A 57,671-nucleotide genomic window follows, 5' to 3' on the forward strand; every position below is an offset into this window, starting at 1 on the left:
TAACTTTTCACTTAATAACGGGTGAATTTCTTTAACCTCTACATTTCCATCACTATTTTGTATCCATCCCGTTCCCGATGAAGTTTGAACATAGTAAGCGTTTCCTTTTCTCTTCTCAGCTTTTACGACTTGATTCGAAATACGAATCCCTGTCTCTTTTTGAAAATTACTAGAATCGTATAAAGGTACTTCTTTCACTATATGTACAAGAAACTCACCTTGCACTTCACTTCTTACTCCTTTATCTTCCCCTCGACCATCTTCATCTTTCATATGGTTTTCAATACTTTTTAAAGCTTGTTCATCAGATGAAACTGTAACAGTTTTTCCAAGTTCATTAGCATAGGAATAATTTGGAATCGTTACCATACTAAATACAATTGATGCAGCTAAAACATTATAAAATCCTTTTTTCATCATACTACTTAACACGCATATCATTAAATTCGTGTTAAAATTCCCCTCCTCAACCAAAATATAGATTATCTACTAAACTATTAAGCAACATAACCATTTACAATATAACAGACTCATTCCAATTCGTATAGATAGGAATGACTACTATTTGCCTACATTTACTATATTGGAATATAAAAAAGAAGCTATAATATATAGCTTCTCTCTACGGTTCTTTAATCGGTATGCACCTTATATTCCAAAACTTTACCATCTCTATCAAATTGTAAAACAAGATGTTCACTATCTATGGGAATAAAGCCACGTTCAGTTCCAAGATAGTACGAAGTGATAACCCCGTTTTCTTCATTTCTCGTTTCAGTAGGCGTTCCTAATAATTGTGTAATTTCTTCATTTGATTTTCCTGTTAATTTATATTTTTGCAATAGATCATCTACCATATGTACCCGTTTATCTTCAGCATGTAACCACCGATCTTGGTTAAACTTGGAAGTGTACGTATTCATACTTAATTGTGCAGTACATACTACTAACGGAATAAGTGCTACTATTAATACTCCCGACATTTGCTTCTTTTCTTCATTACGATTTTTAGCAACATATAAGATCGACTTTTGAATCATAACTAATAAAACAAATGGCATGACTATTATAAAAATGCTCGTTACACTTAATGACGTATGAGCCATACCAATAATAAACATAAGAGCAAGATACATGAGTATATACAAACAAATATAAACATACAAAATACCCCTTAATATAGCACTCAGAAAGCCCACCTCTTTTTAATTCATTATATAATTCATTCGATTAATGGTTTCTCGAAGTTTTTCTAACTCTTGACCTGTATATATTACTTTCCCCGTTAAGAATTCATTTCTGAAAAACGATACAAGTTGCTCTCTATCTTTTAATCTCGCCGTTTTTTCTTCAGAAAGATCTAACACTTCTTTCCCATTCTCATTATAAAAATATACAATCGGATTTATGTTTTCCTTTACAATATCAACTTGCATTTCTTTCAAACAATTGTATAGAATATGAGATAGTTTCTTCGCTCTATATACTGGGTTCCCTTCATTTTTCACTTGTATCGTTAATGAATCTTCACCTGTAATATATTCAAACGTCTCTTCTTTCTCTATCTCTTGTTGATACTTGCCAATTTCATCAATCATAAATGAATATGTACTAGCATTTTCTTTCGTTAAGCCATGAATTAATTTCCCTGTCCATTCTTTCGTTTCAAGTACATACATACCCGTTTTACTTAAAACAAGATGATGAATTCGAAAATCATTTCTTCCATGCTGATTTCTCATAAAAACATTCGGCATAATATGAAATTCATTATCTAGTATTATGCCTTGCTCTACGAAGCCACGCTTCATATACTGTAATGTTTCGTGTGTACTCACTTCGGCTCCATTTTTCGTATACTCTCGCAAATCTGCAATTAACTTTTGAAACATATGTATTTCGTTACTATGTTTTTCTTGCATTTCACTACGTTCTTTACTATGTTGCACAGCTAATTGATTTTTCATCATACGCATATTTTCAAGTTCTCTCGCTGCACTTATTTGTAAATCATTGTATTTTTTCTGTTCCATATTTTTTAATGTATTTTGCTGCTCTTTATGTTCTGTAACCGTAGCTGCAATTTCATTTTCGTACGTTTCAATTGCTTGTTTTTTTTCAAATTCCGCTTGCTGACTCTCTGATTCTAACTGTTTATTTTTATAAAACAGCACGAATACTGCAGCTAATAATAATAAAATTACACCTATTAGCACATATTCCATATTTTTTCTCCTTTATTTCATTTCCTGCTTTTTTCCATTCACATTTCTACTACATTATACTATGTAATTCCTATATTTTTTGTAAAAATTTCACACGCAGTCAAAAGACCTTGTAATTCTACAAGGCCTTTTGTAAACTTCCTTTATTTTGTAGTAAATACATATTATAATACAATCCTTGTTCACTCAGTAATTCTTGATGTGTCCCTCTCTCTACTATCTCTCCATCGTGCATAACAAAAATTTGATCTGCATCTTGTATGGTAGATAATCTGTGTGCAATCGCTATCGTAGTCCGTCCTTTTCGCATTTGCTGTAACGCTGTTTGGATTGCATCTTCAGTTTCTGTATCAATATTTGCTGTTGCTTCATCTAATACTAACACTTTCGGATTCGTTGCTATCGTTCTAGCGAAAGCAATTAATTGTCGTTGACCACTAGAAAATGCAGCTCCTCTTTCTACTACTTCCGTTTCATACTGCTCTGGTAATTTTTCAATAAACGTATTCGCTTGCACAAATTGTGCCGCTTCTTTTACTTCTTCATCCGTAATTTCTTCATTATACATACGAATATTTTGCTTTACATTTCCCGCAAATAAAAATGCATCTTGCAATACAAGTCCTATTTTCTTTCTAATTTCTTGTTCTTCAAATTTCTCTAACTCTACACCATCTATTACAATATTTCCGGACTTAATATTATAGAATCTCAGTAATAAATTCATAATAGTACTCTTTCCGCTGCCAGTGTGCCCAACGAAAGCAACCGTTTGCCCTTGTTTCACGTGAAAAGATACATTTTTTAAAACATCACGTTTTCCATCGTACGAAAAAGTAACATTTTTAAATTCAATATCTCCATTAATAACTTGAGGATTTCCATCCCCTTTTTGAACTGGCGCTAAATCTTTCTCATCCATTAAATGAAATACACGTGATGATGAAACCAGTGCCTGTTGGAAAAATGATAATTTCATCATCATCTCATTTACAGGCTGGAAGAAACGATGGATATAGTTAACAAACGCATATAAAACGCCTACTTCAACAGGACTCTTCAAAGCATCAATTCCAAATAAACCAAGTACTAACGCAATAGCTACAATATGAACTAAATCAGTTGCTGGACGTAAAAGCAATGCATCTAACTTTAATGTACGTCGCCCTGCACTATAATGTTTATTATTCACTTCTTCAAATTCTTTTCTCATGCGCTTTTCTTGTCTGAACACTTGAACAATATTCATCCCCTGAATGGACTCGTTTAACTTTGCATTTAACACACTTAATTGATTACGGACTTCTAAATAAAAAGCTGCACTTTTCCGGCGATATAATACCATAATCGCAAACATGATCGGAATTAATACGAGAGAAAATAGCGCTAATTTTACATTTAATAAAAACATCGCTACTAAAATCCCTACTAAAAATACGATATTTTTAACAAATGTTGATAATACACTGACATAAAAGTCTTTAATTGCTTCTGTATCATTCGTTATGCGCGATACGAGCGTACCAATCGGCGTACGATCAAAGAAACTTAATGACAACTTTTGAACATGCTCATATACTTCAACACGCATATCTTGAACAATTTTAAAAGCGATATTTTGAAAATATAACAAGTCTAAATAAGTAAATAATACTTTTAATAAGTGAGCAACAATATACACTACAAATAGAGTAACAAGTGCTGATTGATCAAAGTTACGTGGTACTAAGTGTTCATCAAGGAATTGTTTAATTAAAAAAGGACCCATCATTTCTGTTACAGTTGCACCAACTAGAAATAAAAATGCTAATGCTAACAGTCCTTTATATGGCCTCATATAAGACAGTAATCTTCTTAAATCGCTCTGTTTTTTCTCAGCCATCATACGCCTCCTTTCTCGACTAATGCTTCTAACTGCTGGCTCTCATACATTTCTTTATACCAACCATGTTCTTTCATTAGTTGTTCATGTGTACCTCGTTGTACAATTTTACCTTCATCCACAACAAGAATAAGATTGGCATGCTGAATTGCACTTAAACGATGGGCAGTAATAATTGTCGTTTTCCCTGCTCTCTCCCTCTTTAAAGCATTTAAAATCGTTTCTTCTGTTTTTGCATCTACCGCTGATAAACAATCATCTAAAATTAATATTTCAGCATCCGTTAATAAAGCACGCGCAATAGAAATTCTCTGTTTTTGACCTCCAGATAAAGAAACGCCTCTTTCCCCAACTACTGTTTCATACCCCTCTGAAAATTGAAGGATGTCATTGTGAATACAAGCAATCTCTGCAGCACGGGTAATTTCATTATATGTAGCATCCGCCTTTCCAAAGGCAATATTCTCCCCAATACTCGCCGAAAATAAAAAATGATCTTGCGGCACATATGAAATAGCAGAACGGACACCGTAAAGTGTTACATCGCGAATATCCCGCTCTCCAACTTTTAATTCACCATTAAAATGATCATACTCACGGATTAAACATTTTAATAAAGTCGTTTTCCCTGCACCTGTACGTCCTACAATCCCTAACGTTTCCCCTTTCTTCAAATCAAAATGAATATCTGTTAAATGTAACAGTTCATTTTTCTTATACGAAAACGAATCAACCGCAAATGAAACATCACCGCTCGCTATTGTATGCACAGCATTTTCTCTATTTACTACATCTGATTTTTGTGAGAGAATTTTTTCTACACGGTCATACGAAGCACGCCCACGCTCCATAATATTAAACAGCCATCCAAACGCTAACATCGGCCAAACGAGGGTACCTAAATACGTCGTAAATGTAACGAGATCACCTACTGTTAATTCACCTCTCACAACTAATACTGACCCGTAACATACTGCGATTAAAAATGAAAATCCTACGATAAGAGCGATTGTTGGATCAAATAACGAATCAATACGTGCAACTAACATATTTTTATGTACGACATCTTCTGATTTTTTTCGGAACGCTTGCAAATCTTCTTTTTCTTGTCCAAGCGATCGAATTACCTTCATCCCACTCATACTCTCTTGCACTTTATCATTGATTTCCGAAAACGATTGCTGTGCTTTATGAAACCTTTTATGTAATAAAGTGCCGTAATAATTTGTCGATATTGCTACAATCGGCATTGGAATTAAGCTTAACAATGTTAACTTCCAACTAATTGTAAAACCCATTGCTACGAGTACACATCCTCCAACAGCCAATGAATCAACAAGTGTTAAAACACCCGCCCCAGCAGTTTGCTGAATTGCTTGAATATCATTGGTCGCGTGCGCCATTAAATCACCTGTGCGATTTGACTGATAGAAAGATGGACTCATCTTTGTAAAATGTTCATACAAATTTTTCCGTAATTGGCGAGCTAACTTTAAGGAAGACCCAAAAATCATAATGCGCCACACGTAACGTAATATGTACATCGTAATACCTACGAGTACTAAGAGTACAACCCATTTTAGTAACTTATCAGTCGTTAATGTTCCATCGTTAATTTCATCTACAACAATCCCAATCACTTTTGGTGCTACAAGTTCTAAAAGTGCGACGCCAAATAATAAAATAATTCCGGTTATGTACGCTCGTTTTTCTTGTTTAAAAAACCACGCTAAATTCATAAACACTTTCATATTTTTCCTCCTCCCTTAAAATGAGCGATGTTTTCAGTTTAACAAAAATACAGAATTTTTAAAAGTTTTAAACTCTATTCATATAAAAAAGAAAAGACACTCTTAGCGAGTGTCTTTTAGCGCTTATTTCATTTGTTGCTTGTTCATCGCGCTCATCATTTGATTGATTTTCTTTTGGGATGGTTTTTGTCCCATTTGCATCATCATCATTTTTAACATTTGTTCGTTAATTGGTGGATTTTTTTGTAAGTAATTCATCATGTATTTGCGGGCAATGAAAAATCCTAACGCCACGCCTGCTACTAGTGCTACTACGCCCACTAGAATACCTAACCAAATTGGCATATATTTTCCTCCTTCATGTTGTCTACCTTACAGTGTACTAAAACCTTTTCAATAAGACAAGATACAATTCGACATTTTTTACACATATGTTCGTACTTGTTTTAGAGGATTCAGCCATCCGTACTTTGTATTTTCATAATCCATAGCTAAAAATGTTAATTCACACTTCCGAAGCACCTCAAAGAAAGTCGTTTCCATAGAAACATTTCCAGAGGTATTCATGCGAATATAGTGTGGTTTCACCATTATTTCGCCATATTCTGCCCCTGTATAAAGTGTATGTGTATGATGTGTTCGATCATATTTACCAAGAACGCGCAAAGCTTGTTCTAATTTATGATGAATTTTCATTACTTGTAATGGCATCGTTATATACATCATTTGTTTATATAACACTTTTTTCTCCGAAAGGGACCCAGATTCTGAAAATCGAGCAAATAAATCAAAAAACAAATATTCACGACCAAAGTAAGCTTTCGCAATATCCTCTTGAATTAAATACAATTCATACGTTTTCATCTTTCGCCTCCCAATCTGGACAACCTTTTCTCTTCATTATATAGAAGAAATTTTGCAATGATTGTCTGACTGCGGAGAGAGAAAAAACTTTTTCTGTCGAAAAAACTCATTTACATAGAAAAACCTCTCCATGCCGGAGAGATTTTTCTAAAATCATTAAAGCATTTCTTTTACTTTACGAACAACGTTCTCTACAGTAAATCCATACTCTTCCATAATCTTCTCACCAGGAGCAGAAGCACCGAATGTATCGATACCTAACACATCTCCTTCAAGACCTACGTAACGGTGCCATCCGAATGTAGCACCCATTTCGATTGCGAAACGTTTTGTTACTGCTTTTGGTAATACAGATTCTTTGTACTCAGCAGTTTGAGCTTCAAAGCGATCCATAGATGGCATGCTGACAACAGATGCGTCAACACCGTCTACTGCTAATGCTTTTTGAGCTTCAACAGCTAGACTTACTTCTGATCCAGTTGCAAGTAAGATTACATCAGCTGTTTCTTTCTTGCTTGCAGAAACTACATATGCACCTTTTGCTACTTTTTCATACGTATCGTCTTTTGCACCTTCTAATGTTGGAAGATCTTGACGAGTTAATACTAAAGCAGTTGGTTTGTTTGTAGATTCAAGAGCTAGTCTCCAAGCCGCAACAGACTCGTTACCATCAGCTGGACGGATAACAGATACATTTGGCATCGCACGTAGCGCTGCTAATTGCTCGATTGGTTCATGTGTTGGACCATCTTCACCAACAGCGATACTGTCATGTGTGAACACATATGTTACCGGCAATTGCATTAATGCTGCAAGACGAATTGCTGGACGTAAGTAGTCAGAGAATACGAAGAATGTACCACCGTAAGTTTTTAAACCACCATGTAGTGCAATACCGTTCATTGCTGCACCCATTGCGAACTCACGTACACCGTACCAGATGTTTTTACCGCTGTAATCATCTCTTGTAAAGTCTTTTTCGTTATTCATGTATGTTTTGTTAGAACCAGCAAGGTCAGCAGACCCACCGAAGAATGATGGCACAGACTCTGCAATTGCATTAATTACAGCACCTGAAGAATTACGAGTTGCTGCTTTTGATCCTAATTCATAAGTTGGTAAGTTTTGCTCCCAACCTTCTGGAAGAAGACCATTCATTGCCGCTTGCAGTTCGTTTGCTAATTCTGGGTATGCTTGTGCATATTCACCTAGCATCGTGTTCCACTCAGCTTGCGCAGTTTCACCAACATCTTGTACAGTTTTACGGAAGTTGTCATATACTTCTTCTGCTACATGGAAGTCTTGCTCAGCAGTCCAAGCGTATGCTTCTTTCGTTAACTTTGTTTCTTCTACACCAAGTGGAGAACCATGTGAAGCTGATTTTCCTGATTTGTTTGGAGAACCGAAACCAATTGTCGTTCTTACTTCAATTAGCGTTGGGCGTTTTTCGTCGGCTTTCGCTTCTTCGATTGCTTTCGCGATAGCTTCAATATCATTTCCATCCTCAACACGGATTACTTGCCATCCGTATGCTTTGTAACGATCTTCTACACTTTCAGAGAATGAACGATTTAAATCGCCATCTAATGAAATATCGTTTGAATCGTAAAGCACAACAAGACGACCTAATTGTAAATGAGCAGCTAATGAAGATGCTTCAGCAGAAACGCCTTCCATTAAATCTCCATCACCACAAATAGCGTATGTATAATGATCTACTACATTATACGCATCACGGTTATATTTAGCAGCTAAATGTCTTTCTGCCATTGCCATACCTACAGCAGTTGCAATACCTTGTCCAAGTGGACCAGTCGTTGCATCTACACCAGCTGTATGACCGTACTCAGGATGTCCTGGAGTTTTGCTTCCCCATTGACGGAAGTTCTTTAAGTCATCCATTGTTACATCATAACCAGATAGGTGAAGTAGGCTGTATAATAACATTGAACCATGACCTGCAGATAATACGAAACGATCACGGTTAAACCACGTTGGGTTATTTGGATTGTGTTTCATAAATTGAGTCCATAATGTATAAGCCATTGGTGCTGCACCCATTGGCATTCCTGGGTGACCAGAGTTTGCTTTTTCAATCGCATCGATGGATAATGTGCGAATCGTGTTGATAGAAAGTTGTTCGATTGAATGTGACATGCTATTCTTCCCTTCGCTTATATTAGTAAACGTTTTATACATTTATATGATAGCTTCCCACGCAAGATTATACAACATGTATCGACAAATATGTTGATGTTTTTTTGATTTTTTATAAAAAAATCAATGTTTTCGGGAATGTATGGGCATTCAATATGACATACTTTTTCATTATTTTTATTTTGAAAAGAAAGGGAATTATCTGTATATTTATGCAGATATACAAAATTCTTCTATACTAACTTTTTAACCCACTTGTGAACTACCCCCACTTAACATGATTATTATCTACTTTCATTGTTAACCAAACTTTACCTCTTATAAGATTGATTATATCAGGGGCGAAATAAATAGGAAAACCAAATGTTTGGCTACGCCAAACCGAAATTCATCTCCCACCTACCGCTAGACTATCGTCTTTCACACGCCCCAGGAAGGAGATTTCTTTCGGATAATTCGTTAAAAATACAAAAAAGCATCTAAATTCGATGCTTTTCAAATCAGTTACACAATCCGTTTCCGAATCGAACTTGAAATAAAATCAATGATAATGACCATTAAAATGATGCCCAATAAAATAATTCCCACACGAGACCAATTACGTGAACTCAGCGCAAAAATTAGGGGCGTACCAATACCACCAGCTCCAATAACACCTAAAATGGCAGCGGATCGTACATTAATTTCGAACCTGTATAATGTATACGATAGAAAATCTGGTAGTACTTGTGGCAATACTGCATACCAAAGTATTTGAAACCGGTTTGCACCTGTAGCTATTAACGCCTCTGTCGGCCCCTTATCTATATTTTCAATTCCTTCTGAATATAATTTCCCTAACATCCCAATAGAGTGTAACCCTAAAGCTAGAACGCCGGCAAAAGAACCTGGTCCAACAGCTTTTATAAATAAAAGGGCCATAACTAATTCAGGAAATGTACGGACAAAACTAAGTACAAATTTCCCAGTTCCCGAAGTTAATTTTCCACTACTCATATTCGTTGCCGCCCAAAAAGCGAATGGAACAGATAAAAAGGCAGAAATAAATGTACCTAATATTGCTATTGCCAACGTATCAATTAAACCATGTAATAGATCTTCACCATCTGGCAAAGATACATACGCCCAATCTGGATTCAATACACCTGTCATAATTGCTTTTGTAATTTCTCCTGCCGTATCCTTAATTCCTTCTAGCGGTACTCCTGAAAAAGCCCATACGTAAACAAATGTAAGTGCTATAAAAATAAACAAGCGATACACACTCGGTTTCTTCGGTTTTGGTACGATTATCGTCGTTTTACTCATTATAATTTCTCCCGCAACAATGTACTTACATAATCAATTAACAATACAACAACAAGGGTATAGATAATAATAGATGCAGTTTGCTGATATTGTAAAAATCCAAGTGTACGATCATAGTATAATCCAATACCACCTGCTCCTACTAAACCTAAAACAGCTGCTGCACGTACGTTCACCTCAAATGTATACAGAACATAAGAGACAAAATGCGCTTTCACTTGCGGAATTACTCCATAAACAATCCATTTCACTTTATTTGCTCCTACTGCTGTCATCGCCTCTAACGGACCTGGATCAATTGATTCAATTGACTCATACAACAATTTCGCCACGAGCCCAATCGAGAAAAAAGTAAGAGCCAGAATACCTGGAAGTGGCCCGATTCCAAAAATCGCTACGAAAATTGCCGCTAATAATAAATCTGGTATCGTTCGGATAAAATTTAATATCATTCGAGCTGGACTGTATAAAAATGTACTAGTAAATACATTACTTGCCGCAAATAGTGCCAGCGGAATAGCTAAAATCGCACCTAAAGTCGTCCCAATAATCGCCATACGTATTGTATCTAACATCGCTGTTGTAATAACTTGAAAATAACTCCAATCTGGCGGCACCATCTCTTTTAACAAATCCATCATATTAGGAAAACCAACTACTAGTTTTGACAATGATGCATCGACCTGTACACTACTTCCCCACAACAGTAAAATGACTAGAACAGCCGTTAACATATGTTTCAACTTACTCGGTGGCTTCGGTATCGATTTCGAATATATCGTCACGTCATTCATTTAACTGCCACCTCTAACAATTCACTTTTCTGTACTACGTCACCATAAATTTCAGCAAACTTTTCATCCGTTGCCTCTTCTACTAAGCCATCAAAAACAATTTCTCCTGCATGTAATCCAATAATGCGCGTCGCATATTGCCTAGCTAAATCAATAGAATGTAAGTTTACAATTGTTGTAATTCCAAAATCTTCATTAATTTTCTTCAAATCATCTAATACTTGCTTTGTTGTTAGCGGATCTAACGATGCAACAGGTTCATCTGCCAATATGATTTTTGCTTCTTGCGCCAACGCTCTAGCAATCGATACACGTTGCTGTTGTCCTCCTGATAATTCATCAGCACGCGCATATGCTTTTTCTAAAATATTTACTCTTTTTAACGATTGAAAAGCAAGCTCCAAATCTTCTTTCGGAAATAGGCCTAACGTTGTACGCAACGTCGAATGATACCCAACACGGCCAGCTAATACGTTCTTTAATACTGTTGATCGCTTTACAAGGTTAAAACTTTGAAAAATCATACCAATATCCCGGCGCATGCGGCGTAATCCTTTTCCTTTCGCAGCCGTAATAGACTCACCTTCAATCATGATTTCTCCTTCTGTAATCTCATGAAGACGATTTACCGATCTTAGAAGTGTAGACTTTCCAGCTCCGGAAAGCCCTACCATTACAACAAACTCACCTTTTTGAATTTTCAAGTTTATATTATTCAATCCTTTTGTACCATTTGGATACACTTTGGAAACATTTCGAAACTCTATCACACATCTTACCTACCTTCTATGTATTCAAAACGGCAAACTAACTGAAAACATACCTTTCCAGCTAGTTGCCATTTCCATATGTATTATTGCGTTTTTACTTTCTTTCCATATTCACGAACGATATCAAATTTACTATCATCAGATTTAACATATCCTTCATGTGAATATACTTCTTTAATGATTTTGTGACCTTCCTCATTCTTTCCAATTTCAATGAAAGCATCCTGTAATTTCTTGCTCCACTCTTCATCTAAATCAGAACGTACCGAAATCGTATCGTTTGGAATTTTCTCCGTAAATTTCACTATTTTCGTTTGATCGAATATATTCGGATAATCTTTTTTTACAATATTACGAGCATCTTGGAATACAACAGCTGCATCTACATCACCATTTAAAAGAGCAATAAGCGACTGATCGTGACCTTTTAATGTAACAGGTTTCACATCTTTTAACGGATCAACGCCCTCTTTTAATAGTACAGCCGCAGGCCACACATATCCCGCTGATGACGTTACATCTTGATAGCCAATTTTTTTACCTTTTAAATCTTTTACACTATTAATATTTGAATCTTTCTTAACAACAAACTCAGATTTATAAAAGTCTACTAAGTCCTTTGTAGGAGCTCCCGTTTCATCATCTACGCCAAAACGTTGCGCTTGTAAAATTACGTTTGCTGCCTTTTTCTCATGTGCTAACACATACGCTGTTGGGGGTAAAAATCCCACATCTACTTGCTTAGATGCCATCGCTTCTACAATTGTATTATAATTCGTTGAAATACTAACTTTTACTGGAATATTTAACTTATCACTTAATAGCTTCTCAAGTGGTTTTGCCTTCGCCTCTAACGTATCTGCATTTTGAGAAGGAACAAATTGAACATTTAAAGTCTTCGGTACATACCCTTTTTTCGTATCTTCATTTTTACTTGCGCTTGATTCCTTCGTTCCACAGCCACTTAACAAACCCGCTGCTAATACAACTGTTGTGCTCATTGCAAAAACTTTTTTCAACATGTTAATGCCTCCATTTTTCATTGTTATAAAATAACCTTTCATAAACATGAAGAAATATATCACACATTTTTACAAATAATTGATTATTTACAGAATCTTTACACATTCTATACACTCACATTAAAATTCTCTCCATATATTTGATATGCTTAATCAGTAGATAATAATAGAAAAGGTGAATGATATTGAATCAAAATCAAATTGTAACTTTAAACATCCTATTAACAAGTGATATACATGGTACTGTTTATCCAATTCACTACCAAGATAACTCTCCAGCAGAAATTGGTTTAGCTAAGATTTCTACTCTTATAAAAAAAGAACGGTCCCAAAATAAAAACGTTCTTTTAATTGATAACGGTGACTTCATACAAGGAACACCATTTACTTACCATTACGCTACATATGAAAAAGATAAGAAAAACCCAATGTCATTAATAGCAAACTATTTACGTTATGACGCTGCAGTGATTGGGAATCATGAATTTAATTATGGAATGGATGTATTAAACAATGCTATTTCTACTGCAAACTCCCCATATTTATCAGCAAATATTTTAGACAAAAGCAGTAAAAAACCTTATTTCGGGAAACCATATATAATAAAACATATTGAAGCAAATATAAAAATTGCTATTTTAGGGGTGACAACGCATTATATTCCAAATTGGGAACAACCCCATCACATTAAAGACTTGCAATTTGAAGATGCGTTAGAAACAACAAAAAATTGGGTTTCTTACATTCACGAACATGAGAAACCAGATTTACTAGTCGTAGCGTATCATGGGGGATTTGAACGCGATTTACAAACTGGAGAACCGACTGAAGTTTTAACAGGCGAAAACCAAGGGTATGCTATGTGTCATGAAATTGAGGGCATAGATATTTTATTAACAGGCCATCAGCACCGAGAAATGGCTCAAACAGTGGGTAATGATGTAACAATTTTACAGACTGGATGTAACGGACATTCAGTTGGAAAAGTAACTGTAACATTTGAAAAAATGAAACAAGAGTGGGTAAAAAAAGAGAGTTATTCAGAACTATTGACTGTGCAAGAAATCGAGGCAGATCCAGATGTTCTTTACTTGGTAACCGATTATGAAGCGAAAACACAAAAATGGCTTGATCAACCTATTGGAACCATCCACGGTGACATGCAAATTTCAGATGCTATGCAAACTCGTTTGCAAGACCATCCTTTTATTGAATTCATAAATAAAATACAGATGGATATGGCTAATGTTTCTATTTCTTGTACAAGCTTATTCCATAATACATCTCCAGGTTTCCCGACATATGTAACAATGCGTGACATCGTTTCTAATTATATTTATCCAAATACATTAAAAGTAATTAGAATAACTGGAGCTGATATAAAAGATGCTCTCGAACTCTCTGCTTCTTATTTCACATTAAAAGAAGATGGAACCATCATCGTAAACCCTAGCTACATAGAACCAAAACCGCAACACTATAATTACGATATGTGGGAAGGAATTTCGTACGTATTAAACATTTCCAAACCAATTGGCGACAGAGTAGAATCTTTACAGCATAAAGGCACTCCTCTTAATATGAGTGAAGAATATGACGTCGTTATGAATAATTATCGCGCGAGCGGCGGAGGGAACTTCTTTATGTTTCAAAATAAGCCCGTAATAAAAGATATACCAACAGATATGTCTGAACTTATCGCTAACTATATATTGAAGCACAAAAAGATAGAGGCAACAGTTAATAACAACTGGAAAGTTATTAAATAAATAAATAAAAAAAGATGGGCTTCGCCCATCTTTTAGTTTAATTTTGCATTATCTTGCTTTTTTAAAGCTTTTAATTTCGCCGGTGTAACATCAGTACCTTGTTCGTTAACGACTTTAATTCCTTTTAGTTCGTTTAACATATTTTGACGAAATCCTTTTAAATATTGTTCACGTAGCGATTGACGCTCACGTTGTTCTTCTTCAGTTAAACCTTCAGCTTTTGCTTTTTTCGCTAAGAAGTTAATGCGTTCAACGAGTTCGTGACTAAGCATCTCGAATCCCCCTTCTACTCAAAACTGATTATTATCATACAATAGTTACTCTTCTTTATCAAGCAATTGCTTTGTATACTCTACATATCTACGATGTACCGTCGCTTTTGAAACATTATGACCAAAGCCACGTAGTGTTGCTGCAATTTCTTCGAAAGTAAGTTCACTCTTACGCAAACGTACAATTTCCTCAATTGGCACTTCTTTCTTCTCTCGTCCTACACTTAAATGACGATTCTTTAAATTATTTTCTGGACGATAGCCTTTTTCTACTGCTCGTTGCATACCACGTTTAATTTTTAAATTATGAATCTTTCTTTGATACTCTTCAACAATACCAATAATATCTAATACCATTGAATCAGAATCCGACAATTGCAATTCACCATTATGTGTATGCGTATATACTTTTATTCCTTCTTTATGTAAACAGTGCATTAACGCAATCTTCGCATTCCCCCTACCAAGGCGCGTTTCATCTTGTATAAGTAGCACATCAATTTGTTCGTCTCGAATTGTATCTAGCACTTCTAATATGCCATCACGTTCAATTGTATAGCCACTAGCCTGCTCTTCAATCACCTTAGTAACATTCATTTGATAGCGCTCCGCTAAATGCAATAATTCATCTTTTTGACGTAATAATGATGTTTCTTGCGCTTCTTTTGTTGTACTCACACGCGCATAAATAATTGCATTCATTATGAACCCCTCTTTCTCACTATAATTTCCCTTTAGTGTAACATAAATTCGCCTTTTGTTCGAACTTATGTTTGTAGAATGTTTTTTCACATGTTATACTTATTAATAAGAAAAATGAAAGAAAACGAGGTGTTAGAAAACATGGAAAAGTTAACGAAACGCCAGCAAGACATTCTCGACTTTATTAAGCTAAAAGTACAAGAAAAAGGATATCCACCTTCCGTACGTGAAATTGGCCAAGCAGTCGGCCTCGCTTCTAGTTCTACAGTGCACGGACATTTATCAAGATTAGAAGAAAAAGGATACATTCGACGCGATCCAACAAAACCACGCGCAATTGAAATTTTAGGTGAAGACCGAATGGATACAGAAACACAATCTGTTATTCAAGTTCCAATTGTCGGGAAAGTTACTGCTGGATTACCAATTACAGCAGTCGAAAGCGTTGAGGAACACTTCCCTCTTCCAGCTAGCATTGTCGCAGGAGCAGATCAAGTGTTTATGTTACGTATTTCTGGAGATAGTATGATTGAAGCTGGTATTTTCGATGGAGATTTAGTTGTTGTTCGTCAACAACAGTCTGCATATAATGGTGAAATTGTAGTCGCTTTAACAGAAGATAATGAAGCAACTGTTAAACGTTTCTATAAAGAAAAAGACCATTTCCGTCTACAACCGGAAAACTCTTCATTAGAACCTATCATTTTAAAGAAAGTGTCAGTTATCGGTAAAGTAATTGGCGTATATCGTGATTTACATTAAGAATATAAAAGAAGATAATTACCTTATTTATATAAGGTAATTATCTTCTTTTTTGTATTTTGATAGATTTTCACACATTCTATTTCTTACGAACGCGTTTCAATCGTCACATCGCCCGCAGCTGTTTTACCGCTAATCTTTTTACTCCCATTACCAATCGTTACGTCTTTATTTTCTTCATTAAAAATTGTTACATCCCCGGCAGCACTTTGCCCAGTAATTACCGCATCTTTTGGTTTTTCCGATAAAGTAATATTTACATCTCCCGCAGTTGAACTTGCTTCTAGATTGTACTTAGAATCATGATCTAGAATATTTATTTCCCCACTGGTCGTTTTTGCAGTCACTTTCCCTATTACTTTTTTAAAGTTTACTTCACCAGCTTTTGTAGATCCCTCCACATTCTTAGCCGTTACATGTTTCAAATCCACTTCTCCAGTAAGTGTTCTAGCACTTACACGGTCACTTTTCACATCACTTATTTCAATTTGTCCAGCAGATGAATTTACTTTTACATCTTGGTAAGAGCGTTCAGGCACAAGGAGAGTCAATGTAGACGTTTGAAACCTAAAATCGTAAAAAGAAAAATCAAATGAAGCACCTTTTTCTCTTTCCCCAATGATTTTTAATGTGTCACCATCTTCAGTAATACGAATCTCTTGTTTACGCGCATCTCCTAATTGCTTTACATAAAAAGAAGCGTCAGGAGATTTTTGGACAACAATATCCCCGACATCTAACTTAACTTCTATATTTTTTAGTGTTTCGTTTTTAATTATATCTTCTTTGTTTCCTTTTTCTGCAGTTTGCACTGCTTTTTCATATGTTTGTGAAATTCCTATTACTCCAATAATGATACAAGCGATCGCTACTAACAATATTTTTTTCATCATCTACTCCCCTTTTATCATTTTGAAGTTCCATATGACATAACGTACACATAACCTTTTAAACCACTTCGTACTATAATAAGCGATAATACATAACAACAAACCTATCCCAACAAATGTTATACTTACGAATACATCTAACCATATAAATGTACCCATAAATACTTTTCCAATTACGAAAAATGGTGTCACTACACTAGCAATCCCACCGACCCAAAAAGAGAATATAAAAGCGATAATTGCAACTAACGGGCCTAATACAATAATGAAATTAAACAAACTAAGTCCAATCGCTGCCATGACAGCTCTTGTCACATTTGAAGTTGACGGATCTTTTTTCATTTCATCAAATCGATACATCGCAAGTAATTCTTTTGCAATTACTTTCGGAGAGCCAAGACCCTTTATTATTTCCGATTCAGTTTTCCCCTCTTCTATCCCAAACTGAAAATGCTCTTCATAATCAAATAAAATATCTTTCCTCTCTTCGTCCGGTAACTTTCTAAGATGACTTGATAATTCCTTAAGAAACTGTTCTTTACTCATCCCATTCCACCCCTTCAATAATTTCTTGTACACCTTTCGCAAAATCACGCCACTCTGTTACTAACAAATTCAGTTGCGTTTCCCCTTGCTCAGTTAGTTGATAATATTTGCGAGGTGGTCCTTCCGTAGATTCTTTTAAATACGTTTGAAAATATCCTTCCTTCGTTAAACGGCGTAATAAAGGATATACTGACCCTTCCGATATTAAAAATTTATTTGAGATTTGCTGAACAAGTTCATAGCCGTAGCAATCCTTACGTTTCACAAGTGCCAGTACACATAGTTCTAACACACCTTTTTTAAACTGAACGTTCAAGGACAATCCCCCTTTCTCATTTCAGTACTGTTCAATACACAGTACCTGAAATATCCATAATATACCACTTGATATTGTTTATTGCAAGGTACTCATTTATATTTACTACCTAAATTTAAAAAACGCACAAATAAAAGCCCTAATAATGTCCTATTATAACTGACCATTATTCGGGCTTTTATTCGATTCGAACCGCTTGCATACAAAACTTCATTCACTCTTTCTCCTCTAAGAACCAACTTCCATTTGTGCCCCTAATAAACTTCGGAATACACCTTTTTTCTCTTTAGCCAATTGATTAAATTCACCTTTTTGGACAATTTCACCTTTTCCTAAGACAATGACTTGATCTGCATTGCGTATAGTTGATAAACGATGCGCAATCACAACAATAGTCATTGTTCCTTTCAATCTTTCTATTGCTGATTGGATTTTCACTTCATTTTCAGCATCTAATGCACTTGTAGCTTCATCTAATACTAAAATCGATGGCTTTCTTAAAATAGCTCGAGCTAATACAAGTCGCTGACGTTCACCACCTGAAAGCCTCACACCACGATCTCCAATCAATGTATCAAGCCCCTTTGGAAGTGTTTGTACAAATTCAGCGGCGGCCGCAAAACTTAATGCATCCCAAATTTCTTCCTCACTTGCATTCGGTTCAATCATCAATAAATTATCCCTTATGCTCGCATTAAATAAGAAAGGATCTTGTGGTACATAACTAATAGCCCGTCTTAATGACAATATATTATCAGTTATAAGTGGCGTACCATCTATTAATACTTGACCTTTTTCTGGCTGGATTAATCCCATTAATACATCAATTAATGTACTTTTTCCTGCCCCAGAATGTCCCACAATGGCCGTCATACTATTTATTGGAATTTGTACATTAATATTTTGAAGTGCGTATAAAGATTCTTGCTTATTATAACGAAAGTGAACATCCTTACACTCAATACCTTGTTCAATACCAATCGGCTTTATATGCTTTTGCTGATGTATATCCTGCATTTCAAACACTTCCTTACATTCCTCTTGCAGCTCCCATAATGACTTAAAAGCAGGAATACTTGCAGCCAGTTGTTCTAAATTTGACTGAATCGTCATAAATCTTGGCCACAGTCTAGAAAAAATGAGAATGATTAATAGTAGTTGAGTGGATTGCGCTTGAAACATACTTACTGATAATAATAAAAAAAATGCAATTAATATAGCCATTGAAACTTTATAAAACAATTGAGAGTTCGATCTTATTCTCATATACTCCATTTGCTCATTACTCATCTTTTCTGCTATAGATTGTAACCAATCTAAACGTGATGATTCCAAAGTATTACTCTTTATCTCTTTAATTCCATTAAAATGATCTGTTATACCAGAAAGATAATCTTTTGCCAATTCTGAGGTCTTACCGCCTAGTATTCGTGCTTTTTTTATAAAAACACGAGAAGCTACCAAGAATAATAAACCAAAGACCAAAACAAATATAGTTATTTGAGGAGATAATAAAAATGCAATCCCCACCTGTATAAATGTAAACAGAATAGCAGCTAACAATTGTAAAATTAAATTAACCCCATAACTTACACGAGCTAATTCTGTAGTTAATATATTTATTAGGTTTGTTTTCCTTTTCTCTAAAAAAAAAACCCACTTTGCTTTTAAAATCATACTATATGTTTCTATTCTTAATTCTCGTACAAAAGCTTGTTGCGTTCTCGCATCCCTTAGCGCTATATTTCTTTGTAGTAAATTTTGACCTAACACTATTAGTATATATATACCTAAAATAAAAGCTAAACTTGTTGTTTTAGGAAAATCCTGCCAAAATCTAGAGACAGGTACAATAAAAGTAGTCTCCTCGCCTAAATTAATTATTCCAGTCATACTTATCATAGGAATTAATAAAATAATACCTATCCCTTCAAGTAAACTGATTAAAACCATACCAAATAAATTCACATACAGTATTTTTCCCGCTGAAGAATATAATTTCTTCATAAAATATATAATATGATTCATCGATGTTCCCCCTATAACAAAGCAAGCTTCTTTGTTTTCCTCCAAAGACATAAAAACGGGCGTAAAGGAAAATATAAAAAATGAAGAAATTTAGGTAACGGTAATGTTTTTGCATCAATTGGATAAGGATATAATTGGCTCATAATATATAAAATCTTTTGCTGATTAGACATTAATGAAAATAAGTGTCGACTATGATAGATAAATACTTCTTCTGGGACAGGTTCGGTATGCAAATTTATCATTTGCTTGAAATAAAACAGCGCCTCTTGAGCTAACTGCTTTGAATGTTTTTTCGCTACTAATTCCATCATCCTTTCATCTAGTCGTATACCTAGCAATTGAGCTGCTAAAATTAATGCTTGTCCTCCTAAATGAAGCATTTGATATTTTCTCATTAACTTATGAATCTCACTCCAATTAAGATCTTGATCGACAATTTTTTTTATATCCACTAACCAGCGTAATCTGGACCAACCATGTCTAGCACCATGAGATACAAGAAACAAAAATAAATCTTCCTCCCCTAACATATATACAGAATTACTCGTAAGGGTACTTTTTCTCTTTCGCTTCCAAAGTTCTTCAAACCCAGGTTCCTTACCCGGTCCGGGATTTAACCTCCAATGAATCTCAAGCTTAATCTGCTTTGTTGGATGAAAAAATGTTATATGATGATGCCTCCATTTCCAATCATTTAATATCGTTTGAATATAATCATCTTTTACGTACCCCTGCTCTAAAAGTAGGATTTCTACTTTTTCTAAATTTTGCATCGGAATTAGAACGTCCAAATCACAGGATGTTCGTAAAGAAATATCCCCATATAAGTCCTGAGATAGTACTGGTCCTTTTAGAAAAATCATACGAATCTCATTTTCATTACATAGTTTATTTATTCGTTCCATTTCAGCACTTAAATAAAGCATGTGAAATGTATTTTTTTTATATTTCCTATTCAAAGTTTGTACAATATGTGAAGGAATTAGTTCCTCATCCACCTGTTTAAATTTTTGATATATCACCGGATAAACGCGATGATGCACAGCTTGCTCAAGAAATACTTCCCAATCAATATCCGAAAACCATTCATTACTGTAAGTTTGCACTGTTTCATCATCTTGTAACTTCAAAATTGCAAAAAGAAGTTTCAATTCCTTAGACATGAACTCTACATTCAGACCAAAATCTTTCTCCATTTTATTCTCCTTTAATAGTGTCCTCACTTAGCCTCTTTGCAAATGATCCAACGACAGTAAATTTCTCCATTCCTTCTGATCCAGTAACATAAAAAGAACCACTCCGTAACCATGCATGCGCAATTAATTCCCCATGATTATCCTTAGCAGTTCCTAAATAAAGAGTACTCTCAATGTGACGTTTTTCGAGCATTTTCATCCCAGCTATAGCTTTAACAAGGCACTGACTTTCCCAAAAAGTATAACGGCTCATAATAGAAATAGCTTCAGACACCTTTTTTAGTGTATCCCCGTGTGGCTGAATTTGAGCAACTGATGTTTCGTTCATGTAATCCCCTAAAGAAGGTGCAACTTTGGAAAAGGTAATACTTTTTAGTACACGCGCCCACCCTAAAAAAATAAAAGCCTCTAAAAGTAAAAGCTTTGTTTCCATGTTCAGCGATAAAAATACCCTTAACCTTTTCACAATATTCATTAATCCCTTCCTAACAGTTTTCTTAACATTACGAATCTATCTATTAGATTGACCTTTTATTTGAATTAAATCTTCTTGAAATAAACACTCTAAAAAGGAAAGAACTTGTTCTTCGCAATCGCTCCGTTCAATGTTGTACTTTGACAACAATGTACTGACAAGTTCGGTAACTATAATTGGAGTTTTTATTAGGTCCCAAATTTCCCCCCCTGTTTCTCCCAAATTATAATATTTCCCTTTCCGAATATTTAACATTACTTTTTCCCCATCCATATCACTCACAATATTCTCTTCACTTTGGACAATCTGACACTTTAGAGAAATTCTCTCTGTATACATCATCTATTACTCCTCCATGTATAGTTTTTAATATAATTGATACGAGCTCATGTGCTGTAAACCTATTATTTGGACGTTTCAAATGAAACATATCTACCTTGTTTATCACACTTGTAGAAGTAGTGAAATGCCACTCTGTCAATTTTAATTGCGTAACTAAAAACTTACGAAACGTGTGAAAAAACAATGTACGCAGCCGTTCAAGTCCTTCCATTCGAATTAATTCAACATTCTCATCCTCTGTTTTCGTTAACTCAATAACACCAGCAAGAGGTAATGGTTCAGAGAAAAAATGAGATTGTACAGGCACAGCATACTTTGTTTCTCGCTCAAACAATGGATTATAACTTGCCGTTCCCATTCCAAAAGCATTCAAACTTTCCGCCCACAATTTTTGTTGCGGATAAGATGGAATCACAATTGGAGTCTTATCTGCTGAAACTGTCACAGCAATTACATCATCACTCAAAAGTGTATATCCTTTACTTAAAAAAGCTGCTGCTAGGGTTGATTTCCCAGCTCCTGAATTACCTAAAATAGCATACACTTTTCCATCAATATTTATTGCACTCCCGTGCAAAGGCAATATTCCTCTCTGCATTAATAAGGCTCCCATACAAATTCCAAGTATATAAAGTCGTATCTTATCTTCACAAGTGTTCCCCATAGGCGAAACAATGATTTGCTTTCCTTCTTGTATAGAAAATATAGCTGTATCAGGAATACGAATCATAACTACGTTTTTATCAACTACAAAATTTTGTTCTGTGTTAGTAAATTCACTCCATTTCTGAAATAAATCAGCAGTTCGTATTATTACTTCCATCGTTTCTTCTTGTTCATTAATTCTAGGTAATTCTGGCAATTGAATTTCACTCAACACTCTTAGCCCAAAAACTTTATACATATTTGTTTTTGTAGTTTTAATCAACTCTCTCACTCCAAATAATTATCAACGTTGTTTTACAAATACCCCTTATACTTCTAGTGTATAAGGGGGATAGGAAACATGAGATCTAATTGCTACTCGATAAATTAACTATAGTGCACTACTTCATCAATATCTGGTTGAACAGCATCCGGTGTTTTAAGTCCCGGTCCAGCCATTGTCATATTAATATCAAGTACTTCCAGTGTAGGAATGGTCCAATCTTTTTTCATGATGTCACCTCCCTTCAAATAATTTTCTTCATAAATCGATATACTATTAAACTACGCATTAAAATTCGAAAATCCAAATCAAATGCATATTCTGGATGGGGTTCTTCTTTAATCTTAGAAATCGCAGTTCTAATAACCTCTATATCCAAGAATTCTGAAATTATAGGATCCTTACTAAGCTGCTCAAGCTCTTCAATAAATCCTCTCCATTGATGCGTCATACGATAAACACCATCAGAACCTTGAACACCTCGAGTAAGTTGATTTAATCTTACCTTATCAGGCAAATAATTTTTGGTTGCTCTTCGAATTAGTGCCCGATCCACACCATTTTGAACGTATTGTTCCTCTGGAACAGCTAAACAAAATTGAACAACCCGTAAATCATTCGTTGGATCTCGATCCCATAAAGAATAGCGCAAAGATAATTTAGATCCGTATGTACCAGTTATGCTCCAATAATATAACTGTTCAAATTGCCTTTTTTTTATTTCATATACATCTGTTATAGAGGTTCCTGTTATATCAACATCATGTTCTAGAAGTTTCTCAAATACATTCATTCTATTTGCAAATTCTGGATTTATTATTTTAGGAAACATAATTTGATTTTTTGATAAAGACATTCGATTCAAAAATGGAAATGTCTTTTTTCTCACCACTGAAAATACTCGCGATTTCTTTACACCAATATTTTTACTATACGAATATAACTCGTGCAAAAAGCGCCGCAATTTCATCTTTTTCAAAAGCATAGCTTGATAATCCAAAGCTGGGCCCCATGACACCGTCCAGTTTCCTCTCTGTCCGTTTAAAAGTACCCCAATCCCTTGTAACCGGGCCTTCTCATAAATTCCCCTAAGCCAAAAAGTGTTCTCGAAGAATTTATATGGCATCTCTAGAATTTCAAGCCACTCATCTATTTCTGATAGAGGACTTCTTCCTGAAAAATCCAAATAATGCTCCTTAATATTCCCTACATGCTGTACAGTTGATTGAATAAAAGGTCGTTCATCAGCCATTCTACTTCTATGCGTCCAATCTACAAAGCCTTTTACTGGCACATAACTATATGTATGTAGTCGTTTATTTGTTGCACTTAAATCTCGTGCAGCAAAGCTAACTACAGAACCCGAATCAAGTCCTCCACTCAAATGGGCCCCTACTTGATGATGAGTACGTAAACGTGATCTTATAGCATTTTGATACACTTCTAAAAACGCTTCTTCATACTCTTCATTTGATTTGAGCTGAAGCCTTTCTCCAGTAATTGGTGTATTGTATCTCGCTAACTGCACTTTCCCATTTTTCACAATTACAGAATGGGAAGGTGGGATTTGCTCAATAGTTTTATATACTGTTGAAGAAGGATCTACCGATTCGAAATTCACAGGTATAGCTAAAAATTCAGCAAACCACTGCTCATTCAATTGTTTTTCAACGTATGGTAGAGTAAATAATGGCTTTATAATAGTACAAAAAGCAAATTTTTCCTCACCACGATAAAAATAAAGCGTCCGGTTTCCCGAAAAATCTCTGGCCCCAAAAAGCATTTGTTTTTTTTCATCCCAAATCATAAAGGCAAAATCGCCTACCAAATATTTTGGAGCCTCTTCTCCCCATTTCTGATAAGAGAGTAAAATTAACTCACTATCTGCCATATTTTTTCGATCTGAATAATCCACTTGTAATTTTTCAAATAACTCATCACGATTATCAATAATCGCATCCGCTGTAATTGTCAATTGCTTTTCATAATTATAAAAGGGTAGTTGTTCACCAACTGACTCTGGTGTAATCCACTGTGCGTGACACCCAAAAAAAATATTTTCTTTGTGCCATATTTGAATATCGTCAGCAGGGTACTTTCGTAAGTCACTCATTAATCGTGTGCCATGTTCAATTGATATAGGTTCATTATTAAAGTGAATAATGCCAGTTATAGCGCTCATTTTCCCCTCCTAATATATAGAAAATTACTACAAATACTATTTACATATTAAATTCGTTAACCCTCCCTCTTTTTCATTCTTTTTTAAGAACGAAATTATTTATTTTATTATTTTCTCAATTACATGCCTTACTTTACTTTTAGACTAATACATAGATATTCAACATCCATAATCCTCTCTTTTTTATGGATTTTAAAACTGATCGCCTAAAAAAATTCATTATAAAGAACAATTTATGGTACGTATACACATCTAATTCCACTTTCACTCACTTTTCTTTTAATTCTTCCATTCTACAGCTTTTAAAATACCTTGAATTACCCTTTGTTGATCTTCTTCTAACATATTAGATCCTGAAGGCAAACAAATTCCGCTTTGAAATAGGTACTGCGACATATCTTCATTTTTGCTATGCGGATAATACTTCTTACCTTTAAAGAGTGGCTGTAAATGCAGTGGCTTCCACATAGGACGTGCTTCAATATTCTCTTCTGCTAAAGTTCTCAATAATTTTCCACTAGAGATCGCGGATTCCTTTTCATCAATTGTCAATGTAGTAAGCCAACGATTCGAGCGGGTATTTTCTAATTCAGGCATAAAATAAAATCCTGGTATGAGAGATAATTCTTTGTAATACCGTTTATATACAGATCTTCTAGCTCTCACCCTGTCTTCTAACACTTCTAATTGTCCTCTTCCAATACCAGCCAATATATTACTCATTCGATAATTATACCCTACCTTACTATGCTCATAATGTAGCGCTGGATCCTTTGCTTGTGTCGCTAAAAATCTCGCCTTTTCTAACGCTTCCACATCATCAGAAACTAGCATTCCGCCGCCTGAAGTTGTAATAATTTTATTTCCATTAAATGAATAAATCCCAAACCTCCCGAATGTACCACTTGCTTTTCCTTTATATGTAGAACCTAAAGATTCTGCTGCATCCTCGATTATAGGAACATCATATTGATTACAAAGCGAAAGAATTTCATCTACCTTAGCACTCTGACCATATAAATGAACAAGAATGACAGCCTTCGGTAATTTCCCTGCTTTATTAGCATCATGCAACGCAAATGCTAGAGCTTGTGGTGACATATTCCATGTTTCCGGTTCTGAGTCAATAAATACCGGTTCAGCTCCCAAATAAACAATCGGATTCGCACTCGCTACAAAAGTGAAACTTGAACAAAATACTGTATCTCCCTTTTGAACGTCTAATAATCGCAAGGCTAAATGAATGGCAGCCGTACCCGAACTAACCGCAGCCCCACCCTTAACTCCTACAAAAGAAGCAAGCTCTCTTTCAAATTCATCTACATTTGGACCAAGAGGTGCAATCCAATTTGAGTCAAAGGCATCTTTAATATATTTTTGTTCATTTCCACTCATGTGTGGAGAGGAAAGATAGATTTTCTCCTTATTTTTTATCATCATTCTTCATCTCCTCTCAATTTACTACATTAATAACTTTGGCTGGAATACCAGCAGCAGTACAATTAGATGGAAAATCATTTATGACAACAGAACCAGCTCCAACAATTGACCACTTACCAATTTGAACACCTGGAATTATAGTAGCTGATGCTCCTATATGTGCCCCCTCTGCTATAGTGACAGAACCTGTAAGCGTAGCATGTGGTGAAATATGAACAAAATCATCAATTATATTATCATGTTCTATTATTGAGCCCGTATTTATTATAGTATGGTTACCGATGAAAGTATCCGCATTAACAACCACATTTGGCATAATTACCGTTCCGTTTCCTATATAAGCATTTGAACTTATAATGGCTGTTTTATGAATTAAAGTAGCATATATGCTACTTTGTTGATTTAATATTTCTGCAATTTCCCTTCTAATTTTATTATTTCCTATAGCAATAACGAGCTTTACATCATTAAAATTATTGATAATTTCCCTTGCATCTGCAATTGCTCCAAAATAAAGATTATCTACAATATTTATACCTGTATACAAATCATCTAAATAACCGACTATTTCATATCCTTTATTTGATAAAATTATATCCCTCACAACCTTGCTATGCCCACCACATCCTATTATTAAAATTTTCATTTTCCCTCCCCCTTTATTTCTATTTTCCCTCCAGTAAATCGCTCCATTGTCACATGCCCTACATGGTTTATTCCCTCTGTTTTAAATACTTTTAATATTGTAAGTACAATTATTTTCAAGTCTAATAAAAAAGAGCGATTCTCCACATACCATACATCCAATTCAAATTTTTCTTCCCAGGTAATCAAATTCCTACCATTTATTTGTGCCCATCCCGTAATTCCCGGTTTTACATTATGCCTTTTAGCCTGTTTACTAGAATATAGGGGTAAGTATTCCATCAATAATGGTCGTGGACCTACTAAACTTAAATCACCTTTTATAACATTTATAAGTTGGGGTAACTCATCTATACTATATTTCCTAAGCTTTTTCCCAAAAGCAGTTAATCTTACTTCATCTGGAAGCCAATATCCATCTCCATTTATTTCATTAGTCATTGTGCGAAACTTATATAAATAAAAAGGAATTCCATTTATTCCCGGTCGTTCTTGTTTAAATAAAATGGGAGAGCCTAATTTTATTCTTACTAATATAGCTACTATACATATAACAATAGAAAATAATAATAATAACAATAAGGATACGCACACATCAAAAAGTCGCTTCATTCACAATCATACTCCTCACATTTTGTTTAAAGTACCTGGACAAACTATTTTCTACTGGTAATTAATTTAGTTTTTTTCCAATAAAAAAGCTAGAATATAAAAACTATTCTAGTCAGAAATTAAGCCAAAGCATTTAAACACAGCTAAGACATCCACGTATTCCCATACTATATTTCCATCTTTACTAGTACCATTTGTATGCGAAGGAGCAGTTTTACCACTAGTACCTCTCACTACAGATTTATAAACATTACCATTAGCATTTATATAACTATTTATCTGATATTCTTTTTCAGCTATCCAAAAATCCCCATTTGCTGTACCAGCAGTTATACAGACCCAACCAATATATCCACCTACTGTTGGGGTATCATTGTACAACAATTCACCACGGCTATAAGTTCCGAAGGTAGGTTCTGATGATACTAAAGAAGATTGTGGAAGATTACCTAATATATTCTTTTCTAATTGGTTGTTCACATTATTTGTAAATGTTATATTAGAATTAATTTTCTTATTATCCTGTATTAGTATAATAGTTTTTGGCATAGGAAATGTTGAATTTTGCTTTCGATATGCACCTTCTATTGTAATATTACCTGTTGTATTTATACCGCTATCATTTTTTGTGATAATCGTATTGTCGCAGAGCTTCAAATAATTTTCTACAAAAACCCTAATAGTATGCAATGCACCGAGAGAAACACCCTTCCCATTCACTTCAAATTTATTATCCGTAATCTCTATTCTAGGTATATAAATAAATGCTACTCCGGCTCCCCTAGCTTCATGAACGGCTAAGCCATAAGGAGCATCCCAAATAATTTGATTTCTACTAAAAACATGTGTAACATACCCTTTGTCTTTCGCCAAGCTCTCGATACCATAAATATCACCACCATCAAATCTAAAAGATTGATTTTTAAAAATAGTTTTCTCAACTCTCATAGATTCAGCAGCCATCATTCGACTATAGTTTGCAGTTCTACCACTATGAATAAACTCGCAATCCTCTACAATTAAATTTTTTGCTCCTATATAATGTCCACCATTACATTCATTTGTCAAAAACTTTACAGAAGAAAATATAGCAGTTTCCGTTTGAGCATAACCAGTTGTCGCTATACTTTTTGCCCTTCTTATATCAAATAAGGAATTTCGTATCTCCAAATACTTACTCCTAAAATCAATAATTCCATCCTTATCAGGATCATCAAAAGTAAATTTACAATTGATTATTTTTACTGTCTCACCGCTTAGAGCAATTGTACTTTTTGAAAAAACACAATTTTCTAAAGTTGTATTCCCTCCAATAATACCGCAATTCTGACCGAATATTGTATCATTTCTAAATGTACAAAATGTTCCATCCGCTTCAATTCCACTAGTTATAGATCTCCCTGTAATTGCACCATAATACATATTATTTACGGAAAAATAGTCATCTCCGCTACCAGATAGATAGACATTTCCTTTCATTTTATTACTCTCTAACTTGATACCTCTAGTACTAATACACACAAACGCTCCAGCTCTATTGTCATATATATCAGAATTTCTAATCGTTATTTTTTGATTATTCATATATCCATCTTCAATATCTATCCCATAACCAGGATTACAACCTATTGATCGATTCATTGCATTACTATTATTGAAAATTTCACACCCATCAAAAGTTATAAATCTTCCACCATTTATTGAAGCACCAAGTCTTCTATTTTTATAAGATTTACACCCAAAGAAATATACATATTGTGGAATTTTAGCACACATTACATAGTGCAAATTACTATTCATTAAGTCGAAATTTTGCAAAAAGGAAAATCTTACTTTTGTAGTACCAATCGGTAATGAATCTAAATATACAAATTCATAAGATCTAGTATTTCTATACCCTAAATATGAACCATTACCCGCATAAAAATGTACTTTTATAGCAACTTTATTTAAATTACATCCACTTCCATACCCACCATAGCCATCCCCAGAATAGTAAAAATACCCAACAGATTTCACTATGTCTCCAGTAATATCAAAAAATTTAACTACTGTTGTATAATTAACTTTAGTAATGTCTAAATTCCCTTTGCTATCAATGTCACCTTTTGCGAAGTGATCCGGATGTGACATTCCGCCTATCGCTGAAAAATCCATAGATGTTACCAATCCATCCCCAGTACACTCACTAACTTCGCAATTTTTTACAGAAATGTTATAACATGAGTTTTTACATTCAATCCCATGCCCCCACTCATGTGTACCCCCACTTGAATAATCATGATTTTCTCTATCTCCTTTAACTGTTGCACCTATTATTTCTACATTTTTTATTCCATCACATAGCAATATATTATATTTTGTAAGATTATTAGCTTCTTTCTCAAATATACATTCATACAATCTATACGTTGTATTACTACAAAATTTCACAGAAGAAGCTTTCTCTATAAGATATTTCCCTTTTGGTAAAACCACTATTTGAAAACCTTCTTTATTCGCCCATAAGAATGCATCATTTAATCCCTGTGTCGTCTTTACAGCTGCTGTACCATCATTATTTATTCCCCAACGTTCTAGTTCAACAGTATAAATAGTCAATTATTTCACCTATCTTCACTGGCTTATATAAACGATTACCAAAATTAGCATTTGTATTTATGTTAATTTTGGTAAAACCATGAAATATACGCACAAACAATCTACTATTATCAGTTGAAAGAACAAGTTCATTTCGGCTTAATACATTTAATTCTTTTCGTATTTTACTGATAACTTGATTTTTTCTCATGATTTAAAACATACCTCCATTCTTAATAGAAGTATATTCACTTAACCTAATAACGGTATAGATATCTATCATATTCTTTCCAAGTTAATTTATAGTTAAAATTCTCCTTAATTACTCACAACATGTTAATTGCAATTTGCTACAAATACCTTTAATGTTCTCATCTCATATTTATAAAGCGTGTGCATTCTAGATTCATGTGTATAATTAACACTGAACTGAACTTTCTTCCCAATAATCACGATTACCTAAATTTTTTTATCAGTCCGTATTACTTGAAGTATCTTGTATGACTTTCTTTCTTTTAAATCTATATACTATATTTCGAATAACCTCCCTAAACGTATCCTTTTCATATTTATTCATTCCCGTAAGCCACATCAAACAAATATATATGATTGAAAATAAAATAATCTTCACAAATAATTCCTGCCATTTGTAAGCAAGTATCCATCTATTTAATGTCATTCCAAACACTAAGCTTGCCCCAAAAGCAAAGCTCATACGAGTAATATTTGCCCAAAACCTTGGTATATCTATATTAATTTTCTTCCAATAATAAATATTCATAATGATTATATTCCCGATAGTAAATGCTACAGCGGTACCTAAAGCACTACCAATTGCCCCCCACCATTTAACAAATATTATACTTATAACTACGTTAACAAAAGATGTTACGACATATATAATAGATTTAAACCCTTGCATATTTTTTGCCTGTAGTATAATTCCACCTATACTTTGTACTAAAGATACAATCATCGGAACTAAGATTATAATAGCTATGATAAAGGCCTCATTATATTCTTTTCCAACCCATAAATGAATAAATTCTTGACCAAAAACAATAAAACCACCTAAAACAAATGATAAAATAATATATTGAATCCTACTTATTTTAATAAACAAATCTGATATTTCTTTATCAGATGCCTTTTTTGTAACCATCCCTGTAATTCTGCTCAAAAAAACATTCGATATAGCTGTAGCAAGCCCAGAGAAATAACCTGTAAAAGATACTCCTATGGTATATATGGAAATTGCTGCTGCTCCACTATATATTCCTAAGATAACTTGATCTGTGGACCAATATATCTTATCTATTATTAAATTTAAAAATATTAAAGATGAAAACCCCAAGATTTCCTTCAATAACCCAATTTCTATTTTTTTAAATACTACTTTTATCCTTAACACTTTAAAACAGTAATACATATTAATTGCAATTATTATAAAATTTATTGCTGTCGTTACTATCGCTATAGACACTGATCCGTAGCCCATTATGAGAAGCGGTAACATTATAAGAGGCACCGCTGTAGCTCCGATAATACTCAGAATTTTCTGGAAAACAAATCTTTCATAGGCTAATACTACAACACTAAAAAAGCCAAATCCGATTCCTATAGATATATTTATTACCATTATCACCATTAAAGTTTTGAGTTTATTTATTTCATCCACATCTAATGAACTTGAAAATATACTATCTGCAGTTAATGTTAATATAATACCTATAATTAATGCTATTCCTCCCAATACCCCATACATAATACTAAACATTCCATACAAGCGTGAACAATTCTCTTCATCTTTAAGTGCTCTATACTTCGCCGTATATCTAATTACTGCATTTCCTAAGCCAAAATTTAATACTCCTACATACCCTGCAACTGACGTAGCTAAACTGTATAAACCATACTCCGATTGGCCAAGTAACTTTAACATAACAGGGGTATATAAAAGTGAAATAGAACTATTTATGACTAGAGCCACATATGATAATATTGCTCCTGCTTTAATTTGACTTTTCATTTGAAAATTTCCCTCTCATATTAAACTTCCACTTTATCACTATCCTTGCAAAGTTAAATATATTACCTTTAAAGAAATTCATAATTTCTTTTCAATTCTAATGTTTTATTAAAATTTTCATTTGCCAAATTCCTAGAAAAAACTTCACATAGACTGCGATTATCTATCAAATTTTTTACGCCTTCATAAATATCATTTTCATTAATATTTACAATCATTCCTGTTTCCATATTCTTAATTTGTTCTTTTGCCCCAGTAAAACTTGTGGTTACAATCGCTTTGTGTAAACACTTTGCTTCAGCAAGCGTTATACAAAACCCTTCATATCTGGATGGTTGCACATATATATCACAAGTTTCCATATAGCCATATGGATTTGATAACTCTCCCAACAAAATAAAATCTCTTTCTAAACCATATCTTGCTATTAATTTTTCGTATTCCTTTCTAGCACCACCTTCCCCCACACAATACCATTTAACTTTATACCCCTCATTGATTAATCTTGCCAATACTTTAATAGCAAAATCTTGCCCTTTTTCATTTGTCAATCTCCCCACTGTTAATACTCTTACCCCTAAAAAATTATCGTTAAATCTCTTCCCTTCTTTTGCTTCATTCTGTATTAATTTTGCAGAAACTATATTAGGACATACTCCTGTTTTCTTTTTTATAGAAGGAATGATACTAAGTAGCTTACATTTTGCTTCATTAGATACAACGAATATATGATCAAATTTTTTGTATAACTTATTTGAAAATATTTGATTAAATGAGATTTTTGTTACATCAAAATGAATCCATTGAAATTTCTTTTTTGCCTTTATTTTATTAATAACGAAATAACTTATGAAATCCATTGGACCAGCATAAGCTACTGCAACATCATATTTCTCCTCCACTATAGGGTAATCTCGAAGTACATATTTAAAAAAAAGGCTTCTATCTTTTATAAACTTCGTTAAAAGATGTAAAAGCATTATTCTTGAACCTCTAATTATTTTTCCTTCTTTTAGTAAATTCAAAAAAATTATGTGAGGCGGCTCATTTAATATACCTTTTATCTCCTCATACTCTTCAAAATATTTAATGTGAACCTCTCTAGGAATAGAATTTAAAAAACCACCGTATCTCTCTAGCATTAAAATAGTTATACTATACTTATCTTTTGGAATTTCAGATATCATATTTAGTAATGCCTTCTCTGTTCCCCCTACATTCATATTGATGATCATAAAAATAATATTTTTTTTCATATTCCCTCCGATTTCACTGACTCACCACCTAAAAAAACATCTAATTTTTCAAACTGCTTCTTCGCCTTACTTATTGTAGTTTCTAAATTAAACTTATAATTAACGGATGCATCTATAACCTTTTCATCATATTGTAGTTGTAAATCTTCCATATCTATTAGAGTCCCATTAAAATCGATATCTTTCAGGATGTTGCTGGTTTTCTGACTATATATTATAGGAATAATCCCAATACCTAATAATAAAGCCAATATATTAGCATGAAATCTCGCTGCAATTAATAATTTAAAAGAGGCCATCATTTCGATAGCCTCTTTTAAATTGCCTCTATATTTATAAATTACTATATTATCTAATATATTAGAGGAAAGACGTGATTGAATTGTGTGAATCACGTCCAAATCACCCTCTTGTTCACAAAACGACATTAAATAACATTTATTACCTTTATTTACCAATAATTCTATTGCATTTATAGTACTACGTATATAATCATTATAATAATGTGCTAACCCTTGTTTATGTTTAACATCTATTATTGAAAATCCAATTCTTTCTTCAGACAAATCTAATCTAAATTCATCTGTATTCATTTGAAAAACGATATCTGATGCACACCTAACCTGCGGCAGATCTTCAAATAGTTGATATGAATATACATCTCTAAAACAAACATCATCACATAACGCTAAAAACTTTCTATAGTCATCAAGAAATTCTTCTGTTTTAAAAGGACCAAAATTCGCTCCTAATATAAATACTGATTTTTTTCTTTTCTTAAATTCCATAACCATCTTCATTCTATCTCGATATAAAGAGCTATGGTACGCTTCTTCTCTAAAAATAGATCCTCCTATAAATAGTAATGCGTCATGTTCTTCTGCTATTTTTTCATAGTTAGTTATATTATCTGATAATTTCAGGCGTTGTCCAATTTTATTCAGCAGAGTATATTTTCTTCTGCTAACATTATTATATTGAGCAATAAATTGATCATAATTTGAACCTAAATAATTCACTGTAAAATAACAATCTGGATATTTTTTTACAAGGATATCTAAAAACAAATCATCCCCAAAATTAAACATCAAATAAATGTCAACAAACACTTTTTTCATTTTATTATCAACACCCATCAATTTTCTATTAAATCATAGAATTTCTCCAATTGATTTACCGAATTATAAGGTTCCATAGAGTTTAATTCTTTGGATATTTTTTCTCTAAAATCATTATCATCTATATATCTTCTCACGCCTTTGTATATACTCTCTATATCATGTTCTACTATTAAACCATCTGTATTATGATGAATAATTTCTTTTGCCGTAGCAAAGTTAGTACATACAATATTTTTTTTTAATATTTTCGCTTCACTTACTGTAAGTCCAAACCCTTCCTTTAAAGATGTTTGGACATATATATCGCAGTTTTCCATGTATGGGTAGGGGTTTAACTTTTTTCCTAGTAATACAAAACAATCTTTCAATTCATATCTATCTATTAATTCTTGAAGCATGCTTTTTTCTGGCCCTTCTCCAATTGCAAACCATTTAAATTTATAACCTGATGCTTTTAATAATTTTGCTACTTCTATAGCCTTAATATACGCTTTTGCAGTAACCAATCTTCCAACAGTTAAAATATTAATAATCGTTTTATCAAACTCCTCAACTTCATATTCCTTAGCTAATTTTTGAATCATACTAGGACACACAATATCTAATAATATATCAAGCTTTTCATAATATTCTTTTCTAGTCGTACAAACTGAATTTTTAGTATTCTCTGAAACTGCAATTATTTTATCTATCTTCTTATACGATTTAAAATCAACCTCTTTATCATATAATGTATTTGCATAATCAGTATTTATCCATGCTAATTTTTGTAATGCCGACACTTTATTAGCAACAAAATATGTAGGCATTCCCTGGCTATAAGCAATCGCTACATCGTAATTTTTCTTCATCGGCATAATAATTTTATTTAAGCTTTTAAAGACTACTTGTTCACTATGTAAAGCAGATTTTCTATAATTATTTAGCCTTAATTTGAGCGAGGTCTTTATTCTATAAGAAAGATATATAAACCTTTTACTTCTAGGAAACTTCTCATTATTTATATAACAAAAATACGAAGGGGATTCTAAAACATTCACATAATTGGGTATATAAGTTTCAAGCTCTCCGCCTTTTTTAAAAAGCATAACATCAATTGCATACTTTGAAGAATCAATTAAATTTAATAAAGAAATCAAACTTTTTTCTGCTCCACCGATGGTTAGCGAATCAATAACAAAGAGTATATTTTTTTTCATGTATCTATTTATCCCCTCCTCTTAATTTCCCTTTAATTTTTCTTAATCCATTTAAATATATCCCGTATATAATACTTAACATTATAAATCTACTTCTAATAATATATATATATACTTGGTAAACCTTAGTGTCTGACGAAAATGAATTAATATATTTTCTAACGTATTTCATAGACAAAATTTTCTTTATATTCAATACAGACGCTTTTATACCTATTGATTTTATATTTATACTTTGTTGTTCGATTAAATTCAATACATTATCTTGGATTCTTCTTGTAATTATCCCATGTATCTCATTTTCATCTAACTCCACTGATTTAAATATCTCCTCAATCCTTTTACAAACCAATATATAATTTTGCATATAATGTATTGAAATATTTGTACTTATACTATATTGATTTAACCTATTGTAATTGTATAAATAGGCTTCCACATACTTGAACTTTTTACATTGAGATGCATATTGCAAAACAAAGACTAAGTCCTCACACATAAATATCTGTTCATCCATCTTTAAGTTAAATTTAGTAATTATCTCCCTTTTGTATATTTTCCCCCATAACACCCCTCCTGTTCCCTTACAAACCATCTTCATGAAGGAATTTATAGAAATACTACTTTCAAAATTAAAATCTGAACAATTCAACATACCATATCTAGAAATATCTTTATAGCCACAACAAACTAAATCAGAATTGGAATTAATCATTTCATTTAATAAATACATAACATAATTTTCATGTACAGTATCATCCGAATCAAGAAAAATTACATACTCTCCTGTCGCATTTAAAATCCCTCTATTTCGAGCTTTAGACGGGCCACTATTATTTTGATAGTAATATGTTATCCTATGATCTATTTTTCGATATACATTAATTATCGTTTCGCTTTCATCACTTGATCCATCATTTATAATTAGTATTTCAATATTTTTATACGTTTGTCGAATTATACTCTCTAAACATTTAGAAATGAATTTTTCAGAATTATAAACTGGCACTATGACACTTACCTTCGCTTCCACATCCTCCTCTCCCTTCTGGATTAACTTAACCTCTCACATATTTGCACTAAACAATTAGATTCTTTTATTCCACTTATAGTTATTTATTTTGTTGATTAAAAATTTTATATAATTTTTCTATCTCACTACTATTTCCATAGTCTACCTGCATTGTATTACTAATTAACCTCGTTTTTAATTCCGTATCCTCAATTAACGTTTTTATTCCCTCGACTATTCCTTCTACTCCCATTGGAGTTATCCATCCATCAAAGCTATGACTAAGCTGCCCTTTTGCTGTAGGAAAATTTGTTATTACTACTGCTTTCCCTAGAATTTGTGCTTCTCTCACCGTCACTGCTTTCCCTTCATATCTTGATGGTTGACAATAAATATCACAATTTAAAATATACGGATATGGATTAATTTTTTTACCTAGCAATACAAACCTTTCAGCCATCTCATTTTCTTTTATTAATTGCTTTATATATGTTTCCTCTCCCCCATATCCTACAACATACCACTTCACATCATATCCTAATTCAACCAATTTTTTACAAGCCAATACCGCCTGATCAAAACCTTTCGCATTACTTAATCGCCCCACCGAACAAATCTTTACAACTTCAGCACCATCCATCTCATTCTCAAAACTTTTTTTTGATTGATTTATTACAAAGTTAGGAGATAAAATATTTTCAATAACAATTGCTTTTTGCTTAAGAGTAGGAAATACCTTCAAAAAAGATTCTTGACACTCCTTAGACACATTAATAATGTAATTGAGCTTATCCCACATTTTTTCATCTAATGACTTATCTGGGTTCACTATTGTAAAATAGTCTGTATGATTCCAGCCTATTTTTATGTCTGCATTTACTTTTTCAAGAATAAAATCATGTGGACCCAAAAAACTTATCGCTACGTCATACTTTTTTTTCAATTTAGGCAATACTGGAAGTGAATAGCGCCATGTATATTGCATCTGCTTGTATGTACCTTGCTCTATATTCTGCCCCTTATTCTTAATTTTCGCCTTTAATTTAGCAAGAATCCTCATAGCTCCTAAATACATATGACCTTCTTTAATGATATTTTTTATAGGCCGTTCAAACGTTGTATACTGTTTTATTACTGGTAATAAATTGACTTCTTTAGGAATAAAATTAATAAAATCCCCTTCTTGCCTATATAAAAATAAATCAATATCATATTTTTTATAGTTAAATGTTTCTAACAATCCTATTAAACTTCTTTCTACCCCACCTATATTTAATGAATACATACTTATTAATATTTTTTTTCGCACTTACATCCCCTACCCTAAATCAATATCTACTTAAAAATTAAATTTCTTATATGATGCGCAATACGAAATGGTAATCTTGTATATAATAAAGCAATAGTCTTTTCCACTTTCCCCCTTCTATCTTTCCATAAATCAGTACTCTTCCAAGGAGTCATATCTAAATAACTCTTATACAGTGATGTTAATGGATGTTTACACCCTTCTATCCAAGGTCTATTTACAAATGCAGGAGTATAATGAATAAACACAGGATTTTTTACTGCTTCATCTATTTCAATCTCATTATAATAATTCTCTAGCTCATAATAACTCATAATTTCTTTCCTACTCATAGTGAAAAAAGGCGTCATTGCATTAAACTTTGGATGAAGATATAAAATTTTATCTTTTAACACACCATTAATAGTTCCTTGATCATGATGGAATACGTTACCATCTTTCTTCTTTATGAATTCCATAAATTTCTGTTCAATATTTTCTTCTCTCCACTTCTTAAGGTTTATTAAGAGCATACCAGCGTTTATATATCCTTCACTTTTATCCATATCTATTCTTAATTTAGTCTGATTACTAACCGTATCACAAACACCTGCCACAAAATATTCTGTAACATCAGTATCCCATAAATCACTTAAACTACTATCGATAATTGAATCACAGTCTAAATAAATAATTTTATCCAACTCTTCTGGAATAATACCTGCTAAAAATAATCTAGCATACGAATTTATTGCAATTGAATCATTAATATTAAGTTCCAATCTCTCTAACAAAACATTAAAATTTATGTATTGAATAGTTTTGTTATACTTTTTACAAACTGAGTTTAAATTTTTTTTATTGTATGATGAAATATTATTTTCAATAAGAAAAATATTAAGGTTATTAAAATGCTGATTATTCTGCAACAGCGATAGCAACGATACTCCTACATGCTGCGCATAATTATCATCACTTGAATACACAACATTCAAATCCATAATTAGCCCTCCATTATTTAGAAAAGACTTTCCTTACTTTCAAAATATTATCTCCACCAATTATTTTAGACAAAATAACTTTTAAATTATCCTTAATTCTTACATTCAGCGGCAACCAACTTTTATAAAAATAATGCATTGCATACGTATCTTTAGTAATAAATTTTCTACAATTAATATAATCATATGGAGAAAAATATGTTTGAGGATAAAAAACTCCTGCTCCTTTTATTTCTTGATACTGTCCATTTAGCTTTAATTCTAAATTATGTAGAATTTCTGTTACAATTGCTACATTTGTCAAATCATTATAAGTTCCATCTTGTTTTATAAACTTTTTATCTGTATAAGAATCTAAAAACACTTTAATAAGTTGATTTCCTTTTCTTGCACCTATTGTACTAGTAGCTATATAATTTTCTTGTTCGAATCCCCAAAAAGAATGGTGATGTAATAAATCATCAAAGGATTTAAAAACTTCAACATCAGTATCTAAATAAATTCCACCATAGTAATACAACACATGAACTCTTACATAATCACTTACAAATGCATATTTCCCCTTTTCATAGGCTTCCCTAGTATATATATTACAATTAATATCGAATTTTTTTTCATTCCACTCTATTATCTCAAACTCTGGTAAATGCTTCTTCCAGCTATTTATACATTTTTCTACTATCCTAGGCTTTTCTTTTCCTCCAAACCAGCAATAATGTATTTTACGAGGAATCTTCCCACTTATATTTTCCAACTTACTCCCTCCACTCACTTAATCCTCTTCTAAAATTAGCTTAAAAATAATTACTCTTATAAATAACTCCCAAAGTAATAATATGTTCATAAACAAAATAAATAAAATAGCATAACAAGATGCTATAATAAATTAATTTTTGATCCTTTTTTGTAAATAATTTTACAACCCATGCAATTAAAATTAGTTGGTATAATCCAAAATAAATATAGAATCTTGCGAAAATCCAGTTTTGTGTCGAAATAAACATAAATACCGTACCAAGTAAAGCCATATTTACGATATAATCACACTTAGGAAAAATCCCTCTCAATCTATCTCTCCCAATATACGCAAGAATAAGCGGCACCGAATCTACGGCAACCCTCAGTATATTAGCTCCACCTTCATGAAATTCTTTATATTGACTATATTGAGTATCTTCTATAGCTTTAAATAAAACCTCTGTAAATTGATTGAACCCTATAACTATAAGTACGGCTAAAAAAAGAAGTAGAAATGTTATCCCTGACCACGCTCTCCTTCTTATTAAAAAATAAACAGGAATAAGCACTAGTGCACTTTGATGAAAAGTTGAAGCAAAGAGTACAATTAATACATACATTTTCCAGTTACCATCAAAAATATATTTTGTTGCTGCAAAAACAATTGCTGCAGCCAAATACTGCCTTATTCCATTCATAGAGACTAAATACATGCCAGATGTTATATATACATAGAGACTTATTTCAATTAATCTTGAATATTTATATAAGGTAAATACAATTAATAAATTTGTTATTAGAGCTGTGATAAAAACCATAACCTGAGCATCATTCGTGTATCCCTTTAAAATCATTTGAAAAATATTAAATCCCATGTCTTTATTATTTTGGATGTATTCCCAATTAAAATCAGCAACATTATATGCATGCATATAAAAATAAGTATCCCCAATATTATTTCGAAGCCCTGATACTAATATAAGAGATAGAACCGCCATCAAAATTAAAAACTGATTTGGCTTTATTGATGTAAGACTATTAGTCACTGGTATAGCAAAATACCTTGCAAAAAATGCGAGTATGAATACTATAGCAAGATTCATCCAAAGTATAGTCATTTGTTATTTCCTTTCAACTTAATACTAAAATCCTATGTTACTTCTGATACTCTTGTTTTTGTTGTGATGTAACAATACAGCATAATCCCAAGTGGGATTGCAAAAAGTGTAAGAGTTTTACATGGTGATTCTTGTATAAACCTTCTATTTCTTGCTATGAAACTACTAGATACATAATGTATAGCTTGCCTATACTTAAATAGTCGATTCGTAAAAGGTAATTTCATCAGTTCCTTCCGATAAAAAGCAAAACCTTTCGGGTTTCTACGGTATTGATTTAGCATGTTCATTGATGATCCATCAGCCATATATTCCACATAACAAAGTGCCTCGTTCATTAGTAACATCTCATATTGTCGATCTAACATGTAATATTTGTATGCTAACCCTACATATTTTTCGTTTTTAAAAATTGGGTATGGATATCTCTTAGTCAATTCTGTTCGATAGACCAATTTTTTATCACCTGTGACACCGTGTTTGTTGTAAAGATCAAAAAGTGTGGAGTATTGAAGACTGTCTGGCAACTTTGAACCAATTATTTGTCCATTTGTATATAAATCCAGTCCAATTATTCCACTAACTTCATCATTTCCGTAGCTATCCCAAAAAGACAGGATTTTCTCTACAGCATCATTTGGCATATAATCATCAGAATCAATACAAACATTTAACTCCGTATCAATCATTTCATATGCTGTATTATGGGCACCGTGCATACCTTGATTGTTTTGCCAATGATATCTAATTGTTATATATTCTTCAGCTATCCAGCTATCCACCAATTCCTTTGTGTTATCACTAGATCCATCATCTATGATTAACCATACAAAATTTTTACATGTTTGACGTTTTAAACTCTCATAACAATTTGCAAGACAATATGCTCTATTATAAGTAGGGGTGAAAATCGTTAAATTCTCCAAATTACTCACCTCGAAAGTACAGAATAATAGTCTTGAGTCATTTTAGCTGTATGTTTTATATCATATCCTTTTTCGAATACTACTTGAGCTGGTGTTTTCCTCGAAAAATTACTAGTTTCTATATTTTTTATTTTTTCTATCCAAGCAAATTTATCTATTAGAGGAACATGTTCAACTAAATTCATTCCCAAGTCCACTTCTTTTGTAATAGCATCAGATATAATACAATGCAAACCAACCCCTTGCGCCTCGATGAGAGTGAGTGGCAATCCCTCATGGATGGATGGAAAAACAAATACATCAAATGCTTGAAGTATCCTTTCTATATCGTCTCTTATCCCAAGAAACCTTATATTCTTCTCCATATTCAATTCCCTTACTTTATTTTCAATTCCCGCGCGAAGCGGCCCTTCACCAGCTAATAAAAGAATTGAATCCGGCCTAAATCGAGTTAACTGTGCGAATAATTCTATGAGATAAGCATGATTTTTTTGATGAGCAAATCTTCCGACATGGCCTATAACAAAAGCGTCTTTCTCAATTTGCAATTCTTCTCTTACTTGTTTTCGTATTTCTGGACAAAACAAAAATCTATCACAATCAATTCCATTTTTTAAGATTCTAGCTACATCGGCTTTATCTGCAAATAGCCATCTGGCAGCAGCATTTGAACATGCTAACAAATGTGTTGCACATATGGATATAGATTTTCCAGCATACCATTTATAGATTTTCGCAGCAGTCCCCCCCTCACTACTAGTATTATGACTATGTGCAATTCTAACTGGCACCCTTGCTTTTTTAGCTGAACGAAGTACAAATCCGCTCATTTTATCCAAATGTGAATGAACAATTTTATATTGCGTATAGGTGCTAAAGAAATTATTTAGCGCCTTTATATAGCCCCTATGACCAACATCTGTAACATATGGAATTCTATGAATTTCCCCACCTAACTTTACTATTTCGTCATCAAATACTCCCTCTTTACAAGTTAAAAAATCAAACTGTACTTTTGAGCGGTCTATATTACGATACAAATTCATAATTAAAGTTTCGGCTCCGCCTCTATTCATATTTACGACTACATGTAATACCCTCAATGGAGTGCCCAATTTAAATCCTCCATTTCATCCATATATGTTGTATAAATTTCTTTTTTCTCTTTCAATACTTCGTTAACTGAATATTTACTTGTAATAATAGTACGCCCACGCTGTCCAAACTGAGCTTGTAATTTAACACTTTTAGAAATAGAATTTATTCTTTCAGACATCGTCTTTATATCATCACAATCTATAATCCAACCATTTTTATTATGATTAATTAACTCCCTATGTCCCCGATTGTCAGTAGCGATAATTGGAAGTCCACAAGCCATAGCTTCCATAATATTAACTGGTAAACCTTCCCGGTAACTCGATGCAACAGCTAGGTCACACATCTGTAGCAAAGAGGCTATATCATTTCTATAACCAAGAAAATGCACCATACTACTCACACCTAGTTGAGCCGCTATATTTTTGCACTCCTTCATTAAAGGCCCTTCGCCAGCAAGCAGTAGCTTCGCATGCGGAACTTCATTTTTTAACTGTGCCAATGATTGAATTAAGAAGCTTTGGTTTTTGTTCTTATTAAATTCAGCTGCATAAAACATTAAAAAATCTTTAGAATTATAACCATTTTTTTGTCTTAATTGTCCCTTTTCACTTTCATTAACAGGAATATATCGTTCTATATCTACTCCTACACCATGAACGAGTTTAATATTTCCTGCCTGAAATTGATGTTTTACTGCTAATCTGTAATCTTCTTGATTAATTGTTATAAGACAATCCGTAGTAGTAGCTAACATTCTTTCGATTGGATAGTATAAAAGCCAATTTATGAATGTCGATCCTTTACAAAAATGAAATCCATGCGCTGTATATATAACCTTTGTGCCCTCTCTCCGCATTTTTCTAGCAGCTAGGCGCGCAATTGCTCCTCCCATAGGCGTATGACAATGAATGATATTATATTTATTTTGATGAATAATTGATTTAAGTTTTTTATATGCACGAAAGTTTTTTACGCTAATCGGTGATCTTTGAAGAGGAATATTATATTTTTGAGTGACGTACGGAAGTTGTATATTCCCATTCGCTGCAACATGCACTTCCCATCCCTGATCTGCAAACCATTTCAAATACGGTAAATGAAAAGCTTTAAAATGATAATCTACAGTTGCACAAAATAGAACTTTTTTAGACACCATCCCACGCACCCGTCTTATTATAAATTTTTGCCGTTAACCTGATACCGGTATTAATAATTTTAAAGTTTTACGCTGATTCACTAAAAGTAACAATCGCTTTCTTAATTCCAATTCATTCAATGCTGAATATTCTGAAATTAATCTATCTATTTCTTCTATACGAACATTCATTTCTTGCCCTACATAAATTCTCGGGTGGATTTGCTTCTCATTCATTTCATCTTCTTTTAGTAATTCTTCAAAAAGTTTTTCTCCAGGGCGCATACCAGTAAATTCTATTCCTATTTCATCCACGGAGTTTCCTGATAATCGAATGAGGTTTTTAGCAAGATCCACTATTTTTACTGGTTCTCCCATATCCAGTACAAAAATTTCTCCACCTTTTGCTAACGCACCGGCTTGTACTACAAGTCTAGATGCCTCTGGAATAGTCATAAAATAACGAACCATATCTGGATGCGTAACTGTAACTGGTCCTCCCTTTTGAATTTGCTTCTTAAATAACGGGATAACACTCCCTCTACTTCCTAACACATTCCCAAATCGCACAGTAACAAACTTTGTATGACTTATTTTATCTTTATGTTGTATGACCATCTCCGCTAATTTCTTTGTGGCACCCATAACACTCGTTGGGTTTACTGCTTTATCAGATGAAATCATAACAAACGTTCCTACTCCATGTGTTCTTGCCGCTTCCGCTATATTCATAGTCCCAATCAAATTATTTTTAACAGCTTCTTCAGGATTGTTTTCCATTAATGGTACATGTTTATGTGCAGCAGCATGATATACAACATGAGGAAGGTGTTTATTCATTATTAAATGCATTTTCTTTTCATCTTGAATATCTGCGATTTCTGGAATAAATACGCCTTTCCTATCATTATGTTTTTCATTTAATTCCATTTCTATTGAATATATACTGTTTTCTCCGTGCCCTAATAAAATTAATTTTTTCGGCTTAAATTTCGCAACTTGTCTACAAATTTCTGAGCCTATTGATCCACCTGCACCAGTAACTAAAATGACTTTATCAGTTATATAACCTGAAATAATATCCACATCTAACTCTACAGGATCTCGCCCTAGTAAATCTTCTACTTGAACATCTCTGAATTCATTCACTGAAACTTTACCTGTCACTAAGTCTTCTAACATTGGAAGAATTTGCGTTTTCACATTTGTTTTTAAACAATCTTTTAAAATAATATTTCTATTTTTTTTGTTTAACGAAGGAATTGCTAAAATTATAATTTCAATATTCAGTTTTTTAACAACGTGATCAATTTGACTCATACCACCAATTACCGGAATTCCCCAAATATCAAGATTATGTTTTTTGACATTATCATCAATAAATGCGACTGGCATTAATTCTGTAGTACTATTCTTTAACAACTGTCTTGCAACCATTGTCCCAGCAGATCCAGCACCAACAATTAACGTTCTTTTCTTATCGCCTTTTTTTACATAATAAATATCTCTGTACATTCTCCAAATAAAGCGAGAACCACCTATTAATAAAATATGAATCATCCAAGTAACCACTAACAAACGAAAATACATTTTTCCCATGACTAGTTGCTGCACAGCCGCTGTAGTAAGTATAGAAAATGTAACAACCTTACATATAATTAACAACTCTCCTATACTTGCATATTCCAATGCCTTTTTATACAACTTATAAATAAAAGCAAACAAATGATGACTAAATAATAAAGTGATAGAGCTAATAACTGATGATAAAGTGATAACACTGAAGCTAGCATTTACAAAAAAATAACTAAAAAAAATAGCAGTTAATACTATCAGTGAATCCATTAAAAGCAATAACGATATCCTCCGGCGATACGTCATATAACTTCCTCCTTTAATCAATTCCTTACTTAACTCTTTCAAACTTAAAGTTTCTAACTATATTCTCTTTATTAAAAACACATAGTTAGAAACTTTAATAAAACATGGGCATCTAACCCTCCCTCACATTACACTTTTGACGACTGGCATCTAAGGTTGTTTTCACAACCCACAGCATAATCGAGTGCCTCCATTGATAGCGGTTAGGAGACATCACCACATCACAATTGTATTAAATTTTCTTTATAACGAACCATTTCACGTACGAATGTTTAATTTAAAACTATCCTTTATACTTTCCCATTCAAAATCGCACCCAATATTCTACTTTTCGTAAAACTTAATGCCCTTTTCGTTTCAAGTGCATCTTCGTTCACAGTGCGATTATACCGGATCACCAAAAGTACCCCTTCGCACTTGTCAGCTAATACGCTCGTATCTGTTACTTCTAATACAGGAGAAGAGTCAAATAATATGATGTCATATCGTTCCATCGCCTTTTGAATTAACATGTCCATTGCATTTGAACTAAGTACTTCTGATGGATTAAATGGTACTGGACCGCTAGTTAACACATCCAAACTTTCCATCCCAGTTTTTTGCACAGCACCTATCAAATTTGTTTTTTCATTCAATATGTCAGTTAATCCAATTGTATTTTCTACTCCAAAAATTTCATGAATTGTTGGTGTTCGTAAATTCGCATCTATTACCAATACTTTTTCACCTTTTTGCGCTATTGAGACTGCTAAATTAACTGTAATTGTTGATTTTCCTTCACCGTACCTCGGAGAAGTAATCACTATCGTTCTGCTTTTATGAATAGACGAAGTTAATTGAATGTTTGTTCGAAGCGAACGATACTGCTCCGAAATTTTCGATCTTGGGGCGGTATACGCAATTATACTTTCTCCTTTAACTTCATTTGTTTTTCGTCTATTTTTGTATGCCACTCCGTTCCCTCCCCCAATAACACTGTATTTTTCCCACTAAATTTATCTTTCATATTTTTCTTATTCATTTTAGAAATCCCACCCAAAACAGGGATATCTAACAATTGTTCAATTCGTCGTTCTGATTTGATTCTCTCATCAAGCGAATCCAATAAAAAAATAAAACCTATACTGAGCACCATACCTAACGTGAATGCAATTAGTATCGTCTTAAAGTGATTTATATTTATAGGCATAGAATATTTTTGAACTGGATCCTCTGGTAATATATTCACATTATTAAAATTCAGTATATTCGCTACCTCTTGCTTATAAACAGCAGCTGTAGTATTTGCAATTTTATGTGCAAGTACAGGATCTACATCCACTACATTTATCCTCATAATTTGAGAGCCTTGTACACTTTCTGTACTTATTTGTCCACTTAATGCACCTGCTGATCTCTTCATATTCAATTCAGCAGCTACTTTTTCTAATATTACAGGCTCATTTACCATCGCTTTCAATGTATTCATCGTTTCAGCGTTAGCTTGAACAATTACCCTTGCTGAGGAAGCATACAAAGGCGTTTTCATATAGATACTATACAGTGCTCCTCCTACCGTTGTGAGAGTCGTAAACAATAACAGTATCCATACTTTTTTCCATATTACACTAAATAAATTTTTTAAATTTATTTCCTTATTCATTACTTCTCCCCCTCATTTAATACCAATGAGATTTCAGTTAAACATTCTATAAAATAACAAAAACAAAAACATTATTTTTATCTTTCGAATATACGAAAGTTTCTAATTAATGCCATTTTAGTTCTTTATATAGAACGAGTCAATACAATTTATTTTTGTTTAACCGTTTCTTCATTTCAACTCAGAAATTACGACAACATTCTTCATAATTCACTGTAGATAAATGACGAACTCCCCCTATTACTGCAGTATCAGGGGTGGTTTTCTTTGTATTGAAATGTAATTGAGTCAGGCTCTTTAACCCATTTAAATAACTCCATTTTTAAAATGATACTCATTTCGCATAAGTATTAACAAGTACGTTTTTGAATTTGTTTACCTCTTTATATTTCTCCTATAAAAATTCCTGATAAATAAAAAACCCTCAACACATTATGTGTCAAGGGTTTAATCCTCTTAGTATAGAGACATATATTGATCGCGTTCCCATTGGTGAACTTGCGTTCTAAAGATATACCTTCGTTTTATATAGTTTCATTTCGTTTCACGCATAGCATAAATTAAACATTTGTCTGATAACGTTTTTCTGTGATTTCACTACTTGTTATTAATTCGTGGCTGTTTTGTGGCTGTTTTATGGGTGTTAATGTGGCTGTTTATTTTCCCTTTCGAAATCCCCTATTTACCTCTTTTTATTCATTAAGTTATTCGAATCTGTTATGCTTAGCTTAAATGGATAATCTTACATATTAACAGGAGGGCCGCTATGTTTAAAAAATTCTCAGTAATTATCTCTGCCGCACTATTTATATTTATTTTATCAGCATGTTCTTCTAATAATTCTTCAGTATCTAAACAAACTAGCAAGAATGAAACTGATGAAATCCCAACTGAAGTCACAAGTTTTGTTACTAATTTTAACACTATTTTAGATGAGAAGGGTAGTTCTACAAACACAGAAAAACTCTCTAAAGATTTAAAGATAGTAAAAGAAAAAGGATATCAAGATAAAACTTTACATGTTGTTTCATTAATTGAACATCAAAATATAAAAGATGGAACTGTTGAATTAGGCAATATGAAAAATTTCCGAGTTATTTTAGATGATAAACAAAAGAAAATTCAAAAAATCACTTATTTAGGTGACGACCCTAATGTATTTTTATTCTCACTTGAATCGTTAAAAATTGATACAACTAAAGAAGTAAAAGACATGTTAGAGGATATTCGTATAAAAATTGACCGAAAAGATCCTAAAGTAGAATCTGTAGCTAATACAGCAAAGTATAAAGTATCTTTCACTTATGACCCTAATAGTCCAACAGCAATACTAAATTTCTTGTTTGAGAAAAATAATTAAACAAAACGAGTTGGGTTTTTATCCAACTCGTTTTGTTTAATTTCTAGCACGATTAATAAGGATAGTTAAACTTCCAATCTAATTTATTTATATCAGCATGTAGGTTATCTAAACGTATAAAGTCGTTTTCTCCATATTCCTCTAAAGTTTCTTCACGATCATCATAAACTTTTCTTTCTAACCATTGTGACATCATTTCAATTACGTCTTCAGCACTCACATTATACTTACGCAAAATTTCATTTAACTCTTTTGTTGCTTCACTCATAATAAATCACTCCTTTTAAATTAATTTTTTCTTGATCCCACTTGAATAGAGATTTCTTTTTTTGGATGTTTGGGTGTTATTTGATTAAGAAAATCTTTAATTGAATTCGCTTGAAAAATGCGGAAATTTGCACTGGAGACATCATACTTTCTATCAGTAAGGATTAAAATTGAGGGGAATATTTTTTTATTGGATGGCTGCCAAGATTCTTCTTGCCATTTCATACCACAAAAATACATTTCATATCTTTTAATCTTTTCTTGCATTACAGCTTTACTGTATATTGATTTTTGTACTTCAATAAAGAAGGGAGCTTTTCGCCAAATCGTAAATATGTCAGGTTCCATATATTCTTTTCCATACTTCGGTTCTACTTTAAAAATCTTAGGTTTCTCATTTTGGATCAATTGTTTATACGCATCTACTATGCCTAAGAAATGTGGTATTTTTTGACTTGTTTTTCTAATTGCGCTTGGTTGTGGAAAATACACATATGGCTGGAATGTAGTATTCACTTCCACATGTCCATCTCTACGTAATCTTTTTAATACCGTATTGCATGATGTTATTGGGTTTTTCAAATGGCTGAAGTGTAATTCCACAATGTCGTCCCGTGACATACAACGAAATTTAGTCAAATTCTTCAAAATAGCCATATCTCTATTCCTCATCATCTAACACCCCAAATAAAGGCTCCTCTTTCACTTCAGTACTTACTTCTATTTCTTTTGTCATTCTGAAAGGAGCCACTAATTTCTTTGCTTTTTCTAACTTTAACTCTGGAGCTTGCACTTTCTTTAGTCCTTTTAATTTGAAAATCATTTGCCCGGATTGCTCTAACAGTTCTGAACCTGGTGTACCTATAATTCCTGCATTTAACGATGAATCACACTGGAACCCCATTCTGACTGTCATATTCACTTTTAATTTCCCATCGATAACGGTTGCATCCGGCCGCTGCATCGATAACATTAAAAATACGCCTAATGATCGCCCGACAGCTGATATCTTTCTAATAATTTTCATACTATCGTTTTCATCTTCCAACATCGCAACCTCATCAATGCAAATTAAAATATACGGTAATTTTTCCTCTGTAGTCACTTTGTTGTATTCGTTAACGTGGTCTACTTCATATTTCTCCATACACTTACGTCTTTTGATAATTTCCATCCACAATTGGTTTAACATTACCTCCATTTCTACTTCTTCCATGCAAACTTTTTTAACGTGTTGCACTCTTCTTAAAAAGTGAAATTCTGAGTTCTTCAAATCACCTAAATACAGCTGTAATGATTCTGGTGGCAAATGTTGAATCAATGTAGATAAAATAACGCGTACCATACTACTTTTACCACTTCCTGTTTCTCCCGCTATTAATAAGTGTGGGCTATTCGAATCCGTCATATCATATACAATCCACTTTCCAAATTGGTCCTTTCCTACCACTACAGGGATGCTATGTCCTTTTAGATGTGGTAACCAATCTGAATAGTTATACAAGTACGGTTGTAAGCTATTATGTTTGAACGAGTGCAATACAAAGCGTTTTATATCTCCTTCAATCGCCAGTTCCCTCCCTAAGATTTGCTGAAAGCAAAACCATTTCTTCTCAATCGTTTGCGGATCTACCCCGTTTGGTAAAGTAAATGTATATCGGACAGAATCTTTTGTTTCTAGAACATGATGGATTTTCGGGAAAACAGGTAATTTACCTCCTCTTGTTTGGTGTTCATAGTAAATACCACTTTTTTTGAATACCTCAATTAAAAGATTCTTTATAGCTCTTTTATGAAACCATTCCTTCATCACATTCATACCCTCCCTTTAAAACATCCTTACAACTCGAATGAACACATATACAATAAAACCAATGCTACCTATCCGAAGTCCGTGATACAGTCCATCTGATACTAATTTACCTGCTGTAATCCGGTCATTTTGAACCAGATATCTTTCCAATAAAACAGCTCCAATCGTTAGTCCGCCAAGTATGCCAAGTGCTACATAAGTGTGTACAAGGGGTTGTGCCATATGGAAAAACGCTATTGGACTGATTGGCTCAATGCTTAATAATTTTGTTTGCTTCTGCTGCTTTTTAAATGATCCGTTCATAAAATCACGAAACGGTATGATTTCCTTTTTCCTAAACATAAGACCACTCCTTCACACGAACATTTTAAACATCAAACATACACACTCTAAAACCATCTGAGACGTGCGCTTTAATAGGTCAATTGCATCGAATGGAACATTCGTAATGAATACCGCTAACTCATCCGGTAACTTCCTTATTTCGGCTGCTGTGGTGTCTAAGGGTTTGGTTACATACCAACTCATCCACCTATATAAAAAATCCGTTGTTTCCGATGTACTCATTGCATTTTGATTTAGTGCATCCCATTGACAAACTATCTCATTAGCAGAACTTCCACACCATTCATTTATTTCTTGCATGTTTCTAAACTTAGGCTTCGGAATTTGATTCCACCCCTTTGTTAGATCTTGATTTAAATAAAACTTTATTTTATTTCCGATAACCTCGTATCCATTTTCCATTTCCCTCTCTCCTTTATAAACAAAATTAGAAAACCCGCTATTATTATGTTGCAGGAATCAAAACCGTGGTAATCGAACCTTGATAGGTACATCGGTAATTACTTTGGTAGACTCTATTTGCTTACCATGGTTTCTACTTTTGTAGCGAATTTCTATTTTATTGTGGCTACGCCTGTTCCCTTACCTTTGTAGCTGCTTTGGTATAGGTATATGTCACAACCTATTCAAACTTGTTTGTCCTACAATAAAAAAATCAAAAGTTTTTTCAAAAATTTGATTGAGCGCTTTAAAGGGGAGGAGTTTTATGGATTGTAAATTGAAAGTAATTTTAGCCGATAAAATGATTAAACAATCTGCATTAGCTAAGCGAGCCAACATAACAGATCAAACATTAAGTATGATTGTTAGAGGGAAAAGTGAGCCGACACTTCGAGTTGCTATGCGTATTGCAAAAGCACTTAACATGCGTGTAGAAGATATTTGGATCGAAGAAGAAAATGAAGACAAATAAAAAAAGCCGTCCAACAGGACGGCTCTTATTTTGTTAATCAAACTATTCTTTTGTATAGAAGTAGTCAAGTCCTCTAGCATCTAACCATGCTGTTGCTCGATCTAGTTCATTCCCTTGGCGGTATGCTGTTTCAAATCTAACTAATCCTTGTTTATCTCCATATGAGATAATACGAGATTCATACCCAAGAGCATCCATCATTCCTAACATCTCAGGTACTAACGCTGTACCAAATTCATACGTAACAACTTTACTAAATTTATTCACGATAATCTCCACTCCTCCATCATTTGGGTTTGCTTGAATTGATTTGCCAACAATAACTTCAGCTACCGCTTTAGCTGCCTTATCAAAGTTAGCACGGTATTTTTGCATATCTGTTTCATTATCGATAAAGCAAATTTCAGGGAGTAATCCAGTCTTAGTTTTATTAATCCATCCTAAATCCGTAGAAAATTTAATCCCTCGATCTCTCAATCCAAATGCATCAGCCATTGCTTTTGAAATCTTTGCCGCCAATTCTCTATTTCCGTATGAAGGATGTAACCAAACTTCACAACCTGTACCACCTGGAGAAGCATTTAAATGAAACTGTAAGTCTACATCACTATCTTTCACTCGCAAGTGGTTATTTGCTGCATTGCTCCAAACTGCTGATTTTGTCGTTCCTACTTCATCTGAACAGTTTACATATTTCCATCCTGACGCTTGTACATATGTTGCAACAGCATCCAAGAAACGTCTGTCCTCCACATGCTCAATTCCATATTCACTATTTGCACCTGGCACCTTTTGATTATGTCCACCTGAACCAGCAAATTTACCCATTATTCAACATCTCCTTTTTTCTCTGTTTGTTTTTGTTTCCCACCTAAAATTTCAACTGCATTTGTTAGTGCTGAAGGTAAAGGGATTCCCATACGCCCAGCGTTTTCTAAAAGCGAAAGTAATTCATTACCCATGAAGAAGAAGATAGTTGCTTCACGGATTGCGCTGTTACTTCCCAGTGCTGAATCTAATTGAGCAGCTGCGCCGACCAAAAGAAAAAGCACCACCTTTTTGGCGATGCCCTTGAAACCAACCTTACTTTTTAACTCTCCGTTGTATCCTGCTGCAATCATGCCAGTTAGATAATCAATAACTGCCATCGTAACTAATATTTTCAATGTCGCATCCCATCCTCCCAAGAAATACCCACAAAAGCCACCGAAAGTGGCAATAAAAGCTTTTAATAATACATCGATACGATCCACTATGTTACCTCCTTATTTTTTAAAACAACTAACATCCATACCAAAGATTTCAGCGATATCATTTTCGCTACGATCAGATAAGTAGGATTCAGTTGTTGATACATCGCTGTGATTAGCAAGTGATTTTAATTTTTCTAATGGTACACCTTGTTCACGTAAGTTATCTAGCCTACTATGACGAAACGCATGAGGATTTATAGAAATCTCTTTCCCTTCACGTTTGCTCAACATACCGGCCATCACATCACTCCAATAGTTGAAAGTGTTTTTCTTAACTACTTTCTTAGTTCCGTTACTATATATTCTTGCAAATAACTGAGGTATGTTATCTTCGCCTCGTTCTTGTAAGTACTGGGTGATTAAATTTTGTGTTCATTCATTGTAATAAAGTCGGAACTTCTTACTGCGTTTCCCGATGACTATATTTGTGTAATAACGCTCATCTAGTCCTTCTTTTAAAACTTGATGTACTTCATTTTTCCTTGCTGCACTGTAATAAGATATAGCGAGATACACAGCGATGAGTGTTTGATTATTCTTTTCTAGTTCATCCAACAACCATTCGATCTGCTCTTCTTTTAAAAATGTGATTTCTCTTACCGGATTCTTTGGAAGACCCTTTACCCTGGATCCAACATTGAATTCATAGTTATAATCGTCATCATCTGCACAGAATTCCAATGTAGAACGTAATGCGCTCATAAGACTATTAACACGAGCATTAGATACATCCATTTCTTGAAAAACAATGCAAAGGTTACGAATGTCTTTTCTTGTTAGTTCGATAAGGCTCTTGTTGTCAAAATGTTTGTAAATGAGATATAGGATAATCCTCAGGTCACTACGATACTGATCGATTGTGCTTTCAGCTCTACCTTGCGCCTTCTTTTCAATTAAGAAGTCTTTTACAAGGCGTTTGTTGTCCTCACTTACAAACTCATCGTATATCTTTCGGTCTACAATTCTTTTCACATCCATTCACCTCGTCAAAATAAAAAGAGAAGCGCAAAATGCGCCCCTCTTAATCTGTAAAATCCGTATTTTATTAAAAAATTAAGCCGAGATAACCTCAGAAATATTAAACGCAAACGTTGCAATAGTAATAGGGTTTGCTGTCAGGTTATTAAATCTGAAGACGATAGTATTGTTTGTAGCGTTAATACTCCAAGAGAATACAACGCCTTGTTGATTTGTCGTCGGTGTTATAGCGTAAACCTTTGATGCTACTAAACTAAATTTTGTTGGCGAAATACTTCCGGTCGCATTTGAGTTTGCTGGGACGGATACATTACTAATTGTTAAGGATTCTCTTGGCGGTGTGAAATTTAAAAACTTAACAAAAGGCGTCCACTTTGTATTTGATAAATCCCAATATCGGATATACAAATCATTAGATTGTCTTACTCTGTATGTTTGATACGTATAGAGGTCATTCGAATAACCTTTTAATGTAGAAAATGTACCTCCACCTCCGCCTGCCCCTCCTGGGAAGTTTGCAATGTCCGGATGGCTAGAAGATACCTCCATAACACAAGTTTTCCCTCTTCGAAAAATGTTATCTGTAGCAGGTGTAGCTGTGGATAGTTTTTCTGCATTTCTAATCATGTATTTGTCATTTCCTAATAAACTTTCCCATGTACCATATGTGTCTTTTAATTTCAATTTAGATTGTATATTTCTCCAAACCAATTCGTGTCCAGGATCTTTCGGGTGTGAGCCACCTTCAACTTGCGTCTCGAGAAGGTAATCAAACGCTGCTCCAGTTGCTGTAATGTAATCAAAGAACATGTCAAAATGAGAAATAAATAGGTAATCTTTTTCAATACACACTTCTGAGATAGTTTTATTAATTTCTCTCATATCTCGTAAGTATGGCGGTTTCAGCGTACCATCTATGTTATAGTCTTGTGACGGAGGTGCTGCCATTACAACCATAAAGTTACTTCGTTTGTCTACATAATCTAAAAATTCAACAAGATTTGTTTTAAACTCTTCAATTGTAGCGCTATCCCATCTATCGTTTGTCCCTAATTGTACAAATACAATATCTTCATTACCATCTACCCATTGAGATTTATGTGTATTAGCCCACTTTGCAGACTTCCCACCAATCCCAACATTCCTAAATTGTACAGATGGATATTCTCTCTTTAAAAAGTTACCAAAATGATTAGCCCAGGATTGAGAAGTTAGCACTGGTTCGAAATATTTTGTTCCTTCTTCATCAGTGAATATAAGATTTGTAGATAAAGCGTGCCCTGTCGCTCCTACACCAGCAGTAATACTATCACCAATCAATTTCACTTTTGTTGCTACCTTTAAATATTCGTATAGTAAGTAAGGCTTTTTCTTTAAAATCCCAATTTGATTAGTAAGTTGAACCGTCGCTTCTTTTGCTTCTGTTGCTACCTTTTCAGATTCAATTAAAGCTGGTACATTTACATCTTTTAATACTTTACCAGTCTCCAAAATTTTATCAAATACTTGAAACTCATTAGTTGATTCTATACTTTCATTTGCAGAAAATGACGAACGCACTTCAAAACTAAAATCATATGTGTTTATCCGCTTTTTCACTCCATTTTCTTCACGTTCAATGGATATCTCTCCATACACCTTTCCAGCTTGTATAAGTGTTTGAGTAGTCAATAAAACGCTAATTTTACCTTTTGCTTTGTCTAGTACTTCAATTTGTTTATCTTGAAATACTACTTTTTGATCAGGTTTCTTAAAATACACAATAATCTTATCTGAATCAAGCAACGTGAATTCTTTCCCACCATTAGCGATGTTGATATTTAATTCCGAAGTGTTCAAGCTATTTTGAGAAAATTTAATATCAGTATGATTCGTTTCCTTTTGTATATCTACAGTGATTTCAAACATTTGTTTCATGAACTACACTCCTTTCAAATAAAAAAAGACCCATACTATGGTCTTAGTTTCTAATAATGTTATTTATTTGTGCGAACTCACGCTGCAATAGCTTTTTAATATCCAAACGTGTTGTTCCAAATGTAACTTTTAATTCCCGTTTATTGTTCTGATACACTTCTTCTACATCCGCAATCCTAGCATCCATTTGAACACCGATTTTATCATCTTCACACGTTACGATATCCCCAAGTGTCCAATCCTTTTCATATTCCATTCCCGGTTTTTCAGTGACGTAACAAGAAAATGAAATAATTTCACTAAAATCATTTTCTAATTTTTGTTTTCCTCGATCTTTAAGCATTTTTACAATTTCAGCTTCAGGCTTCTCTTGCTTATCTTCTGTTTGATTACTTATGTCTCGAGCGTCGATAAACACTTCTTTACGAGCAAGTCCAGTTGTTTCTTCTATATAAGTCTCAACAATTCGTCTATCCTCACCTTCACCCTGTCCACCAACATACGCTGTGTTTTTATAACTGGATGTATCTTTTTCAAATTCTCTTTTTAATACATTTTCTAAACTTGTTGCAAAAACAACAGGTGGATATGTTTGTTGGTTCCTAGTTAGATTTTTTCCTGCTTGTACATCGAACACAAATTGTCTTGCGTGTTCATCTAAATAAACATCCCATCCTAAACCTGAAGCCAAAGAAATTTCTTTTAATTGTTCCGCTAAATTTTTCAAACGGCTCTCAACTTGAAGATAATTACCACGTTTCTGATTTGCTTTTAAAACTAAATTTGGTATCAATCTAGCGGAATCTGTTGGATATACGGCATGTCTATCTACATAATGCTTCATAACAGTTTCTGCCTCAGCATATCTCCTATCGTGAGTTGTATGAGAAGGAGGGAGAATAATCCGATTTCTTAAT

The 57,671-nt window shown here is 33.4% G+C and carries 56 protein-coding genes and 1 pseudogene (2 of these 57 cut by a window edge); 4 read left to right on the top strand and 53 right to left on the bottom strand.

Going from position 1 to position 57,671, the window contains the following annotated elements; genetic code table 11:
• From ACTFNE_RS11690 to ACTFNE_RS11745, 12 genes are all read right to left on the bottom strand, one after another.
• Window positions 1-417: the start of an S-layer homology domain-containing protein gene (locus ACTFNE_RS11690; protein WP_046199011.1), read on the bottom strand. It extends 1,311 nt beyond the left edge of the window; the window shows 417 of its 1,728 coding nt (coding positions 1-417); the start codon lies at window positions 415-417; its stop codon lies beyond the left edge, outside the window.
• A 215-nt stretch (window positions 418-632) separates the two neighbouring features.
• Window positions 633-1,199, bottom strand: coding sequence for a hypothetical protein (locus tag ACTFNE_RS11695; RefSeq protein ID WP_074533031.1), 567 nt, complete (start codon window positions 1,197-1,199; stop codon window positions 633-635).
• 6 nt (window positions 1,200-1,205) lie between these two features.
• Window positions 1,206-2,225 carry a nuclease-related domain-containing protein gene (locus ACTFNE_RS11700; RefSeq protein ID WP_046198983.1) on the bottom strand — a complete coding sequence of 340 codons (1,020 nt, stop codon included), beginning with the start codon at window positions 2,223-2,225 and terminating at the stop codon, window positions 1,206-1,208.
• A gap of 118 nt (window positions 2,226-2,343) precedes the next feature.
• A complete protein-coding gene (locus tag ACTFNE_RS11705; protein WP_000818391.1) occupies window positions 2,344-4,107 on the bottom strand; it encodes an ABC transporter ATP-binding protein in 1,764 nt (587 codons plus the stop codon).
• Window positions 4,107-5,858, bottom strand: coding sequence for an ABC transporter ATP-binding protein (locus tag ACTFNE_RS11710; protein WP_046198984.1), 1,752 nt, complete (start codon window positions 5,856-5,858; stop codon window positions 4,107-4,109). Before ACTFNE_RS11710 ends, ACTFNE_RS11705 begins: the two co-directional genes overlap by 1 nt.
• A gap of 123 nt (window positions 5,859-5,981) precedes the next feature.
• Window positions 5,982-6,203, bottom strand: a complete 222-nt coding sequence (locus tag ACTFNE_RS11715; protein WP_001123317.1) for a YneF family protein — start codon at window positions 6,201-6,203, stop codon at window positions 5,982-5,984.
• A gap of 78 nt (window positions 6,204-6,281) precedes the next feature.
• Window positions 6,282-6,722: a sporulation inhibitor of replication protein SirA gene (sirA, locus tag ACTFNE_RS11720; protein WP_000860645.1), complete on the bottom strand. Its 441-nt coding sequence runs from the start codon at window positions 6,720-6,722 to the stop codon at window positions 6,282-6,284.
• A gap of 156 nt (window positions 6,723-6,878) precedes the next feature.
• On the bottom strand, window positions 6,879-8,879 hold the full coding sequence (gene tkt, locus ACTFNE_RS11725) for a transketolase (protein WP_000019770.1): 2,001 nt from the start codon (window positions 8,877-8,879) through the stop codon (window positions 6,879-6,881).
• A gap of 504 nt (window positions 8,880-9,383) precedes the next feature.
• Window positions 9,384-10,187 (bottom strand): phosphonate ABC transporter, permease protein PhnE, encoded by an 804-nt coding sequence (gene phnE, locus ACTFNE_RS11730; RefSeq protein ID WP_000047890.1) that lies wholly within the window; start codon window positions 10,185-10,187, stop codon window positions 9,384-9,386.
• Complete coding sequence (gene phnE / locus ACTFNE_RS11735) at window positions 10,187-10,981, bottom strand: phosphonate ABC transporter, permease protein PhnE (RefSeq protein WP_001000756.1); 795 nt, start codon at window positions 10,979-10,981, stop codon at window positions 10,187-10,189. The genes phnE (ACTFNE_RS11730) and phnE (ACTFNE_RS11735) overlap by 1 nt, the downstream gene beginning before the upstream one ends.
• Complete coding sequence (gene phnC / locus ACTFNE_RS11740) at window positions 10,978-11,751, bottom strand: phosphonate ABC transporter ATP-binding protein (RefSeq protein ID WP_000569254.1); 774 nt, start codon at window positions 11,749-11,751, stop codon at window positions 10,978-10,980. The genes phnE (ACTFNE_RS11735) and phnC overlap by 4 nt, the downstream gene beginning before the upstream one ends.
• 83 nt (window positions 11,752-11,834) lie before the next feature.
• Window positions 11,835-12,773 (bottom strand): phosphate/phosphite/phosphonate ABC transporter substrate-binding protein, encoded by a 939-nt coding sequence (locus ACTFNE_RS11745; protein ID WP_000915052.1) that lies wholly within the window; start codon window positions 12,771-12,773, stop codon window positions 11,835-11,837.
• Window positions 12,774-12,958: 185 nt separating this feature from the next.
• Here ACTFNE_RS11745 and ACTFNE_RS11750 point away from each other — a divergent pair, with 185 nt between their 5' ends.
• On the top strand, window positions 12,959-14,542 hold the full coding sequence (locus ACTFNE_RS11750) for a bifunctional metallophosphatase/5'-nucleotidase (RefSeq protein WP_270706000.1): 1,584 nt from the start codon (window positions 12,959-12,961) through the stop codon (window positions 14,540-14,542).
• Window positions 14,543-14,574: 32 nt separating this feature from the next.
• Here the strand turns inward: ACTFNE_RS11750 and ACTFNE_RS11755 are convergent, their stop codons facing one another.
• Together ACTFNE_RS11755 and ACTFNE_RS11760 are read right to left on the bottom strand one after the other, a co-directional pair.
• Window positions 14,575-14,814: a DUF896 domain-containing protein gene (locus ACTFNE_RS11755; RefSeq protein WP_000948565.1), complete on the bottom strand. Its 240-nt coding sequence runs from the start codon at window positions 14,812-14,814 to the stop codon at window positions 14,575-14,577.
• 45 nt (window positions 14,815-14,859) lie between these two features.
• Window positions 14,860-15,516, bottom strand: coding sequence for a YneB family resolvase-like protein (locus tag ACTFNE_RS11760; protein ID WP_000991471.1), 657 nt, complete (start codon window positions 15,514-15,516; stop codon window positions 14,860-14,862).
• A gap of 141 nt (window positions 15,517-15,657) precedes the next feature.
• Here ACTFNE_RS11760 and lexA point away from each other — a divergent pair, with 141 nt between their 5' ends.
• Window positions 15,658-16,278, top strand: coding sequence for a transcriptional repressor LexA (gene lexA, locus ACTFNE_RS11765; protein WP_270705999.1), 621 nt, complete (start codon window positions 15,658-15,660; stop codon window positions 16,276-16,278).
• Between the two features lie 86 nt (window positions 16,279-16,364).
• Here lexA and ACTFNE_RS11770 read toward each other — a convergent pair whose 3' ends face one another.
• From ACTFNE_RS11770 to ACTFNE_RS11910, 29 genes are all read right to left on the bottom strand, one after another.
• The gene (locus ACTFNE_RS11770; protein WP_071727079.1) at window positions 16,365-17,171 is read right to left on the bottom strand and encodes a DUF4097 family beta strand repeat-containing protein; all 807 of its coding nucleotides are present in this window, start codon (window positions 17,169-17,171) and stop codon (window positions 16,365-16,367) included.
• Complete coding sequence (locus tag ACTFNE_RS11775; protein WP_046198986.1) at window positions 17,172-17,714, bottom strand: DUF1700 domain-containing protein; 543 nt, start codon at window positions 17,712-17,714, stop codon at window positions 17,172-17,174.
• A complete protein-coding gene (locus tag ACTFNE_RS11780) occupies window positions 17,707-18,030 on the bottom strand; it encodes a PadR family transcriptional regulator (protein ID WP_001102620.1) in 324 nt (107 codons plus the stop codon). Before ACTFNE_RS11780 ends, ACTFNE_RS11775 begins: the two co-directional genes overlap by 8 nt.
• 228 nt (window positions 18,031-18,258) lie before the next feature.
• Window positions 18,259-20,058, bottom strand: a complete 1,800-nt coding sequence (locus ACTFNE_RS11785; protein ID WP_046198987.1) for an ABC transporter ATP-binding protein — start codon at window positions 20,056-20,058, stop codon at window positions 18,259-18,261.
• Between the two features lie 11 nt (window positions 20,059-20,069).
• Complete coding sequence (locus ACTFNE_RS11790) at window positions 20,070-21,257, bottom strand: nucleotidyltransferase domain-containing protein (RefSeq protein ID WP_001989479.1); 1,188 nt, start codon at window positions 21,255-21,257, stop codon at window positions 20,070-20,072.
• Window position 21,258: 1 nt separating this feature from the next.
• On the bottom strand, window positions 21,259-21,732 hold the full coding sequence (locus ACTFNE_RS11795) for a lasso peptide biosynthesis B2 protein (RefSeq protein ID WP_046198988.1): 474 nt from the start codon (window positions 21,730-21,732) through the stop codon (window positions 21,259-21,261).
• Window positions 21,733-21,768: 36 nt separating this feature from the next.
• On the bottom strand, window positions 21,769-22,074 hold the full coding sequence (locus ACTFNE_RS11800; protein ID WP_270705998.1) for a lasso peptide biosynthesis PqqD family chaperone: 306 nt from the start codon (window positions 22,072-22,074) through the stop codon (window positions 21,769-21,771).
• Entirely contained in the window at window positions 22,025-23,002 is a 978-nt protein-coding gene (locus ACTFNE_RS11805) for an aldolase (RefSeq protein WP_242276399.1), read from the bottom strand. The genes ACTFNE_RS11800 and ACTFNE_RS11805 overlap by 50 nt, the downstream gene beginning before the upstream one ends.
• Before the next feature lie 104 nt (window positions 23,003-23,106).
• On the bottom strand, window positions 23,107-23,232 hold the full coding sequence (locus tag ACTFNE_RS11810) for a paeninodin family lasso peptide (RefSeq protein WP_000711188.1): 126 nt from the start codon (window positions 23,230-23,232) through the stop codon (window positions 23,107-23,109).
• A 14-nt stretch (window positions 23,233-23,246) separates the two neighbouring features.
• Window positions 23,247-25,184, bottom strand: a complete 1,938-nt coding sequence (locus ACTFNE_RS11815; protein ID WP_046198990.1) for a lasso peptide isopeptide bond-forming cyclase — start codon at window positions 25,182-25,184, stop codon at window positions 23,247-23,249.
• A gap of 279 nt (window positions 25,185-25,463) precedes the next feature.
• Entirely contained in the window at window positions 25,464-26,621 is a 1,158-nt protein-coding gene (locus ACTFNE_RS11820) for an aminotransferase class I/II-fold pyridoxal phosphate-dependent enzyme (RefSeq protein WP_270706003.1), read from the bottom strand.
• A gap of 16 nt (window positions 26,622-26,637) precedes the next feature.
• On the bottom strand, window positions 26,638-27,270 hold the full coding sequence (locus tag ACTFNE_RS11825; RefSeq protein ID WP_000697621.1) for an acetyltransferase: 633 nt from the start codon (window positions 27,268-27,270) through the stop codon (window positions 26,638-26,640).
• Window positions 27,267-27,881, bottom strand: coding sequence for a sugar transferase (locus tag ACTFNE_RS11830; RefSeq protein WP_270705997.1), 615 nt, complete (start codon window positions 27,879-27,881; stop codon window positions 27,267-27,269). The genes ACTFNE_RS11825 and ACTFNE_RS11830 overlap by 4 nt, the downstream gene beginning before the upstream one ends.
• Before the next feature lie 108 nt (window positions 27,882-27,989).
• Window positions 27,990-30,482 carry a right-handed parallel beta-helix repeat-containing protein gene (locus tag ACTFNE_RS11835; RefSeq protein ID WP_270705996.1) on the bottom strand — a complete coding sequence of 831 codons (2,493 nt, stop codon included), beginning with the start codon at window positions 30,480-30,482 and terminating at the stop codon, window positions 27,990-27,992.
• A 451-nt stretch (window positions 30,483-30,933) separates the two neighbouring features.
• Complete coding sequence (locus ACTFNE_RS11840) at window positions 30,934-32,490, bottom strand: oligosaccharide flippase family protein (RefSeq protein ID WP_270705995.1); 1,557 nt, start codon at window positions 32,488-32,490, stop codon at window positions 30,934-30,936.
• A gap of 68 nt (window positions 32,491-32,558) precedes the next feature.
• Complete coding sequence (locus tag ACTFNE_RS11845; protein ID WP_226640275.1) at window positions 32,559-33,746, bottom strand: glycosyltransferase; 1,188 nt, start codon at window positions 33,744-33,746, stop codon at window positions 32,559-32,561.
• The gene (locus tag ACTFNE_RS11850; protein ID WP_226640274.1) at window positions 33,743-34,882 is read right to left on the bottom strand and encodes a polysaccharide pyruvyl transferase family protein; all 1,140 of its coding nucleotides are present in this window, start codon (window positions 34,880-34,882) and stop codon (window positions 33,743-33,745) included. Before ACTFNE_RS11850 ends, ACTFNE_RS11845 begins: the two co-directional genes overlap by 4 nt.
• Window positions 34,882-36,066, bottom strand: a complete 1,185-nt coding sequence (locus tag ACTFNE_RS11855; protein ID WP_270705994.1) for a glycosyltransferase — start codon at window positions 36,064-36,066, stop codon at window positions 34,882-34,884. The genes ACTFNE_RS11850 and ACTFNE_RS11855 overlap by 1 nt, the downstream gene beginning before the upstream one ends.
• Before the next feature lie 4 nt (window positions 36,067-36,070).
• Window positions 36,071-37,099, bottom strand: a complete 1,029-nt coding sequence (locus tag ACTFNE_RS11860; protein WP_270705993.1) for a glycosyltransferase family 2 protein — start codon at window positions 37,097-37,099, stop codon at window positions 36,071-36,073.
• Window positions 37,100-37,178: 79 nt separating this feature from the next.
• The gene (locus ACTFNE_RS11865; RefSeq protein WP_270706002.1) at window positions 37,179-38,363 is read right to left on the bottom strand and encodes a glycosyltransferase; all 1,185 of its coding nucleotides are present in this window, start codon (window positions 38,361-38,363) and stop codon (window positions 37,179-37,181) included.
• A gap of 50 nt (window positions 38,364-38,413) precedes the next feature.
• Window positions 38,414-39,367 carry a glycosyltransferase family 8 protein gene (locus ACTFNE_RS11870; RefSeq protein WP_270705992.1) on the bottom strand — a complete coding sequence of 318 codons (954 nt, stop codon included), beginning with the start codon at window positions 39,365-39,367 and terminating at the stop codon, window positions 38,414-38,416.
• A gap of 13 nt (window positions 39,368-39,380) precedes the next feature.
• Complete coding sequence (locus ACTFNE_RS11875) at window positions 39,381-40,121, bottom strand: glycosyltransferase family 32 protein (RefSeq protein ID WP_270705991.1); 741 nt, start codon at window positions 40,119-40,121, stop codon at window positions 39,381-39,383.
• A 40-nt stretch (window positions 40,122-40,161) separates the two neighbouring features.
• Complete coding sequence (locus ACTFNE_RS11880; RefSeq protein WP_270705990.1) at window positions 40,162-41,223, bottom strand: EpsG family protein; 1,062 nt, start codon at window positions 41,221-41,223, stop codon at window positions 40,162-40,164.
• A 32-nt stretch (window positions 41,224-41,255) separates the two neighbouring features.
• Window positions 41,256-42,149, bottom strand: a complete 894-nt coding sequence (locus tag ACTFNE_RS11885; RefSeq protein ID WP_270705989.1) for a glycosyltransferase family 2 protein — start codon at window positions 42,147-42,149, stop codon at window positions 41,256-41,258.
• Between the two features lie 5 nt (window positions 42,150-42,154).
• Window positions 42,155-43,264 carry a glycosyltransferase family 1 protein gene (locus ACTFNE_RS11890; RefSeq protein WP_270705988.1) on the bottom strand — a complete coding sequence of 370 codons (1,110 nt, stop codon included), beginning with the start codon at window positions 43,262-43,264 and terminating at the stop codon, window positions 42,155-42,157.
• Window positions 43,249-44,406 carry a glycosyltransferase family 4 protein gene (locus ACTFNE_RS11895; protein WP_270705987.1) on the bottom strand — a complete coding sequence of 386 codons (1,158 nt, stop codon included), beginning with the start codon at window positions 44,404-44,406 and terminating at the stop codon, window positions 43,249-43,251. The genes ACTFNE_RS11890 and ACTFNE_RS11895 overlap by 16 nt, the downstream gene beginning before the upstream one ends.
• 33 nt (window positions 44,407-44,439) lie before the next feature.
• Window positions 44,440-46,266: a polysaccharide biosynthesis protein gene (locus ACTFNE_RS11900; protein ID WP_270705986.1), complete on the bottom strand. Its 1,827-nt coding sequence runs from the start codon at window positions 46,264-46,266 to the stop codon at window positions 44,440-44,442.
• 290 nt (window positions 46,267-46,556) lie between these two features.
• Window positions 46,557-47,219, bottom strand: coding sequence for a CpsD/CapB family tyrosine-protein kinase (locus ACTFNE_RS11905; RefSeq protein ID WP_046199005.1), 663 nt, complete (start codon window positions 47,217-47,219; stop codon window positions 46,557-46,559).
• Entirely contained in the window at window positions 47,168-47,908 is a 741-nt protein-coding gene (locus ACTFNE_RS11910; RefSeq protein WP_046199006.1) for a YveK family protein, read from the bottom strand. The genes ACTFNE_RS11905 and ACTFNE_RS11910 overlap by 52 nt, the downstream gene beginning before the upstream one ends.
• A gap of 766 nt (window positions 47,909-48,674) precedes the next feature.
• Here ACTFNE_RS11910 and ACTFNE_RS11915 point away from each other — a divergent pair.
• Window positions 48,675-49,268: a hypothetical protein gene (locus ACTFNE_RS11915; protein WP_000473087.1), complete on the top strand. Its 594-nt coding sequence runs from the start codon at window positions 48,675-48,677 to the stop codon at window positions 49,266-49,268.
• 52 nt (window positions 49,269-49,320) lie between these two features.
• Here ACTFNE_RS11915 and ACTFNE_RS11920 read toward each other — a convergent pair whose 3' ends face one another.
• From ACTFNE_RS11920 to ACTFNE_RS11940, 5 genes are read right to left on the bottom strand one after another with little or no spacing between them, the layout of a single operon-like run.
• Window positions 49,321-49,536, bottom strand: coding sequence for a hypothetical protein (locus ACTFNE_RS11920; RefSeq protein ID WP_001287580.1), 216 nt, complete (start codon window positions 49,534-49,536; stop codon window positions 49,321-49,323).
• A 20-nt stretch (window positions 49,537-49,556) separates the two neighbouring features.
• Window positions 49,557-50,207, bottom strand: coding sequence for a replication-relaxation family protein (locus ACTFNE_RS11925; protein WP_042469569.1), 651 nt, complete (start codon window positions 50,205-50,207; stop codon window positions 49,557-49,559).
• On the bottom strand, window positions 50,197-51,354 hold the full coding sequence (locus ACTFNE_RS11930; RefSeq protein WP_002027563.1) for an FtsK/SpoIIIE domain-containing protein: 1,158 nt from the start codon (window positions 51,352-51,354) through the stop codon (window positions 50,197-50,199). Before ACTFNE_RS11930 ends, ACTFNE_RS11925 begins: the two co-directional genes overlap by 11 nt.
• Window positions 51,355-51,363: 9 nt before the next feature.
• Complete coding sequence (locus ACTFNE_RS11935) at window positions 51,364-51,690, bottom strand: hypothetical protein (RefSeq protein WP_000488699.1); 327 nt, start codon at window positions 51,688-51,690, stop codon at window positions 51,364-51,366.
• Between the two features lie 12 nt (window positions 51,691-51,702).
• Window positions 51,703-52,095 (bottom strand): hypothetical protein, encoded by a 393-nt coding sequence (locus ACTFNE_RS11940; RefSeq protein ID WP_000427397.1) that lies wholly within the window; start codon window positions 52,093-52,095, stop codon window positions 51,703-51,705.
• Between the two features lie 304 nt (window positions 52,096-52,399).
• On the opposite strand from ACTFNE_RS11940, the gene ACTFNE_RS11945 reads away from it, so the two are divergent.
• Window positions 52,400-52,606, top strand: a complete 207-nt coding sequence (locus ACTFNE_RS11945) for a helix-turn-helix transcriptional regulator (protein WP_000340446.1) — start codon at window positions 52,400-52,402, stop codon at window positions 52,604-52,606.
• Window positions 52,607-52,648: 42 nt separating this feature from the next.
• Here ACTFNE_RS11945 and ACTFNE_RS11950 read toward each other — a convergent pair whose 3' ends face one another.
• The 5 genes and pseudogenes from ACTFNE_RS11950 to ACTFNE_RS11970 all read right to left on the bottom strand — a co-directional run.
• Window positions 52,649-53,434, bottom strand: coding sequence for an N-acetylmuramoyl-L-alanine amidase (locus ACTFNE_RS11950; protein ID WP_270705985.1), 786 nt, complete (start codon window positions 53,432-53,434; stop codon window positions 52,649-52,651).
• Entirely contained in the window at window positions 53,434-53,859 is a 426-nt protein-coding gene (locus ACTFNE_RS11955; protein WP_270705984.1) for a phage holin family protein, read from the bottom strand. Before ACTFNE_RS11955 ends, ACTFNE_RS11950 begins: the two co-directional genes overlap by 1 nt.
• Before the next feature lie 12 nt (window positions 53,860-53,871).
• Window positions 53,872-54,831: pseudogene (locus ACTFNE_RS11960) on the bottom strand (tyrosine-type recombinase/integrase).
• Between the two features lie 81 nt (window positions 54,832-54,912).
• The gene (locus tag ACTFNE_RS11965) at window positions 54,913-56,754 is read right to left on the bottom strand and encodes an SGNH/GDSL hydrolase family protein (protein ID WP_270705983.1); all 1,842 of its coding nucleotides are present in this window, start codon (window positions 56,752-56,754) and stop codon (window positions 54,913-54,915) included.
• A gap of 43 nt (window positions 56,755-56,797) precedes the next feature.
• Window positions 56,798-57,671 carry the 3' portion of a siphovirus ReqiPepy6 Gp37-like family protein gene (locus tag ACTFNE_RS11970; protein ID WP_270705982.1) on the bottom strand. It continues 248 nt past the right edge of the window, so only the last 874 of its 1,122 coding nucleotides appear in the window; the start codon falls outside the window, past its right edge; its stop codon occupies window positions 56,798-56,800.

Source organism: Bacillus cereus group sp. MYBKT111-2, assembly GCF_051915205.1.
GTDB classification, from domain to species: domain Bacteria; phylum Bacillota; class Bacilli; order Bacillales; family Bacillaceae_G; genus Bacillus_A; species Bacillus_A paranthracis.

Coding starts and splice junctions, on each gene's coding strand:
- ACTFNE_RS11865 (WP_270706002.1), bottom strand. CDS start 38,363: ATGTATTCATTAAATATAGGTGGGGTAGAAAGAAGTTTAATAGGATTG.
- ACTFNE_RS11810 (WP_000711188.1), bottom strand. CDS start 23,232: ATGAAAAAAGATTGGACCATTCCTACACTGGAAGTACTTGATATTAAT.
- ACTFNE_RS11930 (WP_002027563.1), bottom strand. CDS start 51,354: ATGAATGTGATGAAGGAATGGTTTCATAAAAGAGCTATAAAGAATCTT.
- ACTFNE_RS11705 (WP_000818391.1), bottom strand. CDS start 4,107: ATGGCTGAGAAAAAACAGAGCGATTTAAGAAGATTACTGTCTTATATG.
- ACTFNE_RS11880 (WP_270705990.1), bottom strand. CDS start 41,223: ATGACTATACTTTGGATGAATCTTGCTATAGTATTCATACTCGCATTT.
- ACTFNE_RS11745 (WP_000915052.1), bottom strand. CDS start 12,773: ATGTTGAAAAAAGTTTTTGCAATGAGCACAACAGTTGTATTAGCAGCG.
- phnE (WP_000047890.1), bottom strand. CDS start 10,187: ATGAGTAAAACGACGATAATCGTACCAAAACCGAAGAAACCGAGTGTG.
- ACTFNE_RS11785 (WP_046198987.1), bottom strand. CDS start 20,058: ATGAATCATATTATATATTTTATGAAGAAATTATATTCTTCAGCGGGA.
- ACTFNE_RS11700 (WP_046198983.1), bottom strand. CDS start 2,225: ATGGAATATGTGCTAATAGGTGTAATTTTATTATTATTAGCTGCAGTA.
- ACTFNE_RS11760 (WP_000991471.1), bottom strand. CDS start 15,516: ATGAATGCAATTATTTATGCGCGTGTGAGTACAACAAAAGAAGCGCAA.
- ACTFNE_RS11790 (WP_001989479.1), bottom strand. CDS start 21,257: ATGGAGAAAGATTTTGGTCTGAATGTAGAGTTCATGTCTAAGGAATTG.
- ACTFNE_RS11910 (WP_046199006.1), bottom strand. CDS start 47,908: ATGAATAAGGAAATAAATTTAAAAAATTTATTTAGTGTAATATGGAAA.
- ACTFNE_RS11840 (WP_270705995.1), bottom strand. CDS start 32,490: ATGAAAAGTCAAATTAAAGCAGGAGCAATATTATCATATGTGGCTCTA.
- ACTFNE_RS11830 (WP_270705997.1), bottom strand. CDS start 27,881: ATGAAGCGACTTTTTGATGTGTGCGTATCCTTATTGTTATTATTATTA.
- ACTFNE_RS11915 (WP_000473087.1), top strand. CDS start 48,675: ATGTTTAAAAAATTCTCAGTAATTATCTCTGCCGCACTATTTATATTT.
- ACTFNE_RS11895 (WP_270705987.1), bottom strand. CDS start 44,406: ATGGTGTCTAAAAAAGTTCTATTTTGTGCAACTGTAGATTATCATTTT.
- tkt (WP_000019770.1), bottom strand. CDS start 8,879: ATGTCACATTCAATCGAACAACTTTCTATCAACACGATTCGCACATTA.
- sirA (WP_000860645.1), bottom strand. CDS start 6,722: ATGAAAACGTATGAATTGTATTTAATTCAAGAGGATATTGCGAAAGCT.
- ACTFNE_RS11845 (WP_226640275.1), bottom strand. CDS start 33,746: ATGAAAAAAAATATTATTTTTATGATCATCAATATGAATGTAGGGGGA.
- ACTFNE_RS11710 (WP_046198984.1), bottom strand. CDS start 5,858: ATGAAAGTGTTTATGAATTTAGCGTGGTTTTTTAAACAAGAAAAACGA.
- ACTFNE_RS11715 (WP_001123317.1), bottom strand. CDS start 6,203: ATGCCAATTTGGTTAGGTATTCTAGTGGGCGTAGTAGCACTAGTAGCA.
- ACTFNE_RS11850 (WP_226640274.1), bottom strand. CDS start 34,882: ATGGGTGTTGATAATAAAATGAAAAAAGTGTTTGTTGACATTTATTTG.
- ACTFNE_RS11795 (WP_046198988.1), bottom strand. CDS start 21,732: ATGAATATTGTGAAAAGGTTAAGGGTATTTTTATCGCTGAACATGGAA.
- ACTFNE_RS11925 (WP_042469569.1), bottom strand. CDS start 50,207: ATGAGGAATAGAGATATGGCTATTTTGAAGAATTTGACTAAATTTCGT.
- ACTFNE_RS11920 (WP_001287580.1), bottom strand. CDS start 49,536: ATGAGTGAAGCAACAAAAGAGTTAAATGAAATTTTGCGTAAGTATAAT.
- ACTFNE_RS11945 (WP_000340446.1), top strand. CDS start 52,400: ATGGATTGTAAATTGAAAGTAATTTTAGCCGATAAAATGATTAAACAA.
- ACTFNE_RS11775 (WP_046198986.1), bottom strand. CDS start 17,714: ATGAGTAAAGAACAGTTTCTTAAGGAATTATCAAGTCATCTTAGAAAG.
- ACTFNE_RS11820 (WP_270706003.1), bottom strand. CDS start 26,621: ATGATAAAAAATAAGGAGAAAATCTATCTTTCCTCTCCACACATGAGT.
- ACTFNE_RS11825 (WP_000697621.1), bottom strand. CDS start 27,270: ATGAAAATTTTAATAATAGGATGTGGTGGGCATAGCAAGGTTGTGAGG.
- ACTFNE_RS11800 (WP_270705998.1), bottom strand. CDS start 22,074: ATGATGTATACAGAGAGAATTTCTCTAAAGTGTCAGATTGTCCAAAGT.
- ACTFNE_RS11900 (WP_270705986.1), bottom strand. CDS start 46,266: ATGACGTATCGCCGGAGGATATCGTTATTGCTTTTAATGGATTCACTG.
- ACTFNE_RS11950 (WP_270705985.1), bottom strand. CDS start 53,434: ATGGGTAAATTTGCTGGTTCAGGTGGACATAATCAAAAGGTGCCAGGT.
- ACTFNE_RS11870 (WP_270705992.1), bottom strand. CDS start 39,367: ATGGATTTGAATGTTGTGTATTCAAGTGATGATAATTATGCGCAGCAT.
- phnE (WP_001000756.1), bottom strand. CDS start 10,981: ATGAATGACGTGACGATATATTCGAAATCGATACCGAAGCCACCGAGT.
- ACTFNE_RS11815 (WP_046198990.1), bottom strand. CDS start 25,184: ATGAGCGCTATAACTGGCATTATTCACTTTAATAATGAACCTATATCA.
- ACTFNE_RS11965 (WP_270705983.1), bottom strand. CDS start 56,754: ATGAAACAAATGTTTGAAATCACTGTAGATATACAAAAGGAAACGAAT.
- ACTFNE_RS11940 (WP_000427397.1), bottom strand. CDS start 52,095: ATGGAAAATGGATACGAGGTTATCGGAAATAAAATAAAGTTTTATTTA.
- ACTFNE_RS11935 (WP_000488699.1), bottom strand. CDS start 51,690: ATGTTTAGGAAAAAGGAAATCATACCGTTTCGTGATTTTATGAACGGA.
- ACTFNE_RS11755 (WP_000948565.1), bottom strand. CDS start 14,814: ATGCTTAGTCACGAACTCGTTGAACGCATTAACTTCTTAGCGAAAAAA.
- lexA (WP_270705999.1), top strand. CDS start 15,658: ATGGAAAAGTTAACGAAACGCCAGCAAGACATTCTCGACTTTATTAAG.
- ACTFNE_RS11855 (WP_270705994.1), bottom strand. CDS start 36,066: ATGAAAAAAAATATACTCTTTGTTATTGATTCGCTAACCATCGGTGGA.
- ACTFNE_RS11770 (WP_071727079.1), bottom strand. CDS start 17,171: ATGATGAAAAAAATATTGTTAGTAGCGATCGCTTGTATCATTATTGGA.